The sequence below is a fragment of the Bacillus infantis NRRL B-14911 genome, assembly GCF_000473245.1.
GTDB classification, from domain to species: domain Bacteria; phylum Bacillota; class Bacilli; order Bacillales; family Cytobacillaceae; genus Bacillus_AB; species Bacillus_AB infantis.
Window position 1 is genome coordinate 442851 of sequence record NC_022524.1, and the last position, 57671, is coordinate 500521.

General features: G+C 46.7%; 57 protein-coding genes and 1 pseudogene (2 of these 58 cut by a window edge). 39 read left to right on the plus strand and 19 right to left on the minus strand.

Annotation, left to right across the window (positions count from 1 at the left end):
• Positions 1–520: the 3' portion of a sugar nucleotide-binding protein gene (locus tag N288_RS02460; RefSeq protein WP_009792382.1), read on the plus strand. Its footprint begins 299 nt before the window's first position; only the last 520 of its 819 coding nucleotides appear in the window; its start codon lies beyond the left edge, outside the window; it ends in the stop codon at positions 518–520.
• Positions 521–550: 30 nt separating this feature from the next.
• Here the strand turns inward: N288_RS02460 and N288_RS02465 are convergent, their stop codons facing one another.
• Positions 551–1987: a carbon starvation CstA family protein gene (locus N288_RS02465; RefSeq protein WP_022543309.1), complete on the minus strand. Its 1437-nt coding sequence runs from the start codon at positions 1985–1987 to the stop codon at positions 551–553.
• A 300-nt stretch (positions 1988–2287) separates the two neighbouring features.
• On the opposite strand from N288_RS02465, the gene N288_RS02470 reads away from it, so the two are divergent.
• The 3 genes and pseudogenes from N288_RS02470 (at position 2288) to N288_RS25790 (ending at position 3954) form a co-directional block, all read left to right on the plus strand.
• Positions 2288–2848 (plus strand): CBO0543 family protein, encoded by a 561-nt coding sequence (locus tag N288_RS02470; protein ID WP_022543310.1) that lies wholly within the window; start codon positions 2288–2290, stop codon positions 2846–2848.
• 111 nt (positions 2849–2959) lie between these two features.
• Positions 2960–3517, plus strand: a pseudogene (locus N288_RS02475) (HAD family hydrolase); the annotation flags it as partial.
• A 113-nt stretch (positions 3518–3630) separates the two neighbouring features.
• Positions 3631–3954 (plus strand): DUF4275 family protein, encoded by a 324-nt coding sequence (locus N288_RS25790; RefSeq protein WP_410110753.1) that lies wholly within the window; start codon positions 3631–3633, stop codon positions 3952–3954.
• Positions 3955–4008: 54 nt separating this feature from the next.
• Here the strand turns inward: N288_RS25790 and N288_RS02480 are convergent, their stop codons facing one another.
• Positions 4009–4404, minus strand: coding sequence for a DUF2512 family protein (locus N288_RS02480; protein ID WP_009792377.1), 396 nt, complete (start codon positions 4402–4404; stop codon positions 4009–4011).
• A 205-nt stretch (positions 4405–4609) separates the two neighbouring features.
• On the opposite strand from N288_RS02480, the gene N288_RS02485 reads away from it, so the two are divergent.
• Entirely contained in the window at positions 4610–4828 is a 219-nt protein-coding gene (locus N288_RS02485; protein ID WP_009792375.1) for a hypothetical protein, read from the plus strand.
• Between the two features lie 56 nt (positions 4829–4884).
• Entirely contained in the window at positions 4885–5616 is a 732-nt protein-coding gene (locus tag N288_RS02490; protein WP_009792374.1) for a ZIP family metal transporter, read from the plus strand.
• An 81-nt stretch (positions 5617–5697) separates the two neighbouring features.
• On the opposite strand, the gene N288_RS02495 is transcribed toward N288_RS02490, so the two are convergent.
• Together N288_RS02495 and N288_RS02500 are read right to left on the minus strand one after the other, a co-directional pair.
• Positions 5698–6417: a DUF3784 domain-containing protein gene (locus N288_RS02495; protein ID WP_009792373.1), complete on the minus strand. Its 720-nt coding sequence runs from the start codon at positions 6415–6417 to the stop codon at positions 5698–5700.
• Between the two features lie 110 nt (positions 6418–6527).
• Entirely contained in the window at positions 6528–8204 is a 1677-nt protein-coding gene (locus tag N288_RS02500; protein ID WP_009792372.1) for a glycosyl hydrolase family 28-related protein, read from the minus strand.
• A gap of 271 nt (positions 8205–8475) precedes the next feature.
• Here N288_RS02500 and N288_RS02505 point away from each other — a divergent pair, with 271 nt between their 5' ends.
• The 6 genes from N288_RS02505 to N288_RS02530 all read left to right on the plus strand — a co-directional run bounded on the left by N288_RS02505 (position 8476) and on the right by N288_RS02530 (position 14577).
• On the plus strand, positions 8476–9309 hold the full coding sequence (locus tag N288_RS02505; protein WP_009792371.1) for a DODA-type extradiol aromatic ring-opening family dioxygenase: 834 nt from the start codon (positions 8476–8478) through the stop codon (positions 9307–9309).
• Complete coding sequence (pepV, locus tag N288_RS02510; RefSeq protein WP_009792370.1) at positions 9302–10711, plus strand: dipeptidase PepV; 1410 nt, start codon at positions 9302–9304, stop codon at positions 10709–10711. Before N288_RS02505 ends, pepV begins: the two co-directional genes overlap by 8 nt.
• Positions 10712–10922: 211 nt before the next feature.
• Positions 10923–12362 (plus strand): PstS family phosphate ABC transporter substrate-binding protein, encoded by a 1440-nt coding sequence (locus N288_RS02515; RefSeq protein ID WP_009792369.1) that lies wholly within the window; start codon positions 10923–10925, stop codon positions 12360–12362.
• 110 nt (positions 12363–12472) lie between these two features.
• Entirely contained in the window at positions 12473–12811 is a 339-nt protein-coding gene (locus N288_RS02520; protein WP_009792368.1) for a DUF6054 family protein, read from the plus strand.
• A gap of 99 nt (positions 12812–12910) precedes the next feature.
• The gene (locus N288_RS02525; protein ID WP_009792367.1) at positions 12911–13621 is read left to right on the plus strand and encodes a hypothetical protein; all 711 of its coding nucleotides are present in this window, start codon (positions 12911–12913) and stop codon (positions 13619–13621) included.
• 236 nt (positions 13622–13857) lie between these two features.
• Entirely contained in the window at positions 13858–14577 is a 720-nt protein-coding gene (locus N288_RS02530) for a YebC/PmpR family DNA-binding transcriptional regulator (RefSeq protein ID WP_009792366.1), read from the plus strand.
• A 46-nt stretch (positions 14578–14623) separates the two neighbouring features.
• Here the strand turns inward: N288_RS02530 and N288_RS02535 are convergent, their stop codons facing one another.
• On the minus strand, positions 14624–15079 hold the full coding sequence (locus tag N288_RS02535; protein WP_009792365.1) for a DinB family protein: 456 nt from the start codon (positions 15077–15079) through the stop codon (positions 14624–14626).
• A 171-nt stretch (positions 15080–15250) separates the two neighbouring features.
• Here N288_RS02535 and N288_RS02540 point away from each other — a divergent pair, with 171 nt between their 5' ends.
• Positions 15251–15646, plus strand: a complete 396-nt coding sequence (locus N288_RS02540) for a VOC family protein (RefSeq protein WP_087944244.1) — start codon at positions 15251–15253, stop codon at positions 15644–15646.
• A 36-nt stretch (positions 15647–15682) separates the two neighbouring features.
• Here the strand turns inward: N288_RS02540 and N288_RS24190 are convergent, their stop codons facing one another.
• The 3 genes from N288_RS24190 to corA form a co-directional block, all read right to left on the minus strand.
• Positions 15683–16552 carry a hypothetical protein gene (locus N288_RS24190; protein WP_009792363.1) on the minus strand — a complete coding sequence of 290 codons (870 nt, stop codon included), beginning with the start codon at positions 16550–16552 and terminating at the stop codon, positions 15683–15685.
• 751 nt (positions 16553–17303) lie between these two features.
• On the minus strand, positions 17304–18011 hold the full coding sequence (locus tag N288_RS02555; RefSeq protein WP_009792361.1) for a hypothetical protein: 708 nt from the start codon (positions 18009–18011) through the stop codon (positions 17304–17306).
• 24 nt (positions 18012–18035) lie between these two features.
• Complete coding sequence (gene corA, locus N288_RS02560) at positions 18036–18986, minus strand: magnesium/cobalt transporter CorA (RefSeq protein WP_009792360.1); 951 nt, start codon at positions 18984–18986, stop codon at positions 18036–18038.
• Between the two features lie 208 nt (positions 18987–19194).
• Between corA and N288_RS02565 the strand changes: the two genes are divergently transcribed.
• On the plus strand, positions 19195–19464 hold the full coding sequence (locus N288_RS02565; protein ID WP_009792359.1) for an IDEAL domain-containing protein: 270 nt from the start codon (positions 19195–19197) through the stop codon (positions 19462–19464).
• Positions 19465–19632: 168 nt separating this feature from the next.
• Positions 19633–21867 (plus strand): bifunctional diguanylate cyclase/phosphodiesterase, encoded by a 2235-nt coding sequence (locus tag N288_RS02570; protein WP_009792358.1) that lies wholly within the window; start codon positions 19633–19635, stop codon positions 21865–21867.
• A gap of 37 nt (positions 21868–21904) precedes the next feature.
• Here N288_RS02570 and N288_RS02575 read toward each other — a convergent pair whose 3' ends face one another.
• The gene (locus N288_RS02575; RefSeq protein WP_009792357.1) at positions 21905–22648 is read right to left on the minus strand and encodes a MerR family transcriptional regulator; all 744 of its coding nucleotides are present in this window, start codon (positions 22646–22648) and stop codon (positions 21905–21907) included.
• Positions 22649–22827: 179 nt separating this feature from the next.
• On the minus strand, positions 22828–23199 hold the full coding sequence (locus tag N288_RS02580) for a winged helix-turn-helix transcriptional regulator (RefSeq protein ID WP_022543312.1): 372 nt from the start codon (positions 23197–23199) through the stop codon (positions 22828–22830).
• 174 nt (positions 23200–23373) lie between these two features.
• On the opposite strand from N288_RS02580, the gene N288_RS02585 reads away from it, so the two are divergent.
• Positions 23374–24585 (plus strand): MFS transporter, encoded by a 1212-nt coding sequence (locus tag N288_RS02585; RefSeq protein ID WP_009792355.1) that lies wholly within the window; start codon positions 23374–23376, stop codon positions 24583–24585.
• Positions 24586–24618: 33 nt separating this feature from the next.
• Positions 24619–25461, plus strand: a complete 843-nt coding sequence (locus N288_RS02590) for an aldo/keto reductase (RefSeq protein WP_009792354.1) — start codon at positions 24619–24621, stop codon at positions 25459–25461.
• A 44-nt stretch (positions 25462–25505) separates the two neighbouring features.
• Here N288_RS02590 and N288_RS02595 read toward each other — a convergent pair whose 3' ends face one another.
• Positions 25506–26936: a vWA domain-containing protein gene (locus tag N288_RS02595; RefSeq protein WP_022543313.1), complete on the minus strand. Its 1431-nt coding sequence runs from the start codon at positions 26934–26936 to the stop codon at positions 25506–25508.
• A gap of 206 nt (positions 26937–27142) precedes the next feature.
• On the opposite strand from N288_RS02595, the gene N288_RS02600 reads away from it, so the two are divergent.
• The gene (locus N288_RS02600; RefSeq protein ID WP_009792352.1) at positions 27143–27691 is read left to right on the plus strand and encodes a glutathione peroxidase; all 549 of its coding nucleotides are present in this window, start codon (positions 27143–27145) and stop codon (positions 27689–27691) included.
• Positions 27692–27735: 44 nt separating this feature from the next.
• Here the strand turns inward: N288_RS02600 and N288_RS02605 are convergent, their stop codons facing one another.
• The gene (locus N288_RS02605; RefSeq protein WP_009792351.1) at positions 27736–28329 is read right to left on the minus strand and encodes a hypothetical protein; all 594 of its coding nucleotides are present in this window, start codon (positions 28327–28329) and stop codon (positions 27736–27738) included.
• A gap of 172 nt (positions 28330–28501) precedes the next feature.
• Here N288_RS02605 and N288_RS02610 point away from each other — a divergent pair, with 172 nt between their 5' ends.
• Entirely contained in the window at positions 28502–28936 is a 435-nt protein-coding gene (locus N288_RS02610) for a DUF2383 domain-containing protein (protein WP_009792350.1), read from the plus strand.
• 298 nt (positions 28937–29234) lie between these two features.
• Here the strand turns inward: N288_RS02610 and N288_RS02615 are convergent, their stop codons facing one another.
• Entirely contained in the window at positions 29235–30728 is a 1494-nt protein-coding gene (locus tag N288_RS02615; RefSeq protein ID WP_009792349.1) for a peptide MFS transporter, read from the minus strand.
• Positions 30729–31091: 363 nt separating this feature from the next.
• Positions 31092–31799 (minus strand): nitroreductase family protein, encoded by a 708-nt coding sequence (locus N288_RS02620; RefSeq protein ID WP_009792347.1) that lies wholly within the window; start codon positions 31797–31799, stop codon positions 31092–31094.
• Positions 31800–32022: 223 nt separating this feature from the next.
• Between N288_RS02620 and N288_RS02625 the strand changes: the two genes are divergently transcribed.
• On the plus strand, positions 32023–32388 hold the full coding sequence (locus N288_RS02625; protein WP_022543314.1) for a hypothetical protein: 366 nt from the start codon (positions 32023–32025) through the stop codon (positions 32386–32388).
• 41 nt (positions 32389–32429) lie between these two features.
• On the opposite strand, the gene N288_RS02630 is transcribed toward N288_RS02625, so the two are convergent.
• The 3 genes from N288_RS02630 to N288_RS24990 form a co-directional block, all read right to left on the minus strand.
• A complete protein-coding gene (locus N288_RS02630) occupies positions 32430–32855 on the minus strand; it encodes an RrF2 family transcriptional regulator (RefSeq protein WP_009792345.1) in 426 nt (141 codons plus the stop codon).
• Positions 32856–32993: 138 nt separating this feature from the next.
• Positions 32994–34652 (minus strand): glutamine--tRNA ligase/YqeY domain fusion protein, encoded by a 1659-nt coding sequence (locus N288_RS02635; RefSeq protein ID WP_009792344.1) that lies wholly within the window; start codon positions 34650–34652, stop codon positions 32994–32996.
• Between the two features lie 246 nt (positions 34653–34898).
• Positions 34899–35219, minus strand: a complete 321-nt coding sequence (locus tag N288_RS24990; RefSeq protein ID WP_141195024.1) for a hypothetical protein — start codon at positions 35217–35219, stop codon at positions 34899–34901.
• A 52-nt stretch (positions 35220–35271) separates the two neighbouring features.
• Between N288_RS24990 and N288_RS02645 the strand changes: the two genes are divergently transcribed.
• Positions 35272–36177 (plus strand): hypothetical protein, encoded by a 906-nt coding sequence (locus N288_RS02645; RefSeq protein WP_022543315.1) that lies wholly within the window; start codon positions 35272–35274, stop codon positions 36175–36177.
• Positions 36178–36216: 39 nt separating this feature from the next.
• Positions 36217–36411, plus strand: a complete 195-nt coding sequence (locus N288_RS02650; RefSeq protein WP_009792341.1) for a hypothetical protein — start codon at positions 36217–36219, stop codon at positions 36409–36411.
• 182 nt (positions 36412–36593) lie between these two features.
• Here N288_RS02650 and N288_RS02655 read toward each other — a convergent pair whose 3' ends face one another.
• Positions 36594–36779, minus strand: a complete 186-nt coding sequence (locus tag N288_RS02655) for a hypothetical protein (RefSeq protein ID WP_009792339.1) — start codon at positions 36777–36779, stop codon at positions 36594–36596.
• Between the two features lie 173 nt (positions 36780–36952).
• Here N288_RS02655 and N288_RS02660 point away from each other — a divergent pair, with 173 nt between their 5' ends.
• The 5 genes from N288_RS02660 (at position 36953) to N288_RS02680 (ending at position 44071) form a co-directional block, all read left to right on the plus strand.
• Complete coding sequence (locus tag N288_RS02660) at positions 36953–37696, plus strand: alpha/beta hydrolase (protein ID WP_009792338.1); 744 nt, start codon at positions 36953–36955, stop codon at positions 37694–37696.
• A 237-nt stretch (positions 37697–37933) separates the two neighbouring features.
• Positions 37934–39091, plus strand: coding sequence for an MFS transporter (locus N288_RS02665; protein ID WP_050767264.1), 1158 nt, complete (start codon positions 37934–37936; stop codon positions 39089–39091).
• A 181-nt stretch (positions 39092–39272) separates the two neighbouring features.
• Positions 39273–40469 carry a class I SAM-dependent rRNA methyltransferase gene (locus N288_RS02670; protein WP_009792336.1) on the plus strand — a complete coding sequence of 399 codons (1197 nt, stop codon included), beginning with the start codon at positions 39273–39275 and terminating at the stop codon, positions 40467–40469.
• Positions 40470–40539: 70 nt separating this feature from the next.
• A complete protein-coding gene (locus tag N288_RS02675) occupies positions 40540–41061 on the plus strand; it encodes a general stress protein (RefSeq protein ID WP_009792335.1) in 522 nt (173 codons plus the stop codon).
• A gap of 283 nt (positions 41062–41344) precedes the next feature.
• Positions 41345–44071 carry a dynamin family protein gene (locus N288_RS02680; RefSeq protein WP_022543318.1) on the plus strand — a complete coding sequence of 909 codons (2727 nt, stop codon included), beginning with the start codon at positions 41345–41347 and terminating at the stop codon, positions 44069–44071.
• A 124-nt stretch (positions 44072–44195) separates the two neighbouring features.
• Here N288_RS02680 and yiaA read toward each other — a convergent pair whose 3' ends face one another.
• A complete protein-coding gene (gene yiaA / locus N288_RS02685; RefSeq protein ID WP_009792332.1) occupies positions 44196–44669 on the minus strand; it encodes an inner membrane protein YiaA in 474 nt (157 codons plus the stop codon).
• 329 nt (positions 44670–44998) lie between these two features.
• On the opposite strand from yiaA, the gene N288_RS02690 reads away from it, so the two are divergent.
• The 12 genes from N288_RS02690 to N288_RS02750 all read left to right on the plus strand — a co-directional run.
• Complete coding sequence (locus N288_RS02690; protein WP_022543319.1) at positions 44999–45922, plus strand: ABC transporter ATP-binding protein; 924 nt, start codon at positions 44999–45001, stop codon at positions 45920–45922.
• 3 nt (positions 45923–45925) lie between these two features.
• Complete coding sequence (locus N288_RS02695; RefSeq protein ID WP_009792330.1) at positions 45926–46666, plus strand: ABC transporter permease; 741 nt, start codon at positions 45926–45928, stop codon at positions 46664–46666.
• On the plus strand, positions 46667–47788 hold the full coding sequence (locus N288_RS02700) for a sensor histidine kinase (protein ID WP_009792329.1): 1122 nt from the start codon (positions 46667–46669) through the stop codon (positions 47786–47788).
• A 15-nt stretch (positions 47789–47803) separates the two neighbouring features.
• Complete coding sequence (locus N288_RS02705; RefSeq protein WP_009792328.1) at positions 47804–48409, plus strand: response regulator transcription factor; 606 nt, start codon at positions 47804–47806, stop codon at positions 48407–48409.
• 1791 nt (positions 48410–50200) lie between these two features.
• On the plus strand, positions 50201–51568 hold the full coding sequence (locus tag N288_RS02715; RefSeq protein WP_035401868.1) for an aspartate kinase: 1368 nt from the start codon (positions 50201–50203) through the stop codon (positions 51566–51568).
• Between the two features lie 101 nt (positions 51569–51669).
• Positions 51670–52068, plus strand: coding sequence for a MarR family winged helix-turn-helix transcriptional regulator (locus N288_RS02720; RefSeq protein ID WP_009792325.1), 399 nt, complete (start codon positions 51670–51672; stop codon positions 52066–52068).
• On the plus strand, positions 52069–52410 hold the full coding sequence (locus N288_RS02725; RefSeq protein ID WP_009792324.1) for a DUF3147 family protein: 342 nt from the start codon (positions 52069–52071) through the stop codon (positions 52408–52410).
• 266 nt (positions 52411–52676) lie between these two features.
• Positions 52677–53564, plus strand: a complete 888-nt coding sequence (locus N288_RS02730) for an alpha/beta hydrolase (RefSeq protein WP_022543320.1) — start codon at positions 52677–52679, stop codon at positions 53562–53564.
• A gap of 166 nt (positions 53565–53730) precedes the next feature.
• On the plus strand, positions 53731–54627 hold the full coding sequence (locus N288_RS02735; protein ID WP_022543321.1) for a phytoene/squalene synthase family protein: 897 nt from the start codon (positions 53731–53733) through the stop codon (positions 54625–54627).
• Positions 54617–56113 carry a phytoene desaturase family protein gene (locus N288_RS02740; RefSeq protein WP_009792321.1) on the plus strand — a complete coding sequence of 499 codons (1497 nt, stop codon included), beginning with the start codon at positions 54617–54619 and terminating at the stop codon, positions 56111–56113. Before N288_RS02735 ends, N288_RS02740 begins: the two co-directional genes overlap by 11 nt.
• On the plus strand, positions 56106–57503 hold the full coding sequence (locus N288_RS02745; protein WP_009792320.1) for an aldehyde dehydrogenase family protein: 1398 nt from the start codon (positions 56106–56108) through the stop codon (positions 57501–57503). The genes N288_RS02740 and N288_RS02745 overlap by 8 nt, the downstream gene beginning before the upstream one ends.
• Positions 57504–57534: 31 nt before the next feature.
• Positions 57535–57671, plus strand: partial view of a glycosyl-4,4'-diaponeurosporenoate acyltransferase CrtO family protein gene (locus N288_RS02750; protein ID WP_009792319.1) — the 5' portion only. Its footprint extends 340 nt past the window's final position; 137 of the gene's 477 nt are visible here — the first part of the coding sequence; the start codon lies at positions 57535–57537; the stop codon falls past the right edge of the window.

Below are 57671 nucleotides of genomic sequence, written 5' to 3' on the forward strand. Positions count from 1 at the left end.
AGCCAATGTTTTTGATGGGGATTTTTCAAAGCACCATAACGAGAATGATATGCCTCAATCACAGACCGATTATGGCCGTTTTAAGATCCGATGTGAAAGCATGCTGCAGGGGGTTCTGGGGGAGAGGGCAGCGATCATCCGGATTCCTGCAATATGGGGGAAGAAATCTCAAAGGTTAAGCCATCTTAAAGATGCGCTTCAGAAGAAGGAAGGGATGGAGGCTTACACTAATCTGGCATGCAATCATTTAACGGATGTGCAGCTGGCGAGGGCGGTGAGTTATATGATGGAGAACAGGCTGAAGGGAATCTTCCATTTAGGAACAAAAGATATGCTTTCGCAGTTTGCATTTGCCGCCAGGCTGGCAGAGCGTCTGCCAGGAAATCAGGAGAGTATCCGGCCTGTCATTTTCGAGGACGAACATAACAGCTATCATTTTGGCCTTGAGTCCATCAGGCAGGATATTCCTCCGCATCTGGTATTCTCTCATGACGATATGATCGAAGAATTATTGAAGTAAACAAAAAAGGGCCGAGGCCCTTTTTGTAGTTTATGCCGCGCGGAAATCCTTGCTGTTCACCCGCAGCTGGCGGTATTTGAATATCTGGCTGATATACCAGGCGAGCACGGCGGCCGCCAGCGAGAAGCCAATGATCATGGACAGCCGGTAATCCATCCCCAATCCTTCCGGTGCGTAAAAAATATACGTGCAGACGACGCCTGTCATAAACAGGGCCGGCACCCCGCAGATCCAGTGAAAGCGGCTGTTCTTCAGAAGGTATACAGTGCCTGTCCACAGCATGACGGTAGCAACCACCTGATTGGTCCAGCCCACATATCTCCAGAGGAAAGTGTAGTCAATGGTTGCCAGGAACAGAGCCGGCACTGCAACCAGCACGGTTACCAGAAGAATCTTGATTTTGCTTTCCATATTAAAGAATTTGGCAAAGATTTCAGTCAGGATCATACGGGAAGAGCGAAGTGCCGTATCTCCCGTGGTGATAGGCAGAATGATAACGCCAAGAATGGCCAGGATTCCGCCAAGTGTCCCAAGAAGGGAGGTGGAGATTTCATTCACGACTCCGGATGGGCCTCCTGCTGCGAGTGCCTCTCCCAGGCCGGCTGTTCCATTGAAAAAGGTCATGCCGGCTGCTGCCCAGATAAGGGCGATGACGCCTTCAGTAACCATGGCGCCATAAAAGATTTTGCGGCCGTCTGATTCTTTTTTCATCGTACAGGCGACAATCGGGCTTTGCGTACAGTGGAATCCTGAAATGGCTCCGCATGAAATGGTGACCATCAATAGCGGCCAGATCGGCAGCTCCCCTGGATGAAGGTTCTCCAATGTCAGGTTGGGGATGCTTTTACCGGAAAAAAGTAATGAAATGCCGATTGCCAATGCCATGAAAAGCAGGATGCCGCCGAGCAGAGGGTAAATCTTCCCGATAACGCGGTTGATCGGCAGGATGGTTGCCAGCAGGAAATAGGCAAAAATAATCAGCAGCGAGACCGTAAAACTGAGAGGTGTCAGCTGGGCGATCAGCTGGGCGGGGCCGGCGGTGAACGCGGCTGCCACCAGCACCATCAATACAAGCGAAACGACGCTGATAATGGTTTTAACGGTTTGTCCGAGATAACGGCCGACAAGGGAAGGGTATTGTTCTCCCTGATGGCGGAGGGACATCATGCCTGAAAAATAGTCATGGACGCCTCCTGCAAAAATTGTTCCTGCCACTATCCAAATAAAGGCTGCAGGACCGTATAAGGCTCCGGCCACCGCTCCGTAGATCGGCCCGAGGCCAGCTATATTTAAGAGCTGAATCAGGTTTCCCTTCCACCAGCTCATCGGTACATAATCGAGATTGTCCCTTTTCGTATATGCAGGTGTCGGAGTGCTGTCATTAATGATGAATACGCGTTCCACAAATTTAGAATAAAAAACGTAGCCGAGTACAAGCAGGACTAGTGCTCCAAAAAAAGTAGCCATTATTGTTCTCCTCCTGTTGATTGCTTTTGGAATATGAAACATTTTAACACTTTTATGCATAAAAACAACAGATTTTTCAGAAAAAATATAAAATTTGGTTTATTGGCTCTGGACACCATTCTTGCACCAGAGCCTATTTAATCATAAAGAAAGCCCTTACTGCCCAGCGGACTTTTTTCCTGAATTCCAATAAGCTATGGGCTGTTGCTTCTAGAGGAAATGGGGAAGATGCATGTATGATATTCCGATAGTGCGGGACACTAACGGCTATTAAGACACATGACGGCAGGAGCATTAAATATGAGCCACACAGCTGCCCATTACGCCATTTTATGGACCGTTCTGATTGCTACCGGTGCAGGCAGTCTATATTTGATAAGGTATAACACTCTCCGCTATGGGATTATGTTCATATTGAGCAGCATCACTGCCGCACTATTCTGCGTAATGTTTTTCAGGATGGGCTTTTACCGCTATGCTCTGCCAATGAAAGAGGTTCTGCCGGCAGCAGCCGTCAGCTTCAGTTTCCTGGCAATATTATTGATTAGGTACAGACCTGAAAAAAACACTTTTCCTTTCTTTTTTATCAGTATCACAGCCGTGTTTTCCATTGAAGTCCTTTTAAAGGATTATGCGGGCTTTATAAGGTTTCACAATGGCTGGGATTATTGGGACTCTTATTCCCTTTATTGGCTTTTCCTCCGCCTGATGGGGTTTGTGGGCGAGTTTTTTATCCCAAGAGCCTACCGGACCCCAATCAGAACAAATACAAAGGGTTATTGGCTTCTTTTTATTGCCATGTTGATTTATGCCTGCTTTGGTGTGTATATACTAAATAAAGGATGGGCGGAAATATTGTAGTTGTGCAAAAGCTGCTGCCAGGCAGCTTTTTCCAATTAATTAAGGTAAATATATCCACTTTAGAGAAAAGGATGTAAAATGGGGGGGACGAAGTAATCGGGAGGAGCTGTAATGAAAGCTGTTTTCTTTGATCTGGATGGGACCCTGCTGGACCGTGATGCTTCTATAAAAGAATTCTCAATTCAGCAGTATCAGAGATATTACGATAAACTCAGCCACATCCCTCAAGCTGTGTTCACGAATAGATTCAAAGAACTGGATGCCCGGGGATATGTCTGGAAAGATAAAGTCTATCAGCAGATGGAAGCGGAATTCACTTTCCAAGGGATTGCGGCTGAAGATCTTTTAATGGATTATCTTAATCATTTCCACCAAAGCTGTGTTCCGTTTCCCCATCTAATTGAAACATTGTCTGATTTGAGAGACAGGCAGATAAAGATGGGGATTATCTCGAATGGCAGATGGGGTTTTCAAATGGCGAGTATCCAGGCTCTTCAGGTTGAGGAATATTTCGGAGTGATCCTGATTTCGGAGCAGGAGGGCATCAGCAAGCCGGATCCGCAAATCTTTCACAGAGCTATGGACAGGCTCTGCGTTTCTCCATATGAGAGTGTGTTTGTCGGAGACCATCCGGTTAACGATATAGAAGGCTCAAAGAGGTGCGGAATGGAAGCTGTATGGAAGAGGGATCCAAACTGGAATAATACGGCTGTGAAGTGGAAGATTGATGATTTAAAAGAACTTCCGTTGTTGATAGATAGAATGAGAAGGCTGGCGTCTATCTGCACGATTCGGACGGAGCGTGCGGATATCTCTGGCATCTCTTCAGCTGGAAGAAAGCGGAGTGTCTCGAAGGGGACAGTGCGGATGCGGCATTCAGCTGGGCAGAAAAAGCAGGCTGCTATCTTTTTTACCAACATTGCGACAAGGCTCTGATTCTCGATGATGCCTTTGCCCTTCAAACCTGCGATCTGCTGGGAGAGGAAGATGTGTATATAACAGACAGGCAGTTTCGCTGGACCTATGTCAGAACACATGAGACAGGTTTGTGCGGGCCGTATTTCCATCATCTTGACAAATCTCCGGCTGCTATTAAATTCAAGTAGGCTCGGCCAGCATAAGAAAGTCCCGGGAAATGGCCCCGGGACTCTTTATTTTAATTAATATGCATCTGTTCTATGCTTTTCACCGAAAACATGGCTGTCCAGGTATTTATGGAAGAACCATTCTCCTGCTGCAATGACGATGGCGCTGATGATAGAAGCGATGATGATGTCACTGTCATTGGCAACAAGGTTATTGCCCATGAACCAGATAACCAGGAATGCGAGCACCGCATCTGAAATAGTCGCAATCAAATTTCTTTTTCCCTGGTCTGAACGGTCTCCTGTTGTACGGAAGATTAACAGGTCGCCGGCAATATAAGCCAGAATGGTCAGAACCACACTAATGAGCAGGGAATCGGTCAGACTTACATCAAAAAAGCCGGTTAAGATAATGCCCAATACAACAGCAATCATCACAAATTTAATGAGAAGTGCCTTAACATGTTCCATTGTTCATCCTCCTTCTGTGGTGTTGGTATATCCATTACTTAGCCTGGCCAGCCCGGGCATAAACCCAAATATTTTCCTGCAGGAAAGGGAATTAATACCAAAAATAATCATGCTTAAAAGGGTGGCAAGCGGGTAATGATTGGTAAAATCCTGAAAAAATTGCTTCATACTGATTCAATAAAATAGCAGTAATCCAGGGAAATATATGGCCAACATCCAACATGAAATGGAGCTGAGCAGCATGGACGGTAAAGGGACCGACCAGATCATCAAACTTCTGGAAGATGAGAAAAAGCTCTATGAAGATAAACAGATCAAGCTGGCTATCGAAAAGGGGAGCAAAGAGAAGGAAGCTTATGTAAAGGGAATTTCAGAAGGATTATCGATTGCTGCAGCCATCATTTCCGGTGCTGGTGAGAAGTAATCGACCCGGGGGAAGTAAAGGACAGCGGACATTGGTGAGGAAAGGCAAGGGCTGAAATGGACAATTCTTTCATTGGCATTATACTATCTGCAATGGCAACAGGATTGGGCGCTGTTCCAATCCTGTTTTTGGATAAAATTAACGGGAAAATGAAGTGCATCCTGCTGGGATTTGCTTCAGGGGTCATGATGGCAGCGACAGCTTTCAGCCTTATCCCTGAGGCACTTAAGGCCTCTAATTTACTGGTGCTCTCAATAGGGATGCTTGCCGGTACAATTATACTGAACTATGTGAATTCAAAGGTTTCGGAGCTGGATGCCGGCGACATACGCTTTAATCCAGGCATCGACAGAAAAACGCTTTTCATCGTCATTGCAATCATGCTTCATAATTTGCCGGAAGGCCTTTCGGTGGGGGTGAGCTACGGATCGGGCGAAGATAATCTCGGAACGATCATTGCTTTGGCTATCGGTCTGCAGAATGCCCCCGAGGGGTTCCTGGTCGCCATTTATTTACTCTCAGAAAATATCTCAAGAATTAAATCCCTCCTGATTGCCGCTCTTACGGGAGCGGTCGAAATCGTTACAGGGACGATCGGCTACTTTCTGGCATCAAAGGTGGATGGCCTTGTTCCATATGGCCTGAGCTTTGCGGCCGGAGCTATGCTTTTTGTGATCTTTAAAGAGCTGATCCCTGACAGCAATGAAAGGAAGGAAGAGAAAATTCCAACTTATGCTTTTGTGCTCGGGCTCCTTGCTATGCTGTTCCTTGTCCAGGAGTTTGGATAAGGAAAGGAAAAGGCAATGGCCGCAGGTTCGGAGAAGAATCCGGAACCTGCGGCCATTGTTCTGAGAAAAAGCCGGCAGCATTTACTCGACACTGTTTGCCAGCCGTTCATGCCATTTTAAAGTCTGTTCTTCGTTCTCCCCATTGATGAAGATATGCTTTCTTCCCATTTCAATATAAATATAGGGGGCTTCTTTGTGGATAAAGAGAAGGCTGCTTCCATAACCTTCTACCGTAAACCGGCCTTTTGCAAGGGTTGACAGGCCAAAGCCGTTTTCCTTCCAGGTAACCTCCGGCATTTCCTCAAGCAGTTCTAGTTTCGTAATACTCTCAATTGGCCATTCATCCCCATACATGCCTGTTATTTCAAACGTATCTTCTGTGATTGCGAGATCCGGCTTTTGATAGCCGAGATAGGTAAGGGCGCTGATGAATCCAATCACGACGAAGGAGAGGATGCTGGTGAACCAATACATTCTTTTTCTTTTGCGGGGAATTTCGAACTTGGACAAATAGATGCTGCCGCCGAGGAGGAAAAGAAGCATAAAGCCAATTTGGACTTCCATTGCATATGTGAAGCCCGTAAAGGCAAGTGGAAGAAGGATGAGCATCCCGATTGCCGTCGCCAGCAGGAGGCCGCCCGTTTTCTGGGGCATTTTATTCTGAATGAGTTCCTCCTGCTCTGCTGCGGGACGTCCGGCAAAACCAGAAATGAGCCAGTAGTTCTTTTTATAGCGGATGGCCCATCCGAGAATAGAAAAAAGCACAATAACAAATACCTGTATACCTGCGAGGAACCACATAAAAACCACTCCTTTTTTGTTCGCTGTCTACTCTACGGATGGAGAGGGGCTTTGGATTCAGCTTTATGCGGTTCCTGAAAATAATAACCCTGAAAGATTTATTTGCTGCTTTATGCCATCCCGTGCTTTTTGCCTCCAACAGATACAGGGGTTTTGTAGCCTTCTGCGTGCACATCTTCAATACTGGCATGTTCACTGTTATCAGCCAGACCGAACCTGCCGTTCTCTCCTTCTGCCCGTACCTCCGAAACGCTGACATGCCGGATGCCTTCGCCAATCTGGATTCCCTGCTTTGCAGACCCTTGGATGGAGGCTTTGCTGATCTCTACATGATCAGCCCGCTGAGCTCCGCCGAACACTTTAATATCCACTCCTGCTTGTTTAAAGCCCTGAATGGCCAGGCGGTTCAGAACGACATTCCTCGCTCGGTATTGGATGGCAATGATGGGATTGCCGGCATAGTCATATTCAGGGTCGCCTATCAGTGTGAATTGGTTGATCACAACATTTTTATAAGCTGATACGACCAATCCCCTGGGTGCAGAGCCCGCATAAAGGTCTGTATGCACCGGGTGGATGCTCACTATCTTTGTTGCCCTGATATTGCGGGCGGTCTGCGATTCAGGATCGCCGGCTTTATGATGGCCGATGTGGCGGAAGTTAAAGGAGCGGTTATCATTAACGGAAAGGTGGCCGATGATCTGGACATCAGAGGCTGCTGAAGAATTATGATGTGCCTTGATTTCAACCCCGCCGAAGCAGCGTGCGGATGAGTTATTGACGAGCCAGACATTTCTTGAGCCATCATCCACTTCAATGCCGTTTGAATTGGAGAAGCCTTTTTTGTGGGTACGGCCGCTTGGATCGCACATATGGCAGTTGGAGATCAGTATATTGTCGCTGTGATGGGTGGTGATCCCGTCATCTCCAAATCCATAGCCGTTCAGCTTGTCCAGCCAGACATAGCGGCTGCCTCCGCGTGCGCGGTATCCATCTCCTGAGTAGTTATAGAGTGTGGACGAAATATCAAAACAGTGAAGGCCGGGATTGATGGCTTCCACATTTTTTACCCATCCATACATCACGTTTGCATACGTAAGGCAGCTGGAGTGGTTTCCCCAGGTGCTGGTTTTAGCTGCATTGCCGAGCCTTTCGACGTTCCAGTCCAGGCTCAGGTTCCGGACAAGGATATGATGGTTCCCTTTCCAGTGATTTGAATTGGTCACCAGCCTTGCCGCCTTAGGAGACTGGTCAAGAAGTTTTATGACTGTCAGGCCTTTTCCTTCCCCCTGCAAGAGAGTCCATGAAGGGAGCTGAATGCCAGACACCAGATAGGTGCCGGCCGGAATGCTGACTTTTGCCTTGCCTCTGCCGATGGCCCGCCTGAAGGCTTCTGTATCATCGGTTATCCCATCTCCAGCTGCTCCGCATTCTTTAACACAAACCTCTTTTTCTAAGGCATGGAATAGCCTGGTATATTCCTGGTCAAGCTTTTTTTTCCAGAGAGGGAAGGCAATGCCGGATTCATCAACTATTGTACTATCGGTCTCTTCATTATTCCGGTCTGCGGTCAGGATCAGGTTTTCTGCTGCTTTAATCAATTTCTTGAAAAACCCTTTGCCGTAATCAGGCGTTTTTCCGCTGTGGCCCGGGCCGGAAGGGGTTCTTCTCTCGTTAAACAGCCTGTCTGTCTCCTCGGCAAGCGTTTTTGTATCAAGCCCCGGGCTAAACTTATCTATCAGCTCTTTATTGCGGCACGGATCATGCTGCTTATCCAAAAATAGCATTTACGGATCACCTCTATTTCTTTGAGCCTGCTGGGCTATTGTATTATTCCCGTCCGGACAGGCTGCTAACCTTATTGCATCCAGAGGAGGGGAGAGAGCGGCAAATAGGAAATTAATAGACAGAAAATTGCAACTGGGTTAGTTTTATTATTAGAATACATGCGAAAAGGGGATGAGTGCAAAGAAGCTGTAAGGTTCTGTCTGAAAAAGGTTCACTTCAGAAGGATAATATCTGAATGAATTTAGATTATACACGAAGGGAAGAGACTAGATGAATCCGTTTGTATTTGCCTGCATCACTCCGCATGGTGGAGAAATCATACCTGAACTGCAAGGGGAAAAGCCGGAGCGCATGGAAAAGACGAGAAAGAGCATGGGGAGGCTTGGGGCCCTGATGGATAAAGCCCGACCTGACAGCCTGATTGTGCTCACTCCCCATGGAACGCGCATCAATGGACAATTCGCAGTGGCTGTTTCTGAAAGGCTTGAGGGGGAAGCGGCTGAAAATGGTTCCTCCTTTATGATGGAGAGAAAAACCGATCTGATGCTTGCTTCCTCTATTTTGGCGGAGGCTGAAGCGAAAGGGCTTCCTGCAGCCGGAATCAATTACGGAACAAGTGCAGGCCCGCTATCCTGCCTTCCCCTTGATTGGGGTGCAATAGTACCGCTTCGTTTTATGCCCGAGGTGCCGGTTGTGGTCATTACGCCTTCGAGAGAAATAACTTATGAGCAGCATATCGCTTTTGGCAGGGCAATCAGAAAAGCAGCAGGGGAATCAGGGAGAAAAGTCGGCCTGATCGCCAGCTGCGACTGGTCTCATACGCATGACAGCGAAGGGCCTTATGGCTATCATCCGGCTGCGGAGGAATTGGACCGCCGGACAGCAGAATTGATAGAGTCAGGGAGGCTGGAAGACCTTGCTTTGTTCGATCCGGAGCTCGTGGAGAATGCAAAGCCGGACGGGATCTGGCAGACACTGATCCTGGCGGGGGCAGTCCCGGAGGAGGAACGGCACAGCAGGCTGCTCTCTTTCGAAGCGCCCACCTATTTTGGATTGATTTGCGCCGCTTATTATCAGAACCGGGAGGCAAGGGAAAATGATTGATTGGCAAAGGGAAGCAGAGGTACGGAAAAACGATCTGATGAAGGATCTGATTGGGATATTAGAAATTGCCAGCATCAAAGATTTATCCACGGCAACTGCAGAAAGGCCGATGGGGGATAAAATCGGCGAAGCGCTGGAGTATATGCTGAAGCTTTCCGAAGAAGCAGGCTTTACAGTGAAAAATGTGGATGGAATGGCCGGGCATGCCGAGCTGGAAGGCGGCGGGGAGGGAACAATCGGCATTCTTTGCCATGTGGATGTCGTTCCGGCCCCCGGCGAATGGACAACACCGCCCTTTGAACCTGAGGTAAGGGACGGCAGACTGTATGCACGTGGAAGCATAGATGACAAAGGTCCGACACTTGCCGCTTTTTATGGATTGAAAATGGTCAGGGAACTTGGACTTGAGCTAAGGAAAAATGTCCGGATCATCTTCGGGACAGATGAGGAAAGCGGGATGAGCTGCATGCGCCATTATGCAGAAGCAGAGCTTATGCCGGAGGAAGGCTTTGCTCCTGATGCGGTTTTTCCGATCATCAATGCTGAAAAAGGCCAGATGAATGTGAAATTGGCAATTGGGACGGGCAGGAAAGAACCGGGGCAGGAGAGGGTCTTGTCACTGCTGTCCTTCCAATCGGGCAGCCGCATTAATATGGTGCCTGAAAGTGCTTCTGCCAGTGTGGCCGGTCCTGATGCAGGACAGCTGGAAAAAGACTTTATCCTTTTCTGTGATGTAAACGGCGTCCGCGGAGATGTTGCTATAACTGATGATGTTGCTACTTTCAATCTGTATGGAACTGCAGCTCATGGGATGGAGCCTTTCAAAGGTGTGAATGCCGGGACCCTGCTTGCCGTTTTCCTGGCAGATTTGGAAGTACAGCACACCGGGGCGGAATTCCTTTCTTTCTTAAAGCTTCTCCATGGGGATTTTTACGGCCACAGGCTTGGCATTTCATACAAAGATGAAGTATCCGGTCCGCTGACAGTCAATCCGGGCATCATCTCCTTTGATCAGGCTGGTGAAAGCTTTGTGCAGCTGAATATCCGCTGTCCGGTTTCCTCTGTTTATGAAGATCTGAAAAACAGGCTGGAGGAAGCGGCTGAGTCTCAGGGGTTTAACCTTGAAGATTACAGAGAGTCGCAGCCCCATTACGTGGCCCCGGGGCACCCTGTGATTGAAGCCCTTCAAAAGGCATACCAGGAAGAGACAGGAGAAGAGCCGGTCCTTTTGTCAACAGGCGGAGCCACATACGCCAGGTTCATGAAAAAAGGGGTCGCTTTTGGCGCCTGCTTCCCTGGGAAAGAAATCACTGCCCACCAGAAAGACGAATACATTGAAGTGGATGATCTGGTCAAGGCGGCAGCCATCTATGCAAGGGCTATTTATGAGCTTGCAAAATAAAAACAGGCTGTTTGATCAACTTTTATTCAGGTGGCGGCAGTGGTCTGGCATAGATGATCCCTCTCGATTTTAAAAGGTTAAACTAAATCGATTTAAGTAAAGAAGCTCAGCATGAAGCTGAGTTTTTTTGCTGTTCATCTTTATTTGTTATTGTAAATATTCAGCCAAAAGTGTAAAATTACACTAATTATAAAATAAAGGAAGTGTTGGAATGCCTGGTAAATGGATTCTGTATTTTGGGATTGCCCCGTTCCTTCTATCTATGCTGTCTTTCCTTTTCCTGGGGGCCTGGCCGGACTATGCCTTTCTCCTGCAGATTATTGTGCTGGCGGCAGGCGGACTGCTGATTGGTACATTTAAAAGCAGGAAGCTAAACGAGAACGATTGGCTTCTTGCCTGTGGACCGCTGGTATATACAGCAGTCATCTGGGCGGTTTTTATGATACTGACAGGAGGGTTTTCCGGCCACGAATCCTGGCTGTTTTATGGTATCCTCCATATTCCCTTTGCCCCGATCTTCATCTTCTCTTCCCTCATGGGCGAAGGGCGGACTTTCTTATGGGCTCCGATGGCATTTGAGCTGGCGTTCCTGGTGCCTTTTGCAGTTTCGGTGATTCTAAGGAAAAATGCCGTTCGGATGGTTCCCAAAAAGAAGGCTATTATTCTATCTTTAGTATTTGCGCTCTCGATAGGCAGCGGAGCCTTCATCCATTGGGAGCGGAGCAGAACCGTCCTCCCTTCTTATGGTTTCGACTATGCTGGCGGCTACTCGAGCACAGATCTGACACCTTATGATATAACCAATACGAACAACCGGCTTCCAAAACTTGAGGGAGGAGCTGATTTTTCAATTTCGGATGCAGATTCCATGCCTGTGCTGGATGGAGCAGAAGCAGCATACCCTGTATATTCAGCCTTTGCGAATGCCGTTTATAAAAATGTACGGGAAGTTTCCCTTGAAAAGGAAGTGGTCAGCTTCACCAATACCATCTACGCTTATGAACGCCTTCTGTCAGGAGAGGCGGATATTTACTTCGGTGCTGAGCCCTCCGCTGAGCAGCGGAAAATGGCCGAAGATGCAGGGAAGGAACTGGTGATGACCCCCATTGGAAAAGAGGCATTCGTATTCTTCGCCAACCCGGAAAACAGCATTAAAAGCCTTACTGTTGAACAGATAAAAGACATTTATTCAGGAAAAATAAAAAACTGGTCGGAGGTAGGCGGAAGCAGCGGCAAAATCATTGCGTTTCAGCGGCCAAAAAATTCAGGGAGCCAGACACTCCTGGAAAAAATCATGGGTGATACACCTATCATAGAGCCGTTGAAGGAAGAGGTCCCTGAGGGAATGGGCGGAATTATTGAGCAGGTTGCGGATTACCGGAACTATGACAATTCTATTGGATTTTCCTTTCGCTTCTTCGCCACAGGAATGAACGGAAGCACGGACATCAGGCTTTTAGCGATAGATGGCGTGGACCCAAGCCCGGAGAACATTGCCTCTGGAACATATCCATTTACTGCTTCCCTGTACGCCATAACCCTCAAATCCAATCCCAACAAAAACATCTCTCCGTTCCTGGAATGGATGCAGGGTGAGCAAGGGCAGCAAATAGTGGAAGAAATCGGGTATATAAAGGAATTTGAAAGCTGAGCCGGGTTACTATAGAAGGGGAAAACCAGGGGACTAAACGGTCCCTTTTTCCAATGGCTGGAACCTTTTCATGCTCCAATCCGTAATACAGACAGACAGGAGGAGACACTATGAATCATTTATCGGATTTGAAAACTTCTATAACCCCTTTTGAATGTGCTATCAAACTGCTGGAATCGGAATCATTGAACACAGATAAAATCCACGAAGAGTACCATACGCCTGCCGAAGGAATTGAGTTCTGTGTCCTTGTGTTTGAGAGATTTTATTTCCGCACGGGTGGAAGAGCGTCGCTGACGGTCATCATGGAAAATGTAAGAGGAGACAACAAAGTGAGATGCATTTCTGCGGGAAGTGCGGAAAGTCTGATCAGCTTTGATTGGGGAGCAGGCAAAAGCTTTGTCAATAAGGTGAGGGAAATTCTGGTTCCTTATACATTGGGAAAATAATTTAAAAAGGAAAACTTATGATAGAAACTCACCTGATAACAAATTCCTTAATATGGTAAACTATTAAATAGAACAATAATAGATTAAGAGGTGTGTTTCGTGCTGAAAAAGAAAAAGCTGGTAATAGGGATAGGAATTCTTGCAGCCCTGGCCATTATGCTGCTGATGGACGCTGTTAAAATCTCAAATGAGAAGCGACCTCCAAATCCGGTGGTCATGGTTGACGGGGAGAAAGTAGATGCCGATCTGCGGGGCTATACCTGGCATGGTGAGACACAGGCAGTGAAAAGGGCGAATGCAGCTTCTGTAACAGAAGTAAAACCCCGTTCTGAAATAACGGTACAATTTGGGACAAAGGACGAGCCTGAATCCATTGCACTGGACACGATTTATGGAACTGACCGCAAGAAGCCGGTGTATACAGGCACATATACGTTATCCAACAAGCCCGGCCCCATCACGATGAGAATAAAGGCAAAATGGGAAGGCAAAGGCCAGGCAGAATATACAGTGAGCCTGGACGTTGAAGAGGAATCGTCATACCAGGAACTGCTGGCTGAAGAAGCTGGTGAATATACTGTCCTGGCTATAAGGGAAAATGACCAGTCAGACCTGGGCGTTACTGAGGATGTTTATCAAGCTGGAGCCAACCGTGTGGAATATAGAAATCTGGATACAGTTCAACGAATATATACTGACCTGGAAGTCCGGCAGGCCCCGTATTTTATTGTGTTTAGCTTTGAAAAGCCTGTCCTGGGAACGAGCGATCCAGGTGAAGCAGCTGAGTACATAAGAACTCATGCTGACTGAAAATCGCCTGGCTTAAAAAGGGTCAGGCTGCTGCCCCTTCATCAGAAGTCTCTTTTCAGCATAGCTTGAAGCGCATTAATATAAAGCCGGGGTTTGAGTTTCCGCATATTCATTTAACTCGAAATAGCTGCCCTGTTTCATGTATAATAGTGGATGAGACTTACTATTTTCTGCAGGCATGGAAAGGTTTTTCCATGCAGCCATAGATCAGATATAAGTGAAAGAGAGTGGAACAGATGGGCCGTAAATGGAATAATATCAAAGAAAAAAAGGCATCCAAGGATGCAAATACAAGCCGTGTGTACTCTAAATTCGCATTGGAAATATATGTAGCGGCAAAGCAGGGGGAACCGGATCCGGAATCCAATCAGGCTCTTAAATTTGTGCTCGAGCGTGCCAAAACCTATAATGTGCCAAGAGTCATCATCGACCGTGCGATTGATAAAGCAAAGGGCGGCGGAGAAGAGAGCTATGACAACCTCCGCTATGAAGGCTTTGGGCCGAGCGGTTCCATGGTCATCGTGGATGCTCTCACCAATAATGTGAACAGGACCGCATCCAATGTCCGCGCGGCATTCGGAAAAAATGGCGGAAACATGGGCGTCAGCGGCTCTGTATCCTATATGTTTGATGCAACGGCTGTTTTCGGTCTTGAAGGCAAATCAGCTGATGAAGTGCTGGAAATCCTGATGGAAGCAGATGTTGATGCACGTGATATCCTTGAAGAAGAGGATACAGTCATCGTTTATGCCGAGCCAGATCAATTCCATGCCGTTCAGGAAGCTTTAAAGGCTGCCGGGGTTGATGAGTTTACAGTGGCAGAGCAAACGATGCTTGCCCAGAATGAGCTTTCCTTATCAGAGGAAGACCTTGCCCAGTTCGAAAAACTGGTCGACGCCCTTGAGGATCTGGAAGATGTCCAGCGTGTATACCACAACGTGGATTTAGGAGAATAATTAGAAAAGCAGGCTTTCCTTGTTGGGGAGCCTGCTTTTTTCTTATTTATCTGCTCACAAAGAAAGGCAGTTTCTCGATGCCTGCGAGGCGGGCGTATGTAAACAGCTGTCCTTTATGATGGATTTCATGGTCTTTGGCATTCTCAAGGAGTACGATCCCGGGCATGGTCATGCCATAGAAATCGATTGTTTTGCCCAGCTGGTCCTGGGTCAGCTCTTCAAGTGCTGATTTTGTTTTTGAAGTTTCCTCCTGGACAAGTGCTTTTAGCTGCTCCAATGTTTCAATGGCCGGATACTCAGGCGGCGGCGTAAATTCGCCTTTCTTCACTGTCTGCACGAACATCTCCATAGAGCCTGTTATATGTGCTGTCAGCTCAGAAACAGACATCCCCTGCTCCCATGCTTTGAAATCCTGCTGCCCTTCTTCAAATGTGCCGAGCAGTTCGATCAGCGCGTTCCTGTGGCCGAGCCAGCCTTGGATGAATCCATTCCATTTATCCATTAAGATCTTCCTCTCTTCTTATGAAAAATTCAGGCTGTGCCTCCACATCCTGCTGCCATCAGTATAATTCACTTTCCCGGGGCATTCAAAGGTGGTGCCTGCATATAAGAGCGTTCACTCAAAGGGGGCCTTTGGTAGAATGGAATGTATAGGTTCGAAAGGGGGGGCAGGATTGTGCCTGGACATATCCATCATATTGAAATCAACGTATCTGATTTGCAGAAAACCATTCAATTCTGGGGCTGGTTTTTAGAAGAGCTTGGCTATGAATCTTTTCAGGAATGGGAAAAGGGGCGGAGCTGGAGGCTGGATGAAGCCTACATCGTATTTGTGCAGACAGAGGAAAAATATATTCATTTCCCTTATCACCGCTCGGGAACGGGCCTCAATCATATTGCCTTTCATGCTGATTCCCGCATCCAGGTCGACCGGATGGCAGAACAGCTAAAAAAGAAGGGGGTCAGCCTCCTTTATGAGGACAGATATCCATATGCCGGCGGAGAGGGTCATTATGCTGTATTTTTCGAGGATCCGGACCGGATAAAGGTTGAGCTTGCCGCACCATAAAACAGGCCGGAAGAATAGACTCCGGCCTGTTTTGCTTTATTTTATACTAACAGCCATTTCCAGAGCTTCAAGCGGTACCTTCTTTGTTTGAAGCTCGTAGATTCTTTCTCCATCTTCCCAGTAAATATCATTTTCGACCTCATTGCCGCCCTGCCTGTAATGAACCTTGATGCGCCCATCATCGTGTGGTGCAGGGAGGTAATGGGATTCAAGATAATCAACCATCTGGCGTGCAATTGCCTGATCATCCATTTGATCTTCTGAGACTGAGCTGATCTGGAGAATCCAGTTGCCTTCTTTCCAGTTTAAATATTTATGGCCTGCAGCTCCTTCTCCCATACCCTTGATGCCATGACCGAGATCAATGGCCATTTCTGCCGGTATATCGTCGAGTGACATCGGCGGGAACAATTCCTGCTCATTGTATGCTGCCGTTTTGTTATGTGCCTTAAAGACAGCGACAACAGGGGCGCTTCCATCAGGTGTTAATGAAGGGTCGTTGACAGGCACCATTTCATTCGTCTGATAGAAGGTGACCTGATAGGAATCTGTCTTATCCTCCTCGATTGAGGCTGAAAGATGGGTGCCTTCCTTCAGAGGGAATGAAGCGGGCAGGATAGCATTCTCCATCTTCAGCTGCTCTTTCACACTCCCGATGACGTCATCGGTTGTCTGGGTGCTGCCAGACTGGCTGTTATCTTCCTCTGTGCTGTTTTCTTCTGTCCCATCTGCTTCGGCTTCATTTTCTTCTGTACCGGTTTCTGCATTCTGATCATCAGGTACAGTAGTCTGTTCCTGCTGGGAATCTTCCGGAGCAGGAGAACCCGCGTCATCCGTCCCCGAACAGCCTGCTGCAGATATGGCAAAGGCAAGTGAAACCGGAAGCATCAGTCTTTTTTTATACATTGAAAATCCTCCTATTAGAATGATACTAGATGTTTTCCCTATCTTTGCTGGAGGAAACGGTAGGTCAGCGCTGGAAAATTGAGAGACTGAATACAAAGATATATAAATACTATGCAATAAATGATTACCGACGTAGTAAATACTTTTGCTGGTACTACGAGAATAGGATGGATTTTCGGATGGGGCGGCTAATTTCCGTTCCAGGCACTTCGCTTTCCGCGGGGCGAAGTTGAGCCTCCTCGCGCTGCGCGCTGTGGGGTCTCAACATTTCCGCTGCAATCCCGCAGGAGTCTGCGTGCCTTGCACTCCAATTAGCAGGTTTTCCTAAAATTTTTGGGCAAGGAAACAGGCAAGGATTCTATGTTTATCCATTACTACACAAACATTGCTGTTTTCCGGCAGTATCATACAGAACTATTTTATTCTGGGGTATAAGGATAGCTATCAGGATGGGGCTGCTAATTTCCGTTCCAGGCACTTCGCTTTCCGCGGGGCGAAGTTGAGCCTCCTCGCGCTGCGCGCTGTGGGGTCTCAACATTTCCGCTGCAATCCCGCAGGAGTCTACGTGCCTTGCACTCCAATTAGCAGGTTTTCCAAAAATTTTTGGGCAAGGAAACAGGCAAGGCATTGTATGTTTATCCATTTTCATACCAACAGTGTTTAATGTATATCTACGTAAAAATTAAAGGAAGGACAGAAGGTTTCTTCTGTCCTCTTTATCTGTCAATCGTCACTGAAACAGCTGCCGTCCTTAATCCTCCTGCTTCTTAATCTTGGAAGGATTATTGATCTTATAGCGCACATCCTTATTCAGCTTCCGGTCGACGATTTTGGCTTCGAAGGTCAGCCTGTTCCCTTCAGTGAGCTCTGCCTTTTTCAGTGTTTTGCTGTAGCTGCCCCAGGCTTCGCCAACTTCGAGCGGGTTTTCTCCTGTAATCTGCACCTGCTCAAAGACGATGATTTCTTCATCGGTCTCGTTAAAATGGTTATATTTTGTGGTGAATTCTTTAATGGCCGCCTCAAATGGAACCTTATCTGCCGGAAGGTCAAGGGCAGGAGCTTTTCTCTTTTTCTTCTCTGCCGGCTTTTTGTCATCGCCTGCCTTTGCCGGGGCCTTCACCGGCTCTCCTGCTTCCGGAAGCCCGGTATCCTGCGGGGAATCTCCCGTTTCAAGGGCACTGCCTTTGCCAAAGGAAGAGCTCTGCATTTCTTTTAAGTATGCAGGATGGACGCAGTGAAGGGCGTCATTGGAAAACGCCACTACAGCAGTTTCATGAGTGCCTGTCTGCAAAAATCCTTTTATGATGACAGTATAAGCGGAAGCACCGCGTTTATAAGAAAATTCCTGTTTAGCATTTTTGGCGGAGGCCGTAATCAATCCCCACTCCCTTAATTTAGCCGCATAGTCATTTTCATCGGCAAAGGTGAAAAATTCGCCGGGTGGTATCGTTTTAAACATAAGTGATCCTCCGATCTTTATTTTCTACTTGAACCAGCCTTTTTTCTTGAACCAGGCAAACATGGCAAGCCCGATAGTGAGCATGACCAGCAGGGTGGCAAAATAGCCGCTGTCCCATTCCAGCTCTGGCATGTGCTCAAAATTCATCCCGTATATTCCTGCGATGAAGGTGAGTGGCATGAATATGGTCGTAATGACCGTCAGCACCTTCATGACCCTGTTTGTCTGATGGGCATTCAATGATAAATAGCTGTCCCTGATATCGGTAGTCAGCTCCCTATTCTCTTCAATCATCTCGGCAAGCTTCAGGAGATGATCATGGATATCGGAAAAATATTTGATTTTTTCCTGAAAGCCAGCGAGCCGCTGGGAGTTCAGCATCCTGTAGATTAGATCCCTCATCGGGGCGACAGTGTGCCTCAGGGCCAGAAGATCGTGCCTGGCATCAAAGAGATCCTCAAGCAGAAGCTCCATCGGCCTGTCCTTTGAATTTTCGTCAATATCATTCAGCGTGTCCTCCAGCTGGTAGACGAGCGGAAAGTAGTTGTCCACAATTTTATCAAGAATATGGTATAGAACCAAGAGCGGCTCCCATTTATCAGGCGAGTTGGACAGCCTGAGCCTTTCCCTGACATCTTCTATTTCAGTGGAGGGATGGTGATGGAAAGTAATCACATAATTCTGCCCGAGGAAAAAGTTAACTTCTTCACGGTCAATCGTATCCGGATTGACACTATGCGTAACAAAAAATGCATAGTCTTCATAATAGTCGAGCTTTGGGCGCTGAAGCACATGGATACAGTCCTCGATGGCCAGAGGATGGAAATTCAGCGGTTTTCTCAGCAGTTCGATTTCTGCATCGGAAGGATTGCTGAAATCCGCCCAATACCAGAGAATATCCTCTTCGAGCAGCCTGGTGATATCCCAATTGCTCTTAATTTCATGATTCTTAGTAACCGCAATCGTTCTGATCATATTATCTCCTTTTAACAGTGCATCCTCTTTATAATAAACGAAATAATCGCTTTAATAAAATTTGAAAATAGGTTGATGATACAGGCTTTTTAAGTGAAATAAAGACATAAGACCGATTGACCCGTTATTTTTTAGGAAATTCGGGTAATAAATAAGTACTAACACAATTGAATGATATTATCTTATAAAAACAGGAGGCAGGAACGATATGAATTCCGAGTACAAACCGAATCAATTCAACCAGGATCAGTATTTATCATCCATCCATGACCTAGCGGATAAAGACAGCTGGAAGACAAGAAAGATTCTGTCTCAGGAAACAACAGAATATACAGATGCAGTGAACGAAGTCATTGGAAAAGTGCAGGGCGAGTGGCTTGAAGCCAAACGATATGATGAGATAGACAAAGCATTGGATAATAAAGATGAAGAGCGTTTTCAGGCCCTTACATCAGAAAACTGGGAAGCGGTGTTATAAAACAGGATGAATAGAGGAAAGAATATATTTATATTTCCGAGATCGGGCCCATCTTTTCAATTTGGAAATGAGCCCGATTTTTTTTTTTGTTTACCCGTTATTTATGGGATAATAGTGGAAATAACGGATATTTCCTTTTAAAAGCATATACATAGGAGCTTGCCATAAATGAGATTTTTCGCCAGGAATTATACCATACTGGTATGGATTATTATATTATGTTTCATATTTTTAGTGGATGAGGCTATTAAAACAGCTCTTGCCTATTATTTTCCTCCCCGGAATTTGTGGGTGTTCGAATTGATCCATACAGTGATCAGCGTAGGGCTCCTGATTGTATTGTTCCTCGTTTTTATCCAAAAAGGCATCCAGAAAACAACAGCCGAACTGAGAAAAAGCAATCAAAGGCTTAACAATATCTTTGATACCCTGGACGTCGCCATCTGGCATCATAATATGAAGAGCGGCAGGCTGATGATTACCTCAGGAATTGAAAAGCTGTATGGCTTTCCTCGGGAATCGTTTTATAGGGATCCTGATTTGTGGAGAAAAGTGATCCATCCGAATGATGTGTCTGTCCTGAATGAACGGGAACAAAAAGTCAAACAGGGAGAACCGGTCGTAAGCATATACCGAATCATACGCCCTGAAGGGGGAATCCGGTGGATACAGGATAGAGGAATCCCCGTCCTTGATAAAAAAGGCAGGCTGATTGAATTTTCCAGCGTCCTGTTTGATATAACAGATAGACAAGAAAGTGAAGACCGGTACCGGGGCCTTGTTGAGCTGTCTCCTGACTTCATCGGTGTTATTTCCGGGAATGTCATTGTTTATATCAATGAAGCAGGGTGCAGGCTGATCGGCGCTTCCAGTAAAGAACAGCTTCTTGGGAAGCCTATTATTAACTTTGTGAATAAAGAGGCAACCTTTGAAATTTATAATACACTGCTGGCAGCAGACAGCGATACGGCTGGGAAGAGGCGCTTTGAGGTGCAGGCGAAAAGGCTTGATGGCGTCCTTGTTGATGTGGAAGTATCCTCCATGCCGATCCGGTACGGCGGCAGAGAAGCTGTACAGGTCATTGGCCGGGATATTACGGAACGGAAAAAGTCTGAAAGGACCATGGAGTATATGGCCTTTTATGACACATTGACAGGCCTGCCGAACCGGAATGAAATCATGAAGCAGCTGCAGGGCATTTTGAACAGCGGAAAAGAGAAAGCGGCGGTTTTATTCCTGGACTTGGACCGCTTTAAAATTATCAATGATACAAAAGGCCATTCTACCGGCGATCTGCTCCTTAAAAAGGCAGGGATCCGTTTGGAGGATACTGTAGGAAGCCTCGGGCTTGTAGCCAGGCAGGGCGGCGATGAATTCATCATCCTTTTTGAAGAAAAGGAAAAACAGCAGATAGAAGGGGCGGCGCGGGCAATCATCGAGCAGTTCAACAAGCCTTTCATCCTGGAAGGAGAAGAGTTTTATATTACACCAAGTATCGGCATCAGCCTGTATCCTGAGCATGGGACTGATCAGGAAACGCTGATCAAGCATGCGGATACTGCCATGTATCTGGCCAAGGAAAGAGGAAAGAATAATTTTCAATTTTATACATCTTCCCTGGAGGGTCTGGCCTCCCGGAAAATGGCTTTGGAGAATGGACTGCGTAAAGCGCTTGACCGCGGAGAGCTTCTGCTTCATTACCAGCCGCAGATAGATCTGAAGACTGGGAAGCTGAAAGGGACGGAGGCGCTCGTGCGCTGGCAGCGTCCGGATGGTCATCTTGTTCCCCCTGGGGAATTCATTCCGCTGGCAGAAGAGACCGGCTTGATCGTGCCGATGGGAAAATGGATCCTGCGGACAGCATGCGAACAGCATAAGCGCTGGAAATTGGAGGGAGCCGGATCGGTGCCGATAGCAGTCAATATATCAGTCCGGCAGCTGGAGGATCCTGAATTCATTATGTATGTAAAAACTGTTCTGTCTTCCTGCGATATTGAGCCTGGCTGCCTTGAGCTGGAGATTACAGAAAGCATCATGCAGAACATCGAAAAGGCGACCATTGCCCTGAATGAATTAAAAAAGATTGGCATCAGGCTATCCATCGATGATTTCGGAAAAGGATATTCCTCATTAAGCTATTTGAAGCACCTGCCGATCGACACCATCAAGATTGATAAGTCGTTTGTAGACGATATACTGGATCCTGCCCAAAATGGATCGCTTGTGAAGGCCATAATCGATATGGGCTTAAATCTGAATTTCAGTGTAGTCGCTGAAGGCATTGAACATAAAGAACAAGCAGAGTTCCTGCTGGAAAACAATTGCCCGGTTGGCCAGGGATATTACTTCAGCAGGCCTGTAACAGGGGAAGTATTTAAGGAGTTCATTAAAAGTTTACAATAAGGAAAACCCAAGCCGCAGAAGGGCTTGGGTTTTCTCTTTATTTATTTTTGTCTGCATATACGGCCATCGTGTCACGCATGAAGATAGCGAGGCCTTCCCCGAATTGATCAATATTTTTGGTGAAGCGCTCATCATCGACATACAGCTGCCCGAGCCCCTTGAAGGCATCCAGTGAATAGCTGCCTATTTTGTTCAGGAATTTAAACCATTCTCCTATTGCCTCTTGGGCTTCATCAGAGTCAGGGGCCATATGCCGCACTTCCGCGAGGCTCCGGTAAATCCCGTTCATGGAATCCCCCATTTTTTGCTGCTCTTCTTTTGTCATGTTGGAAATCTTTTTATTTGAGGCATCTACAGCTTCATCCCCCCAGCGTTCACGGGCTTCCTGCTCATAGGGATTGGAACCGAAGTCAAAGCCTTCAAATCTTTCTTTATTTGACATGTGTATCTCTCCTTTTGCATGCCTGATCGTTTTATCCAGCGATGCAATCATCTTATCCAGGCGGCTGCGCTTTTCGAGCAGCATTTCCCGGTGCAGCTCGAAGGCCTTCTGCTGGTCAAACGAAGGGCTGCTGATAATATCTTTGATTTTCTTCAAAGGGAAGCCGAGCTCTTTGAAAAAGAGGATCTGCTGCAGGGTTTGCAGGTTGTCATCTGAGTACAGCCGGTAGCCTGCCTCCGAGAGCTCATCAGGGACGAGGAGCCCGATTTCATCATAATGATGCAGTGTGCGCACACTGATGCCGGCCAGATCGGCGGCTTCTTTCACTTTCATGGCCATTGTTCCGGCCTCCCTTCAACCATTACTTTAAAGTATTACGCAGCGTGAGAGTCAACATGTAAAATAGAAGAATTTATAAAAAGGCACAATAAAAAAGAAAGCCCGCGGAGGTGCAGGCCGGGAGGGGGACAAGGTGTCATTACCTGCGTTCCTTATATGAGCAAGCGCCCTCCGCATTTCTATTTCAATTTATCGTTCAGTACACTTTCTTCCAGAACGGAAAATTTATCGCCATAGACTTTGGTGATATGGCGTTCGCCCCAGGCACAGAGTGCGTCAAGGATGCTTTCCAGAGATTTGCCGTAGTCGCTGAGCTCGTATTCGACTTTGGGAGGCACCTGATTGTATACAATCCTGTTGATGACACCGTCCTCCTCAAGCTCGCGAAGCTGCTGGGTGAGCATTTTCTGTGTGATATTCGGCATGAGCCGTTTCAGCTCGCTCGTCCGTTTCTTCCCGTGGGTCAGGTGGCAGAGGATCACTGTCTTCCATTTCCCGCCGATTACTTCAAGGGTGGCTTCCACCGATATATTGTATTTCTTTTTCTCCATCATGATCACTCCTGTTTCATAGGAACTAAAAGGTGCCTATAGAACTTTTCGGTGCCTATAGCACTATAAAGTACGTACTTTTCAAAAGAAACGCTATATCCCATAATAGCATTTGCCGGCAGGAAATTGCTATACTCATAAAATTTTCATAGATAGGAATAGGAGGAGAAAAATATGCCATCTGGCAAACAAACAAGTTTGCTTCCGCTGCTTGCGCTTGCAGTCAGTGCGTTTGCAATCGGAACAACTGAATTCATTTCAGTCGGGCTGCTGCCGATGATCGCGGAAGATTTGAATATTCCCGTCACCACAGCAGGACTGACTGTTTCTATATATGCACTGGGAGTCATGTTCGGAGCGCCTGTCCTTACCTCGCTCACAGCTAAAATGTCCCGCAAATCACTTTTGCTTTGGATCATGGTGGTATTCATTGCAGGGAATATCATTGCTGCATCATCAGGCAGCATAGGTATTCTCCTTGCAGCGCGGATTATTTCGGCCTTGAGCCACGGGGTGTTCATGTCCATCGGCTCTACCATTGCCGCCGATTTAGTGCCGAAGGATAAGAGGGCAAGCGCCATTTCCATCATGTTCACAGGCCTGACTGTTGCCACAGTAACAGGCGTTCCGTTTGGGACATTCCTCGGCCAGCAGTTTGGCTGGAGATTTGCTTTTGTGGCCATTGTCGTAATCGGCGTCATTGCCTTTATTGCCAACAGCATCCTTGTGCCAAAAAATCTTTCAAAAGGGTCGAAAGCTGCATTTGCCGATCAGATCAGACTAATTACGAACGGCAGGCTGCTGCTGGTTTTTATCATTACTGCGCTTGGCTACGGCGGCACATTCGTTGTATTTACGTATCTGTCACCGCTGCTGCAGGAAGTGACCGGCTTTAAAGCTGGTACAGTGGCTGCCATTTTGCTTTTATATGGAATTGCCATTGCGATAGGAAATATGGCCGGCGGCCGGCTGGCGAACAAAAATCCGATCAGGGCACTCTTTTATATGTTCATCATTCAGGCCGTGGTGCTGCTGCTGCTCACATTTGCAGCACCCTATAAGACTGCAGGCTTGATTGTCATCCTGCTGATGGGGCTGTTTGCATTCATGAACGTCCCAGGGCTGCAGGTATATGTGGTCATGCTGGCAGAACGGTTTGTCCCTGGAGCGGTGGATGTTGCTTCTGCTATTAATATTGCCGCCTTCAACGCCGGAATTGCGATTGGCTCTTACTTGGGCGGCCTCGTCACAGACTCTATCGGGCTGATCCATACACCATGGATCGGTGCCGCAATGGTGCTTGGCGCTGTCATTCTAACAGGCTGGAGCATGAAGCTGGAAAACCAGGATATGAAAACAACAAGCATCAATGGGGGAGCTGCGTAAAGCAGCTTCCGGAAAAATAAAGGAGGAACAGTGATGATAAAAAGCATTCAAGATAAAACAGTTTTAAATAATGGTGTGGAAATGCCATGGATGGGATTGGGCGTTTTCAAAGTAGAAGAAGGGCCGGAGCTTGTTAACGCCGTAAAATCAGCCATTAAGCTGGGTTACCGGAGCATAGACACGGCAGCTATCTATGGAAATGAAGAGGGTGTCGGACAGGGAATCAGGGAGGGAATTGCGGAAGCAGGCATATCCCGCGAGGACCTTTTTATTACATCAAAGGTGTGGAACAGCGATTTAGGCTTTGAATCAGCAATCCAGGCGTATGAAACAAGCCTGCAGAAGCTTGGGCTTGAATATCTGGATCTGTATCTTATCCATTGGCCGGTGGAAGGGAAGTATAAAGACGCATGGCGTGCGCTTGAAGCTCTTTATAAAGAAGAAAAAGTAAGAGCTATAGGCGTGAGCAACTTCCAAGTGCACCACCTGGAGGAATTGTTGAAGGATGCAGAGGTCAAGCCGGTGATCAATCAGGTAGAATACCATCCGCGTCTTACCCAGCAGGAATTAAAAGCAGTCTGCAGGGAAAATGGAATCCAGCTTGAGGCATGGAGCCCGCTTATGCAGGGGCAGCTATTGGACAATGAAATCATTGCTGCCATTGCTGAAAAGCATGGCAAATCTGCAGCCCAGGTCATCCTGCGCTGGGATCTGCAGAATGGTGTCATTACAATCCCTAAATCAACGAAAGAGCACAGAATTGCTGCCAATGCTTCTATTTTTGATTTTGAACTGTCAAGCGATGAAATGGAGCAGATCAGTTCACTGAATCAAAACCTGCGTGTAGGGCCGGACCCGGATCATTTTGATTTTTAATAGGAAAACGAAAAAGCCCTGGCAATGTCCGGGGCTTTTTCACATTAGTTTTCGTCCTTTAATACCTCATACCATTTATCCTTCCAGGCTTCTACTTTACCGTTGATTTCATCTCTTGCCTTTTGTGCTTCTTCTTCTTTTTGTTCGTATAAGTCCTTGAAATGCGAGTCGCGGATTTCATGCCTGGTTTCCGCCAGTTCCTCCGCTTCTTCTGCCGCCTCAGGACTGATCAGCTCTTCGCTCTCCAGGAAAGACACTGCACTTTTAATCCTGTCTTTCTCTCTATCTGATATTAATCTGATCGGGTTCGATATATCAAGGAGCCTTTCTTTCTGGTCTACCGTCTCATGCAATGGTACTCCCAGCTGGGAAAATATCTGGCCCAGGCTCGGCTTCCATTTTTTCAGCACCTGGTCCTCCAGCTCATCTTTATCCCTTACAGTTGCATAAGTTCCGCCGCCCGCCTCCGCAACCTCCTTCAGCTGTTTTTGCCCTTCGTCATCAACATCGAAGCCAATGATATTGACCTTTGCCTCAATATTGCTGCCCTGAAGCTGCTGTGCTGCTTCTACAGGATCTCCGTCACAGGTCTCGACCCCATCGCTGACAATATAGAGGGTGTTTTTATAATCCGTGCTGTTATAGGCGGACAAAAGCTCCCGTGCTTTGTCAATCGCTCCAGCCAGCGGGGTCCAGCCGCTTGCCTCAAATGAATCCATGGATTTGTTGAAGGCAGTTTTCTCATAGGCCCCCAAAGGAAATACCTCATCAATGCGGCTGCAGGATTCAGCTTTATCTTCATCGTTCCCTGTTCCTACATGGCCGTAAGCCATTAAGGAAACACTGGCATCATCCTCCAGAGAACTTGTAAATTCCTTGATGGTTTCTTTGGCAAGCATCATTTTATTGCCGCCGCTGACATCAGCTTTCATGCTTCCGCTTGCATCCATTAAAATGACTATATTAGATTTCTGGTTCTTTGCCTGCTGGATTTCATCTTCTCCATCAGGGAGTTCTGGCATCTCATGACCATGCTCAAAGGAAACAAGTTCCTCATAGTAGGACTGGTATAAACCTGAGCCCAGCTGATAGACCAGATAGTCGTATACCTGGCTGCCGGATAAATCCTTCTGCTCAGAGAAATATGCTTTCATTTCTTTCTCTGCTGCCGGCTGGAGTGTCTCTTCATTAAAACCGGTATATTTTTTGGCGTCCCATAGATCGGCAATCTCCACCTCAGGTTCCAGTTTGCCTTCAAGTATCTTTCCGTGCTTTTGTGCAACCATGCCCTCAATATCGTCCGCTGCTTCTGGTATCTTTTCATCGGAAGATGTTTCCTGTTCCCGGGCTTCCTCCTGGGGCGGATCATTTTTCTTTTCGCCTGAAGCCTTTTCATCTTCCCCGCTGCAGCCTGCCAGAACCATGATGCATAGAAGTGCGAGTAATCTCGCAAGAATATGTATTTTTCTTTTCATTGTTCTGCCCTCCTCTTTAGAGATTTTACAATATTTACTAAGCCGCTGCCCTTTTTTACCCGAAATCAGGCATTTAGTAACCCGCTTAATTAGAAATATAGGAAAAAAGAGGTCCAGAGAGTTTAAACTTTCTAAACAAGGGAAATGTCTTTATAGTTATAAAGAACTATTATATAAGGACTATAGAGATAGATGGGGGAATTACAATGAGTGTTTATCAATTTTCAGCTCCGGCCATGAACGGAAGACAAATCTCTCTGGAGGAATACAGGGGGAAGGTAATGCTGATTGTCAATACAGCAAGCCAGTGCGGCTTTACTTTTCAATATCAGGATCTGCAGAAGCTTTACGACCGCTACAAAGAAAAAGGGCTGGTGGTATTAGGTTTCCCGTGCAATCAATTTGATAATCAGGAGCCTGGGAGTGATGAGGAAGTCCAATCCTTCTGTGAGCTCCGCTATGGTGTATCATTCCCGATGTTTCAAAAAATGGATGTGCGCGACGGAAATGCCCATCCTTTATTCAATTACCTGACTGCACAGAAGCCATTCGAAGGATTCAATGAGAATCATCCGGTTGCAAGAGTCCTCATTCCTCTGTTGAAGGAAAAGCATCCTGAATACCTGTTCGGCGACTCAATCAAATGGAACTTCACAAAGTTTTTGATAGATGCAGAGGGAAATGTAATACGGAGGTTTGAGGCTACGACAGATCCGTTCGAGATGGAAGCGGACATAGAACAGCTGCTGGGCTAATAGCAAAAAGGAGCTCCATTGCCGGAGCTCCTTTTTGTCTGCAGTTATTCCGGGAACTCCCTGGTCACCTGGATGCCTTTTTCCTGGAGCTTCACATTAAAGATCGGATAAGCCTTCCGTACGGTTTCTGTAATGAGGAAGCTGTACTGTTCCCCGTCCTTAAACACAAATGTCAGATTCTTATCCTTCAGTCCATTTTTTTCTTCGACAGCAATCTGCTTCGCTTCCTCTACATCCGCCCACAGAAATTCCTTTTCGCCAAAGCCGAAGAAGGGATTGATATAAATGCCATTGCCGTTCATATAGTGATAATGGTCTACACTCAAGACGGACAGCAGGATGCTTGCAAAGATGCCCGCAGCAATCAATCCCTTGGCCATTTTATTTTTTGCCAAGCCGGAAATCATCAGGAGCAGGCTGAGACTCAATAAAATGAGGGAGCCGGTGAAAATAAAGTAGGCTGATCTCGGCGGTTCCAGAAACCAGTATCCGAATGGATGATACAGGGCCTGCTGAAGAGGGAGCAGCACCACCAGCGGTATAAAGAATGATCCCAGCAGAAGAACAAAGGAAATGCCGAGGATATATTGATTTTTGTCCCGTTTCTTTTTTTTAGTAATGGTATAGCTGCTGGACATTGTTGAACCACCTCTGATTTGATAATACCAGACAGTCATCATAAAAATAAGAAAAATTTTAATAATTCTACCAAATGGAATGGATATAGTTTTGGGTTTACCATTTTGAATGTTATTGGAAGGTTTAGATTACACTATTAATGCTAGAAACTATTTAAGGTGGGGACAAAAGGTGGACAATCACTCAGTTGCCAAGGAGCTGAATAAGTTCCTGAAAGGGATTTACATGGGCATCCATGCATACGAGCATTTCATTGAAAAACTTGACGATGAAGGTGTCAGAGCCGAATTCCAGAGAATGCAGCAGGAGCACAAACATAATGCGGCCCTGATTGCGGAAAGAATCCAAAACCTTGGGGCTGTACCTGCTGACGATGAAGGCATAGCCGGTTCCATTCAAGGATATATCAGCAGTCTCTTCCTGCCGGACAGCCAGGATGCCATAGTCGATAAAACCCTTACCGGCGAAGACTATTATGCCATCCAAATGTCCGAAGAAAACGTAAGAGGCGACCTCGACCCAGAAAGCCGCCGACTGGTTGAAACTGTCCTCGACACAGACCGGAAGCATGTGGAATATTTGAATACATTGAAGGGGAGAGTCTGAAGCCTTGTCTAAGAGCAAGGGTACTAAAGGGGTCAGCCAAACAAATTATTAAACCCTGCTGATTGGAGTGGAAGGCACGAAGACTCCTCATAAAATGCAGCGCGCAGCGTAAGAAGGCTCAGCGTCGCCCCGCGGAAAGCGAAGTGCCTGGAACGGAAATCAGCAGACTACATTTGAGGAAGTATCCAGGTAACTGATCAAAGAACTACATAAAATTAGAATCGGATTGCAAAAAAAGTATCAAACCCATTTATAAGCAAAACAAAGGCAGTGCACTCAAAATGCACTGCCTTTGCGATTATTTAATACCCTTCATCAATCTCTGAATAGAAGGTGACATGAAAATCAGGACGCCGCCTAAAACGACAGCCAAAAGTCCAAGCGTACCAAAATACATAATCTCATTATTAGGATCATACAGCTTAACAAGCTGAGCATTTACCGCCTGTGCCGCTGCATTGGATAAGAACCATAAGCTCATCGTCTGAGCCGAGAATGCCGCCGGCGCAAGCTTTGTTGTAGCTGACAGCCCTACAGGGGACAGGCACAGCTCACCGATAACGACAAGGAAGAAGCTCAGTACAAGCCATAATGGATTAACCAAAGATTCCCCGCCGCTCATATAAGCAGGGATAATCAGGACAAGGAAAGACAAGCCCGCGAAAATCAAGCCAAGTGAGAACTTCTTAGGCGTTGATGGCTGCCTGTTTCCTAACTTAACCCATAGCCACGCAAACAATGGTGCGAGTGCGATAATGAACAATGGATTAAGGGACTGGAACCATGAAGCCTGCAGGTGGATGCCTGCAAAATCCAGGTCAGTACGCTTGTCCGCATATTGAGCAAGGATGATGGAACCTTGTTCCTGGATCGCCCAGAACATAACCGATGCTATAAACAGCGGGATGTAGGCGATAATTCTTGACCGCTCATCTGAAGTTGTTTTCGGACTGCGGTACATCACAATAAAGTATGCGGTCGGAATGGCAATCCCGAGGATACTGATCAGTACCGTGAAGCGGTTAATCGTTAAGAATCCGGTTGAAATACTGATAAAAGCAATAATAGCAATAATAACTGCGGCAATGGCAATGCGGCCGAATACTTTTTTGCGCTCTTCAGGGAGCAGCGGGTTTGGTACATAGCTGCCTGCAAGCCCAAGGTTTTTCTTTCTTGTAGCAAGATAAGTGATCAATCCAATCAGCATACCGATTGCTGCAATGCCGAAGCCCCAATGGAAGTTATACTTTTCACCGATTGTTCCGACAATTAACGGCGCAATGAAAGCACCAGCGTTGATTCCCATATAGAAAATCGAGAAACCTGAATCACGGCGGACATCTTCCTTGCTGTAAAGGTCGCCGACAACGCTTGAAACGTTAGGCTTTAATAGACCTGTACCAATGACAATCAATGCCATGGAGATGAACAGGGCTGTAATGCCTCCAGGGAATGCAAGGGCAATATGGCCAAGCATAATCAAGACCCCGCCGTAGAATACGGTCCTGGCAGTTCCGAGTATACGGTCGGCAATCCAGCCTCCGATTACCCCGGACATATATACGAGTGAGCCGTACACGGCCATTACAGAAGCGGCTGTCGTCTCATCGATCCCAAGCCCGCCCTTAGAAACTTCGTAATACATATAGTATAGTAGGATAGCTTTCATCCCATAGTAGGAGAAGCGTTCCCAGAACTCTGTGAAGAAGAGCGTAAACAAGCCCTTAGGGTGGCCGAAAAAGCCTTTCTGCGGCACACTATTCACAATTTTCTGTTTATCAAAAGCTGTCATTTTTCTGCCTCCTTTAGTACAAAAACCATCATACTAAAATTGAATTGCGATTGTCAAAAAATTTTGGGGATATAATAAAAAAGTACCAGGTATCTATACCATATATCTACTCCTTTTTCTTTATTTGGAAACAATTGTGAGTTTACCCTATAATCCTTGCCTGAAACCAGGATAAATGAATCATTAATGGTATGGTATTTCAGGCGCTGGGTCTTGCCAGTCCTGCAGCTTTTCGGGCTTTCTGTTTATAAGATGCCCTTTTAGAGAATAAAACTAATCCCTATAGGTATAAATAACTCCCGCTCCTATCCTCACGATTCAAGCCGCAAAAAATACCCGGGCATCCTGGCCCGGGCAAGTTGATTAGAATCTGTTCCAGTTTAAAACATCATCCAAAGGCAGGCGGTTTTTCTCAAAGCCGGCCTTTTTGCCTTTTCCTAAGGAAATAAGCATTACTGGCTTGAAGTTTTCCGGCACATTAAAGGCTTCAATAAATTGCCCTTCGTCATAGCCGCCCATAGGAACCGTGTCATAGCCTTTTGCTTTAGCTGCCAGCATCAGCTGCATAGAGACAAGGCCGCCGTCGATCATAGCAGTCTTAAGTGCTCTCTCATCAGAGAAACCGCCATAGGTCTTCATAATGGATGCTACATAGGAATCTTTGATTTCTTCCGTCATGCGGCCCATCTTTACAAGGCCTCCGTAAATTTCACCTGCATTCTTATACGCGTCTACATCCGCAAGTACTGCAACTACGACAGAAGCATCTGTGATCTGCTGCTGGTTGTTTGCGATTGGCAGCAGTTCTTTTTTCGCTTCCTGGTCCTTGATGACTAGGAATCTCCATGGCTGGAGGTTAGAAGAAGACGGTGCCAGGATGGCTGCTTCAAGGATTTCACGGATTTCACTGTCTTCCATCATATAATCGGCATCATACTGGCGGACAGAGCGGCGCTCTTTTGCCACCGTGAAGAAATCTGTATCTTCCAGCTCCTTTGGCGCTTCAGTGGTCTGGTCAAGATCTTTTACTTTATTTAAATACTCTTCTTTGCTCATTGTATTATCACTCATCTATTCCATCTCCCTTTAACTGTGGTTATTACAAGAACAGTATATGGCGTTACTGTTCTTTTGTCAAACACAGTTTATATTCCAATAAATAATAGGCATGAAAAGGGAAGACAGTCTATTTGCCGGTGAAAAGTCTTTTGTAAGGATAGGATTACCTTCCTGACTCAGAAAGCTGAAACCAATTGTATCCCGGCCCGTAGATGTTATAAAAGGAGGGATGGTTTTGCAGGTTGATTATAAGCCGGCTTCAGAGCAGGTGCTGAAAGCTAATAAAGGAATATCTGTTCAAAAACTGCTCAACATTGCCGGGAGCTTCATGCTGCTAGGCCTGCTGATCAGCATTTTTACTGTACCATTTTCATTAAATGAAGAGCTGCAGCTGTATTATGATAACAGGCTGGTCTTGAAGGGAGAAAAGCTGGAGGAATTTCTGTCTTTTGTTGTTGCAGCAGGCTTTGCCTACTTCATGCTGGTCCGGCTGTATTTTTACACAGCGGAGACTTTTCTATATTTTTTTGTGGTTGATACTGATCGACTCCATCATCATGGTATTTCTATTATACGGATCTCATTAACATCCGCTGCGTGAATATAAAAAAGGAAACGAAACACAATGATGTCCCGTTTCCTTTATTTTTTACCCATCAGGTCTTTAAGGGTCTTTTCTTCTAATCCGTTCAGGATCCATTGCTCCATTTCATTCTTCAGGCCGGATAAGGCACTGCGGGTGCATGGTTCAAAGCACTCTTTGCTGCTGACATCCAGGAAACCTTTTGAGAATGGCTCTGCGCGCATTCCCGCATATACATCAGAGAGCCTGATATCCTCCGGCGGTTTTGCGAGAAAATATCCGCCGTCCCGGCCTTCCTTGGCCTGGACAAGGCCTTCCTTAACCAAATTCCGCAAAATCTTCCGCAGAAACCCTGATTCTGAACCGATTTTGTCCGCTAGCCTTGCGCTCGGGCACAGGCCTTCATTGTCTGCCATAATAAGCAAAGCCTGCAGGGCCAGGCTGAACCATCTTATGCTGGAGGCAGAGGATGTTTTCTCGTTCAATATACTCACCTCTGCTTTAACTGTATCGTATTTTCTGCTAAAAAGACAATCCCCTTGAAAAAATTGTTAGAAAAAAGAGAACGGCTCTGCGGCCGTTCTCCTCCTGAAAATAGCACCCACTGGCTGGTGGCTTTGCTTTTATAATTTAAATGAGCTCTTCAGCGAAACGATCCGGTTAAATACAATGTGATCTTCTGCTGTATGCTTTGGATCGACATTGAAATAGCCGTGGCGGAAGAACTGGAACTTATCTTGAGGCTTGACATCCTTCATGTTCGGCTCGATGAAGCCGTTGACGATTTCCAGAGAATTTTCATTCACGTGGTCAAGGAAGGTCTTGCCTTCATTTTCTTCACTGTTCAATTCTTCGTCAAGGATCAGCGGCTCATACAGGCGGAATTCAGCCGGAACTGCCTGGGATGCCTCGACCCAGTGGATGGTCCCTTTTACCTTCCGTCCGGTAAAGCCGGTGCCGCTCTTGGTTTCCGGATCATATGTGCAATGGATTTCAACCACTTCACCGTTTTCATCCTTGATGACATCTTCACATTTAATGAAGTATGCATGCTTCAGACGCACTTCATTTCCAGGGAAGAGGCGGAAATATTTCTTTGGCGGATCTTCCATGAAATCATCCTGCTCGATATAAATTTCTCTTGAAAACGGAATCTGGCGGCTGCCCATTTCCGGGTTCTCCGGATTGATTTCCGCTTCGAGCATTTCTGTCTGTCCTTCAGGATAATTGGTAATCACAACCTTCAGCGGCTTCAGGATTCCCATTGTCCGAGGGGAAGACAGCTTGAGGTCTTCACGGACAAAATGCTCAAGCATCGCAGTATCAACGGCTCCGGACCCTTTTGAGACGCCTGTCGCTTCAACAAATTCACGGATGGCGCCAGGTGTAAAGCCTTTTCTTCTCAGCCCTGAAACGGTCGGCATGCGCGGGTCATCCCAGCCATCCACATACTTTTCGTCGACCAGCTGCTTCAGCTTTCTTTTGCTCATAACTGTGTTGATCAGGTTCAGGCGCCCGAACTCAATCTGCTGAGGCTTGCTTTCCATCTCACAAGCTTCAATGACCCAGTTATAAAGCGGTCTTTGATCCTCGAATTCTGTTGTGCAGAGAGAGTGGGTGACGCCCTCGATTGCATCCTCGATCGGATGGGCAAATGCATACATAGGATAAATGCACCATTTGTCGCCTGTGTTATGGTGATGGGCATGTGATACACGGTAAATGACCGGATCCCTCAGGTTAATATTAGGTGAGCTCATATCAATTTTTGCTCTGAGCACCTTTTCTCCATTCTGGAATTCTCCTGCACGCATACGCTTGAAGAGATCAAGATTTTCCTCGACAGAACGGCTGCGGTATGGGCTTTCCTTTCCGGGCTCTGTCAAAGTTCCGCGATATTCCCTGATTTCATCTGCATTCAGGTCATCAACATAAGCAAGGTCTTTTTTGATCAGCAGGACTGCACGCTCGTACATTTCCTCAAAATAATCGGAAGCAAAGCGAAGCTCCTCCCATTCAAACCCCAGCCATTTGACATCTTCTTTAATGGCATCCACATACTCCTGGTCTTCTTTCAGCGGATTGGTATCATCAAAGCGCAGATTGGTTTTGCCGTTAAAATCATCGGCGAGTCCAAAGTTGATGATGATTGACTTTGCGTGTCCAATATGAAGATAGCCGTTCGGCTCTGGAGGGAAGCGGGTAACGACTTCATTCCTTTTTCCGGATTCCAGGTCCTCCTTAATGATCGTGCGAATAAAATTGGATGAGTTTTGTTCCAAACCAGTATCAGCCTTTCTTTTATATACTTTAGGAAATTATAGAATTTTTTTGCCTGAAGCTCAATCGGCTCCAAACATTTTTTATTAAAATAGCCCTTTTTTAAAATGGCTGTGTTGAACATTGTCGGTGATTTTAGCCTCATGTGTGTGAAACCCTGTTTCACACGCATTTCAGCATAGCTGAATGAGCCCAAAATCAACATGCAGTTACAATAGTCTAAAAAACTGGGCTCGTTCACTTATAGTCTAATGGAATCTGAAAAGATATGCCATGAACTTAATACTACTCATTAAGGAGGATAAAAACAAGGAGCAGGTAAGCAAAATAAGGAAAGCGGAGGGGCTGGGCGGGAAAAAACTTTTGGGCAAAGCTGCCTGCCGGCCTGCGGCTGCATACAATAGCTTTATGTACCCATCTTCATTGCTCTTGAGCCAGGCTGCTGCTCCAATTGAAGCGAAAGAACTAGGGGAGAAATCTTCCTGGTATGATAAACTGTTAAGGTAATATAATGGATCATATGGTTTTTTTACCCACAGGCTAATATCGTTTCCGAATCTTTCAATCACACCATGAACCTCCAACATTGCTGAATGACGAACAGGCTAAAGGGGGATGAAAATGGAAAGGATGATGGTTAAAGATCTGCCTGTCATTGAAGATAAGGTAAGGAAATGGTCTGCGATCGTGTATTGGACGGGAGTAGGGATCATCATATTGCTTGCAGCTATCAGCTTATATCATGCTGCGCAGCTGCCGGATGGCGCGGGCCAGCCGGATGCAGGCAGCCAGGCCGCTGCACAGGAAACGGTCACAAGCCTGATTATCAAGCCGATTGCCGAGTCGCCGAAATTCCAGGTCATTTTTGAATATCTTTTCTACCTGCTTTTATGGCTGCTGCTCTGGCTTTTAGTGCCTTCCGCATCCAGGAGGATCATCCGCTTCAAGCTCGGAAATCTGGAGTTTGACCTGGACCAGAGCCAGAAGGAAGTCATATCCATCATTGATGACCAGATGAGAAAGTTTAAATTCCTGACGTATTTAATGAAGGAAGAAAACAAGAATGTCCTGAAAACGAGCTTTGATTCGGAGCATCCCAGATTCCATGATGCCCTCGATTTTGCACTTGCCAAAATGCAGGAATTCTATTTAAGTGAATGGGATGAACATCTTACCTTTGAAGTAATGACGCTTGCCGAGTTTCATCAGGCATCATTTCCTTCGGCTGTAAAGAGGTCGCTCGAGCTTGTGGACTTATACAAAACAGGGATCCCGATCAACAAGGAAAATCCGGAAGTTATCCATGATAAAAATTATCTGGTTTATACCACCTCAGAAGAGGAAAATATTTATACAAGCGGTACAGAAGTCGTCGACTATGTCATTTGTGTTTCAAGCTACAGATCTGAATTCAATGAAAATGACGGCTATCTGGTCGCAGGCATTACTTCCCTTGTTTCGGAGCTCCATAAACGGGCATGGGAGAACTTGGGGCTTACAAAGCTTCGGGAAAGATTGAATCTTTAGCCCTAATGAGGTAAACTTATAGTAAAGAGGTGGTTAAAAATGTCAGCCAAAAAGCATGTGTTAAAAGTCCAGAAGCCAAGTGGCGAGGAAGACATTTTTGATTTTGATCGGTTATTCAAAGATGCTGCCAATTATAATAAAAAAGCAGACCAGCAGGATATTCAATATCCTCGCGGAGCATCAATATCAAGGAAAAGCTCCATCGTGAAAGGACTTTTCGCTGCCAAGGCCTGATGAATCGGCAAGGCTGGTCCAAAGAGGACCGGCTGCAGGCATTTGGCAGGGCTGAAATAAAAAACGCCCGATTCACGGGCGGCAAGCAGTATCTTGGGATTCTGGAAAAGATCCGCTGATTCCGGCCTGATAGTTTTTTAGATGGACAAGCCATAAGGGCTCTTGTAACTTGCGTATGCAGGTTATTTTTTTATGCCCAGATATTTGGACAAGAACTGCTGCATATTGTGGCTGTTTCCAACGATTTGGGAAGACCGGTGCACCTTATTGATGGGGCTGCCTTTTGGGTATTGGATTTCCCGCTGTCCCTTTTTATGAAAAAAGCTTTCTGCATTGGCAAATAGCTTTGAGAAATTAAATTCATCCATTTCTGTTTTCCGCCTCCAACTCGACTGCTCTCCTTATTGTATTCTATGCAGGCAGTACTATACGGGAAATGAAATTTGTGTGTATAGAGAAAAACGGGCTTTTTTCCGGAGCTGGCAGGGTTTGCGGCATAGGGAGTCGAACTTTTTCAAAGTGAGAAAGAGGAGGGAAAGAAATGGCGGATAACTATCCAGTATTAAACGGAGCAGAACCCTTTTATTATGAAGGCGGCAGGACAGGCATCCTGGTTTCGCACGGTTTTACAGGCTCGACACAAAGCATGCGGCCGCTCGGGGAGGCATATGCGAAAGCAGGCTATACGGTCTGCGGCCCAAGGCTTAAAGGCCATGGGACCCATTATGAGGAAATGGAGCAAACGCAGTACAGCGACTGGATTGCAAGCATTGAAGAAGGCTTTCAATGGCTGAAAGAACGGTGCGACGATATTTTCGTCACAGGCTTATCCATGGGAGGGACACTTACTCTTTATATGGCTGAGAAGCATTCCGAAATCAAGGCCATTATCCCAATTAATGCTGCCGTAGAGATTTCGGATATGGAAGGTGCTGCAGCCCTTCAGGACGCCCGCTTCCTCGATGCCATCGGCTCAGATATAAAGAAAGCTGATGTAAAAGAGCTGGCCTATGAGAAGACCCCGGTCAAATCCATCGGTGAAATCGTCCAGTTAATGGAGCTGGTAAAAGGAGGGCTGGCTGACATACAGTGCCCGGCATTGATTTTTGTTTCCAGCGAAGACCATGTTGTCCCGCCTGATAATTCCCGGCTCATCCTTGACCGCATCTCAAGCAAAGACAAAAAACTGATTACGATGGAAAACAGCTATCATGTCGCCACGCTCGATAATGATCAGCAGCTGATCATTGATGAGACCTTGGCGTTTATAAAAAAATATCAATAAGAACGGGGGGCTGCGGCCTCCCTTTTTTTGTGGGAGCAGGACAAAAATACAGCATTGCCATCAATTAAATAACTGTGTTAACATTTAGTGAATCGAAATATATTCTCTATAGAAGATCTGTTCGAGCCTTTTATATGCTCGTAAAAGTTAAATACTGCACAAGTTTTTATTTTTTTGAAAAGGGGGCTTTACCGCTTGAGTGAACAAAAAGAAAAGCTTTGGACGAAATCCTTCGTCATGCTGATGGCAGGGAATCTGTTTGTCTTTATGTCCTTTCAAATGCTGATCCCGACAATGCCGCCATACATAAAATCAATAGGCGCCTCCGGCTTGGAAATCGGCCTGGTCACAACTCTATTCTCTGCTGGCGCAATTCTGTGCAGGCCCTTTATCGGCTATATGCTTGAGTACAGGACAAGAAAGCCCCTCGTCCTGGCCGGTGCAGCCGCCCTGCTGCTGATTACTTTGGTTTACCCGCTTTCCAGCGTGGTTGTTATGTTTCTTCTCTTCAGGCTAGTGCACGGGCTTGCCTGGGGCTGGTCGACGACTGTCAACGGGACGGCAGCGGTAGATGTTGTTCCGAACTCCCGCCTCGGCGAGGGGATGGGCTATTATGGGCTGTCTGTGACTCTCGGGATGATCATAGCCCCCAGCCTGGGCATTTATTTATTCCAGGTTACGACCTTTGAAAATCTGGTTTATATATCGGCCGGTCTTGGCATTATCAGCATCATACTCCTGTCGCTGGTGAGCTACAGAACGCCCCAGTCGGTTAAGGAAGCGAAAAAAGAGGAATTAGCTTTCTCTTATTTAGGGTCACTGATTGAAAAAACGAGCTGGTACCCGGCACTTATCACGGTCATCGTTACCTTCGGCTATGGATCCATTGTCACGTTCATTGTCATTTTTGGGGAAGAGCGGGGAATAGAGCAGATTTTCCTTTTCTACCTGTTCAATGCCGTACTGGCATCGGCCTCGCGTCCTGCAGCTGGAAAATGGTTTGACAGAAATGGGCCGAGAGGGCTCGTCCTGTTCTGTACACTCATTACATTCGCCGGGATGTGGGTGCTGTCCTTTGCCCATTCTAATGTTTTGATTGCTGCAGCCGGAGTTCTTTTCGGGATCGGCTTCGGATCACTGATTCCGACGCTTCAGTCGTGGACATTGTCCCTTACGCCGCCAAACCGCAGAGGTGTTGCCAATGGCATGTTCTTTTCAGCCATCGACCTTGGCATCGGATTGAGCGGACTGGTATTCGGCGTCATAGCCCAGTACGTGGAAACAGGCAGGCTGTTCCAAATCTCGAGTATCTTCCTGCTGATTGCCATCGCCATGATCATGGCCGAAGGGCGGAGGCGAAAAAACAGCATAAAAAAACAGGCTGCTGCCGTATAAGGCCGGGGATGCTTCCCTGGTCTTTTCTTTGCTGGGCTGGTGGCTGCGGGATTTTTGACACCCTTCTTCTTTAGAATTTTCTCAGCGATTGGCTTCTCCTGCGGCTGGAATGATAAGATAGAACCAAAAGATACAGCTGGCAAACAGGGCAGCTGATCTCAGGATATAGAAGGGTGATAATATGGCACAGGAAATAAAGCTGCGTCTGAAGGCGCGTTCTGATGAAGAGTATAGAAAAGGGCTGCCCCTTGTTTATAAAGATAGAATAGAGAATCTTGCGGATCTGAAGGAGGAGGGGGCAATCTTCCGCCTTGCAGACAGCAGGAACAAATTCATCGGCAAAGGCTATTATGGCCTGCAGAATAAAGGCTGCGGCTGGATCCTGACGCGTGATGAGCAAGAAGTGATCGACCAGGGATTTTTTGAGAAAAAACTTCAGAAGGCTCTTAAGCATCGGGAATCTTTCTTCAACAGCTCTGATACGACTGCTTTCCGCGTTTTCAATGGCGAAGGCGACGGGATCGGCGGGCTGACAATCGATTATTTTGCCGGCTATTATCTGCTGACTTGGTACAGTGAAGGCATATACCGATTTAAGGAAGAAATCCTGCAGTCTTTAAGGAATCTTGCTGATTTTAAAGGGATCTACGAAAAGAAACGCTTTGATGCGAAAGGCTCTTATATGGAGGATGATGACTTTGTTGAAGGAGAGCGCGGAGAGTTCCCGCTCATTGTCAAAGAAAATGGCGAAAACTTTGCCATCTACCTGAACGATGGAGCAATGACAGGCGTGTTCCTTGACCAGCGCGATGTCAGAAAAACAATCAGGGATGTATATGCAAAGGGCAGGACAGTCCTCAATACGTTTTCCTATACAGGGGCCTTCTCCATTTTTGCGGCAAAAGGCGGAGCAGTGAAAACGACAAGCGTGGACCTTGCGAACAGGAGCAAAAGCAAAACGATTGAACAGTTCAGCATCAATGGGATCGACTATGAGGCAAAGGATATCATTGTAGAGGATGTTTTCAATTATTTTAAATATGCCGTAAGGAAAAAGCTTCTTTTTGATATGGTGATCCTCGATCCTCCAAGCTTTGCCCGCTCCAAGAAGCATACCTTCAGTGCAAGCAAGGATTATAAGAACCTGCTGAAGGAAGCGATTGCGATTACGGAAAAGGATGGCATCATCGTCGCCTCTACCAACTGCAGCACCTTTGGAATGAGCAAGTTCAAAGGATTTATTGAAGCCGCCTTTAAGGAAAGCGGCGGAAAGTACAAGCTGCTGGAGGAATTCTCCCTGCCAAAGGATTTTCGGACCATCAGTGAGTTCAAGGAAGGGAATTATTTAAAAGTGGCATTCATTCGTAAACTGTCTTGAGTATGCCTGCGTTTTGCCTGCAGCACTAAAGGGTAAACAGCCTATATATGATTTTCATATAGGAGGCATAATGATGAAACGCGATATTATCGGTGTATACAGTTCAATAGATGAAACGATCGAGGCAATCAGGGAGCTGACGGCGAAAGGCTATGATTCAAAGGATCTGGCTGTCATTTCAAAGCGGCAGGATATTTACACCCTTGATTCGTACACAAATGCAGATGTGGAAAAGGCTGCCGGCTCAGCGCCGAAAGAGCATGATGATGAATCGTTCTGGGATAAACTGAAAGAAGCCTTCTCGCTGGACGGCGACTTTGGCGAATCCCATGAAAGGCTGACAAAGTATGGAATTGCTGAGGAAAATGTAGAGTCATATGCAGCAGATATGGATAATGACAAAATTCTCCTGGCTGTGAACGCAGATTCTGCTTTTGCCAACGCTGAAACCGGTGCTGATGAGTGGTATGGCGCAGGCCAAATCGAGAGCGGAGATGAAGGGGAAGGCACGTCAGGCAGCCCATCATTATCCGGGGAGCCAACCGTCTATACAACAGATGAACAAAACAACCTGAGAAGAGGCTCCCGCTAAGGGCTTCCATCCTTCGTCAGAGCGAACCCGCCTTCTCTAGAGGCGGGTTTTGCTTGATTAACGGTGTTTCAGGCAGTACAGAAAGAAGTTCCTGCGTAAATTTACCATATCTGAAGGTTGCTGTTAGAATTATTACAGAAGGAAACATTTCTGTATCAAAAATGAAAGTAAAATGAAATTTGTTGCATTCCATTCTTTGCTAGAATACAAGGATAGAGAGCGCAGAATAATAGGAATCTCTTTAGCATATAGTAGGTCAATCTATTTACATAAGGGGATAACAATGACGATAGAACAACAATTAATCGATAAATCATATTACGAAATGTTTATGGAAGGCCATAGCGGGGAGCAGCCTGCACAGGTGCTCGGCGAGGCATATTTCCTGGAGCAGAAAAAAGAAATACCGGAGCTTTCGGTCATCAGGTTTGCACAGGGTGAAATCTATTTCCACCATAAAGACTATGAAGCAGCCATTTTCAAATGGGAAAACATACATAACGATTTGGGGGAGTGGGCCAAAAAAAATACCGCAGACGCCTATATGGAACTGGAGCTGCATGCAACAGCCGAAGAAATATACAAGGCCATCAGGACAGAGTCACTTGTGCTCCAGACTGAGGTCCTGCTCCAGCTGTTTTCCTTATATGTCCATCAGGGCAAGCTTGATAAGGCCGTGCAGACAATAAAGGAAGCTGTTCTCCTCAATCCGGATTATCCGGATGTAACAGAGCTGGCAAGAGCCTTTTTCGAAAAGCACCAGGATTGGGGCAATGCCATTGAACTCGCTGTCAACGAAGGAGTCCGCACAAGCTCGCTCAAATGGTTTGAGGTCCTGAATGGCTATATTGATCAAGGGGCGGCAAGGAAGCTTGAGCCTGTTTATTTCCTTGACGCGCTGAAAACGGTCTTTTATAAAGATGAATCAAGATTTGAAAAGCTGTCTGTCTCCCTTTGGCAGCATTATCAGAATCAGAGCAGCAGCCATCAATGGCTTAAGGATTTCAACGGGATGATGCTGGAGCTTGAAGCGGACAGATCTTATGCATGGCATGAACTTTCCGCTATGTACAGGGAGACCTACCTGCAGCTTATCACAGGCAATTATTACGTGAAGGAATTGACTCCGCTCGTTCCTGAGCTGCTTGTGAACTGGGTTAGGATCACTGATTCCGCCAACGCGGTGCACGCTTCCGCTGCATTGCTTGCCTGGAATAAGCTATTTGCCGGATTAGACTCTAACGCTGTAGCGGATGCAGAAAATCTGATAGAGCGCTCAAGCCTTTATAACGGAGGACTGGAAGACAGCTACAAATTGTTTATGGATATTAAGAAATGGGCACTCAAAAATGATCTCCCGCTTGGTCAGAGGCTGGAATGGATCGTCGAAGAGCTCCTTGATCTTGATAACAGCCATGTCCTTGTTGCCGGCAGGCCTGGAAGCGGGAAGTCCGCATTCATTAATTATGTGCTGGGCAAGCCGGTTCTTGGAGAGGACACATCTTCCATCAGTATGTTCAAGGCTGGCGAAGACGCTGCTTTCAGTGAAGTTACCGACAGCAGGCTGATCATGATGAAAGATCTTCCGCAATATCAGGAAAATGAAGCTGCCGCCGGCCTTGAAGGAGAAAAGGTTGCTTTCAACTGCCGGGTACCGGTTCCCTTCCTGCAGGAAAACAGGATTGCGCTCATTGACACCCCGGGAGTCAAAGGGAGCGGCAGGGCAAGTGGAGAGCTGGCCCATTATCTCCCGCTTGCAGACAGCATTTTATATGTCATTAATGCAGCAGAAGGCCTTGTAGAGGAGGACCTCCTGGCGCTGGAAAGAATTCGTGAGTCTGCTCCTTTCAAAAAGGTGCACTTCCTCCTGAACAAGGTGGATGCGATTCATGATCAGCGTGAGGCAGAAAGGCTGGTCGACGAGATATCCGCACAAGTCCGGTCTTATTTCCCGCAAGGAAAAGTATTTGCCTTTTCCTCCCATTATGGAAGCAGAGAGCAGCTGGCAGATTTGGCCGGATTTTTCGATGACAGCCTGAGCCGCGACTGGTATGAGCTCCGGACACAAAGTGTGCTTGTCTATATCCAGCGCGCCTTAAGCTATCTGCTTGATAAGCGGGTGGAGGTGGAGAACTCGCTGCAGGAGGATATCCGCTGGAATGAAGAGATGGTCACGAAGCTGAATGGCGCCATCAACCAGCTCAGCGATATTGAAGAAGAAAAGACAAGGACGATCACAAAATCCTATCAATCTATCAAAGACAGAATGAGGAAGAAGCTTGAGGAGGAAATACCCGGGATCCTGCGGGGCACTTCCGAGCTGGTCACAGAAGACAGCGACTTCCGGAAAATCCATCTTGAGCTGAACGATGCAATGAACGAGCGCGTCCAGCAGTATCTGGAGGATTCTGTCCTCCCTGAATTCTACGGCTCTATCCAGAAGTGGATTGCCCTCACCACTGAAGAGTTCAATCACAGCCAGGCTTATTTATATGAAATGGGCGAAGGGTTCAATGAGTTATATGGAGAGGAAAAAATCCGGCTGGAGTGCGATTTCAAAGTGCTGGATGACTGGCGCAGGGATGCCGACAGGATGACAAGCGGAGTGAGGATGGAAAAAGTGAACATCCTACTGCGCTTCACTCCTTCGCAATTCCTGCTGAAAAGCGCCGGAAAGCTGTTTGGCGCAATCCCGCAGAATAAAGGAATGCTGTATAATAGATATAAACAATTCCTCGAAAATGAGGATTACAGCGAAAGCGTCGACGCCATTGTCAGCAAGTTCATGCAGCAGTTTGAACTGTTCGAAAAAGCACTGGAGAGGGATATTAAGATCTTCTTCCGCAATCCATTCAACGTGCTCAATATGACAGTTGAGGAAACCTTGAACACTATTGAAGCCAACGGGCAGGCTCTCAGCAAAATGAAGGAAAATCCGGAGGCTTACCGCGATCCGATCACTTTGTTTGAGCTTAGGAAGCTGCAGTATGAGCGGATGGTTCGCGTATAGAATGCAGGGGATTGTGTGCTTTCCCAAATAAAAGACTGGCCGGAATTAATTCTGGCCAGTCTTTTTGTATTTTTTCAGCAGGGTTACTGTCATGATCTGTTCTGAAGCAATGTTCTTTGCTGCTTCAATCTCTGTCTTTAGCCTGCTGGGTATCCCGGATGTTCTTCTGGACTGTAACAGCGGCAAAGACGCTGAGCACGAATGACATCGCATAAAATCCTTTTTCGCTCAGGATGATGCTTCCTGCATTGTACAAGCCGATAGCCATCAATAGTACGGCCACAATAAGTGCGAACCAGCTCAGTCCATAATAGATGCCGGTAACCGGTATTCCTTCTTCTTTGTCTCGTACCGCCTTTTGCAAAGAGACCGCAGAGTAGAGGCCGAAAATCAGGACAGCAAAATAATATCCTTTCTCGTTCAGCTGCATCGTGTCCGCATTGAACAGCCCGATCAGATAAGCCCCAGCCCCGACCATTAAAGCAGCCCAGGAAGCTCCTTTAAAAGCGGCAGTCGGTTCCCCTTCTTTCCGTTCTTCCTTCTTCTTCGGCGCTTTATTAGTGCCTTTATCTAACAAAACATCATCTTCATAAGCCATTCTCGAATCGCCTCCAGCCAGTCAAATAATTTTTTAGCACCGCAAAAGCCTGCAGCACTCTACTTCCAACATCTATTATATAGAAAATTTTTGAAATTAATAGAAAAAATTGCAATGGCTCCAGCGTGCCAGGCACCGTTCGTGGACAAATAGGGGGAAAGTGTCTTTTTAAGGTGCCAGGCACCACCCGTGGACAAAATGGGCAATAGTGTCTTTTTTGCGTACCAGGTACGGAAAATGACATTTGTCATATGAATTTGATGACATCAGGTACTAATGAGTATGGCTGGAAGGTTTTACAATGAAGTTAATTAATGGAGACGGAGCTGATGAGTATGCAACAGGCAGTTGTTTTTGAAAATGTGGTGAAAGCTTTTGGGTCCTTCAGGGCGCTTGATGGATTAAATCTGAAGGTCAATGCGGGGGAGGTTACAGCACTCCTGGGTCCGAATGGAGCCGGCAAGACTACCGCGGTGGGGCTGATGCTGAATATGCTCAAGCCTTCCTCTGGCAGGATTGAAATATTCGGGCGGGAGCCGAAGAGCAAGGAGCTCAGGGAAATGACGGGGGCCCTGCTCCAGGAAACAAAGCCTGCAGACGGCTTGCGTACAGGCGAAATCCTCCAGCTTTTCCGCAGCTATTATAAAAATCCCTTATCGTATGAAAGGCTGCTGGATCTTTCAGGACTGCATAAGGAAGAAAAAAGGAAGGCCACTGCGCTTTCAGGGGGCCAGCGGAGAAGGCTTGCATTCGCACAGGCACTTGCCGGAAATCCGAGCCTTATTATTCTGGATGAACCGACTGTCGGGATGGATGTGGAATCAAGATTCCGCTTTTGGGAAGTGATCAGCGCGCTTGCGAATGATGGGAAGACCATTCTTCTGACCACCCACTACCTGGAGGAGGCGGATGCTGTTTCTGACCAGATCTGTGTGATGGCAGAAGGAAGGCTCGTCGCTTCCGGGACTCCGCAGGCACTTAAGGCAAGGGTATCATCAAGAACAGTTTCGTTCCGTTCCTCCCAGGAGCTGGACCTGAATCTCCTGAATGGACTGCCGGGCGTCGAGAGGGCGGAGAAAAGCGGAAATGCTTATTCTCTATATGCGAGGGAAACGGATGAGCTATTGCGGAACATCATTACATCAGGCTGGGAAATCAGGGATGTCCAGGTATCCTCAGGCAGTCTCGAAGCCGCTTTCAGGCAGCTGACAGACATACAGGATCAGCATTCAGAAAATAAGGAAGGTGCGTAAAATATGAACATGTTTATTTCCCAATGGAAGGCAGAGAGCCTCCGGATCATCAGAAGCCCGTTTTTCCTGCTGTTTTCCCTTTTGATGCCATTTGTGTTTTACTTTCTGTTCGCCAGCTTGAATGGCGCGGATAAGGAAATAGCGGGCACTTCATGGGGGGCATACTCACTTATGTCCATGACCGCTTTTTCACTGATAGGGACGGCGACTTCCCAGTTTGGCATCCGCCTTGCTTTTGAAAGGAAGGAAGGGTGGATCCGCCAGCTTCAGCTTACACCTTTGTCTCACTTCACCTGGATCAGCGCCAAGGTTGCCTCGCAGATGCTTATCCATCTGCTGATCATCCTGCTGCTGTTCCCGCTGGCCGCTATTGTTTATGATCTCCACCTGACTCCCCTGCAGTGGGCAGCCTGCACGATCTGGCTGCTGTTCGGAAGCCTTCCGTTCCTGGCGCTGGGCGCCCTTGTCGGGACAATGAAGAATGCAGATGCCGCCATTGCGATTTCCAATGTCCTCTTGATGGGACTGGCGATCGCCGGCGGGCTGTGGATGCCATTGGAGGCACTGCCAGTGTGGCTGCAGAGCATCGGCAAATGGCTGCCATCCTACCATTATGCAAATGGGGCATGGGAAGTGCTTTCAGGCAATCTCATCTCATTGGAAAATATTTTCTATCTTGGCGCCTGCACGGTTTTATTTATGATACTATCAAGCTATATTCTAAAGAAACGGGATGCGGTATAAGTGAATCCTTACTGGAAAAAGTTATTTCCTGCCTCGGAAAGCTGGCCTCCGTATATCTATCTGGCCAACTTTGCACTGCCTGTATATTTCATGCTCGGAGAAGCCCCGCTTAAGAGGGAAGCGGGCTTTTTCCTGCTGCTGGCCTACCTCTTTTTTTACAGGCATCTGTACTGGTCCAGAAAATATGAAACTCCCATCATTGCATTGATGGTCGGCATGACACTGTTATTCAGCTTTTTCTATAATCCTCTGTATCTGTATCTCATCTTTCTGGTGCTCAATCATCTGGTCAGGCTGCCTCTGAAAACGATCTATATCCTGTGTGCTTGCTTTGGTGCAGCCAGTGCAGCTGTCCTGGTCCAGTCGGGCCTTTATCTTGAGCCCCTCATGCTCTCCGGCATCAGTCCGCCATTGTTCGGGGGGACGATCCTTCCTTTCGTTGTTAAAGCTTCTGCAAAATACAAGGATATGTCAGAGCAGCTGCAGGTGGCCAATATGCAGATCGAGCGCCTGGCACAGCAGGAGGAAAGGCAGCGGATTGCGAGGGAGCTTCATGATACACTCGGCCACACCCTTTCATTGATCGCACTGAAAAGCGAGCTCACAGCCCGGCTGGCCTCCAAGGACCCGGTACGGACAGAAAAGGAAGCAATGGACATCCAGCTCACGGCGCGGACGGCCTTAAAGGAGATGCGTGATCTTGTTTCAGATATGAATCTTGTCAGGCTTGAAGAGGAAATCGAACATGCCCAGACGCTTTGTGCGGCTGCCGGCATAGAATTCATTTATGAAAAACCGCCTGTGCCAGCCGGCCTGACTCCGCTCCAGGAAAGGATCCTGGCTATGTGCTTGCGAGAGTCTATCACCAATATGGTCAAATACAGCAGAGCAGCCAGATGCGTTCTGTCAGCTGCCGAAACAGATGATAAAATTCATCTTTCTGTAAGGGACAATGGCATCGGGTTTGATTTATCAGTGATCGCCAAACATTCGGGAAATGGCCTTGCAGGGATTAAGGAAAGGCTCCAGCTTGTAGAAGGGAGCCTCCAAATCAGTTCAGCTCCAGGAAAAGGAACGGCTATTAGGATGAGCATTCCACTGGTCATCAGGGAAGGATTTTAAAGGGGGAGATGGCAAATGATCAGGATTGTACTGGGTGAGGATCAGCGCCTTCTGCTTGGCGCACTCGCCTCTCTGCTTGAGCTGGAGGAAGATATTGAAGTGGCTGCGCAGGGGGAAAATGGCAGGCAAACCCTGGAGCTCGTCAAAAAGCACCAGCCTGATGTATTGATCGTCGATATTGAAATGCCTTTAATGACCGGGCTGGAGGTGGCAGAGGCGTTGAAGGAAGCCGGATCCTCCTGCAAAGTGATCATTCTGACCACTTTTGCAAGGCCAGGCTATTTTCAGCGGGCGATTGCGGCAGGTGTGGGCGGCTATCTGCTGAAGGATACCCCAAGCAGGGACCTGGCGGAAGCAGTCCGCCGGGTGCATGCCGGGAACAGAATGATTTCACCGGAGCTTTCCCTTGCCATGTGGGAGGAAAAAAGCCCGCTCACACCAAGGGAAACCGAGATACTTGAATCCGCTGCAGCAGGGCACACAATGGCCCAGATCGCCTCACAGCTGTACTTGTCACATGGCACAGTCCGAAACTACATGTCCGAAATCATCGGCAAGCTAGGTGCCGCCAACCGGATTGAAGCCGTCAATCAGGCAAAGGCGAAAGGCTGGATTAAATAGCGAAGAGAGAATAAGTGGGAATCAGGCTCTGGCTTTTTGCCGGGGCTTTTTTTGTTGGGCAGGCCTGCTCGGGCGCCAATAAGTACATGACTGGCGGAGGGAAGGGCAAGTTATGTATGGCGGGATCGGGGTTTGGAGTACATGAGTGGTGTGAAAAAGAGGAAGTCATGTATGTGGGGAGTGTTTTGGGGTACATGAGTGCTTCGGAAAAGAGGGAGTCGTGTATCTCGGGAGCGTTCTGGAGTACATGAGTGGTGTGGAGAAGAGGGGGTCATGTATGCCGGGATCGTTTTGGAGTACATGAGTGGTGTGAAAAAGAGGAAGTCATGTATGTGGGGAGTGTTTTGGGGTACATGAGTGGTGTCGAGAAGAGGAAGTCATGTATCCCGGGATCGTCCTGAAGTACATGAGTGGTGTGAAAAAGAGGAAGTCATGTATGCCGGGAGTGTTCTGGAGTACATGAGTGCTGTCGAGAAGAGGAAGTCATGTATGCCGGGATCGTCCTGAAGTACATGAGTGGTGTGAAAAAGAGGAAGTCATGTATGCCGCGATCGTTTTGGAGTACATGAGTGGTGTCGAGAAGAGGAAGTCATGTATGCCGGGATCGTCCTGAAGTACATGAGTGGTGTGAAAAAAAGGGAGTCATGTATGCCGGGATCGTTTTGGAGTACATGAGTGGTGTCGAGAAGAGGAAGTCATGTATGCCGGGATCGTTTTGGAGTACACGAGTGGTGTGAAAAAGAGGAAGTCATGTATGCCGGGAGTGTTCTGAAGTACATGAGTAGTGTGAAAAAGAGGAAGTCATGTATGCCGCGATCGTTTTGGAGTACATGAGTGGTATCGAGAAGAGGAAGTCATGTATGCCGGGATCGTTCTGAAGTACATGAGTGGTGTGAAAAAGAGGAAGTCATGTATCCCGGGATCGTTTTGGGGTACATGAGTGGTGTCGAGAAGAGGAAGTCATGTATGCCGCGATCGTTCTGAAGTACATGAGGGGTGTGAAAAAGAGGAAGTCATGTATCCCGGGATCGTCCTGAAGTACATGAGTGGTGTGAAAAAGAGGAAGTCATGTATGCCGGAATTGTTTTGGAGTACATGAGTGCTTCGGAAAAGAGGAAGTCATGTATCTCGTGAGAGTTTTTGAGTACATGAGTGGTGTGAAAAAGAGGAAGTCATGTATGCCGGGATCGTTTTGGAGTACATGAGTGGTGTCGAGAAGAGGAAGTCATGTATGCCGGGAGTGTTCTGAAGTACATGAGTAGTGTGAAAAAGAGGAAGTCATGTATGCCGGGAGTGTTCTGAAGTACATGAGTAGTGTGAAAAAGAGGAAGTCATGTATGCCGCGATCGTTTTGGAGTACATGAGTGGTGTCGAGAAGAGGAAGTCATGTATCCCGGGATCGTTCTGAAGTACATGAGTAGTGTGAAAAAGAGGAAGTCATGTATGCCGCGATCGTTTTGGAGTACATGAGTGGTGTCGAGAAGAGGAAGTCATGTATGCCGCGATCGTTTTGGAGTACATGAGTGGTGTCGAGAAGAGGAAGTCATGTATGCCGGGATCGTTCTGAAGTACATGAGTGGTGTGAAAAAAAGGAAGTCCTGTATCCCGCCATCGTAATTCGCGCAATACATAACTGCATTCACTTCAAACCCCTACACTAACCAGTCTTTTGTACACCGGTAAAAAACATTTGTGCTTTCCGGAAGGAAAAACTATTGATTTTTCTGCTTTAAAGCGTGATAATAAGAGTTAAATTTTAGCAGGGAAACTGCAGCTATGGGAGATGTGAAAATGAAGGTTGTAAAGTTTGGCGGTTCTTCTCTTGCTTCCGGCCGTGCAGTCGAAAAGGTCTTTGAGATTGCAGCAGCCGATGAGAGCCGTAAGATCATTGTTGTATCAGCTCCGGGCAAGCGATTCCCGGAGGACGAGAAAGTGACAGATATGCTGATTGACTGCGGGATATATGCCCTCGAGAAAGAGGGGATGCCTCCGAAGCTGGAAAAAATCGTTGAACGGTACAGCCGGATAGCAGCGGAGCTGGGCCTTGATAATAAGGCAGAAGAAGTCAGGGGCAGGCTCCTCGATACAATGGCCTCCGGCAAAGAGCGGCCGGAATATTTCCTTGAAAAAGTAAAGGCATGCGGCGAGGATTTGAATGCGAGATTGATAGCGGAATATTTCTCTTCCAGGGGAATTGAAGCATCATATGTAAATCCGGGGGAGGCTGGGCTTTATGTGACGGATGAACCCGGCAATGCAAGGGCGCTTCCTGAAGCCTACATCAATTTAAAGTCATTGCGGGAACGCAAAGGCATCATTATTTTTCCCGGCTTTTTCGGCTACAGCAAGCAGGGGGATGTGCTTACTTTTTCAAGGAGCGGTTCGGATATTACCGGATCCATATTGGCAAATGGCATTGAAGCGGAGCTTTATGAAAATTTCACCGATGTGGATGCTGTCTATTCAGTGAATCCCCACACGGTAAGTTCGCCGAAGGAAATCAGGGAACTCACATACAGGGAGATGCGGGAGCTGTCATACGCAGGATTTTCTGTATTCCACGATGAAGCGCTGATACCTGCCTACAAGGCCGGCATTACCGTGAATGTGAAAAATACGAATAATCCGGAGGCGCCAGGCACCAGGATTGTCGGTGAGAGGGACAATACAAATGGGCCGGTCATCGGAATTGCCAGTGATAAAGGATTCTGCAGCATCTATGTGAGCAAATATCTGATGAACCGGGAAATCGGGTTCGGCCGCAGGATCCTGCAGATTCTTGAGGATTTCGGATTGTCCTATGAACACACTCCTTCGGGGATCGATGACCTTTCCATTATTCTCAGGCAGCACCAATTTGATCATGCTGCTGAGGAACAAATAGCGGCAAGGATCAAGGAAGAGCTGGAGGCAGACGAAGTGGTCATTGAGCATGATCTTGCCCTCATTATGGTTGTCGGCGAAGGGATGAGGCATAATGTAGGCACAATGGCCAGGGCTTCAAAGGCGCTGGCAGCAGCGAAGGTAAATATAGAGATGATCAACCAGGGTTCATCAGAAGTGAGCATGATGTTCGGTGTAAAAGAAAATGATGAAAGTAGGGCTGTCAAAGCGCTTTATGAAGAGTTTTTTGAACCGGCCCGGACAGCTGTAAGATAGTTTAGGAAACCTGATTGCATGGCAGTCAGGTATTTTTCTGTGTTATTATATCGTTGTATACGATATAATCGTAAAAAACGATTTAAATTAGGAGGAATAAGATGATTGATCAAATCAATGAATACTTTACCGATATTTATTTCCATCTACACCCTGAACTGCAAGAGCCCATTTCCCACCAAAGCGTACGCATCCTGCAAATGGTAGATAAAAGACAATCCGTCATGATCCGCGATATAGCTTCGCTGCTGTCTATTTCGCATAATACAGCTTCAGAGCATGTGAAAAAGCTGACAGCGGGCGGATGGCTTTATAAAGAGAGGGATGAAAAGGATCAGCGAAAGGTGTATTTGCACCTCACAGAATCAGGAATAACGGTTCTCAAAAAGAATACAGAACTGGACGGGGGAAAACTGAAGGCGGCACTCGAAAAATTGTCTGCGGAAGAAAGGCAGCAGATTTTCAACGCCTTTAAGCTGCTGAGTGAGGCATCCAAATAAATGTATATGCTCATCAAAATATTTAGCTCTGCAGCAATCATTGGCATCATAACGGAATTGGCAAGGAGATTCCCGGTATATGGAGGCATGATTGCCGCCTTGCCGCTGGTCAGTCTGCTGAGCATCATCTGGCTGTCTGTACAGGGGGAATCTGCACAGAATGTCACCCGTTTCACCCTGGGTGTTCTGTCCGGACTCCCCGCCACGATCGTTATGCTGCTTGTCTTTTACACCGCCTTCAAACATGCAATCCAGCTGCCTTTGGCAATTATAATGGGAATCGCAGCATGGGGAATTTTCCTGCTCATTCAAAATTATTTCATGCAATCATTTATTAGATGAAAAAGTGTCCCGTCTATCATACCAATAACAGGCGTAACTCCAAAGCAGGGTCACGCTTCTTTTTGTGAAATAGTTTTATAGAAAAGTAACACATCCTTGAAAAGGTTTCGCAGCATGACTATTACCCGGAAGCGAAAACGGGAATGAAGAAAAATGAAAAAAGAGATCCAGAGAAACACGCGGAATGAAAAACAATCCATCGCTGTAGCAATCAGGTATAAATGCGTTTCATTCCAGCTAAAATGTTAAAAAGTGAGGTTACTATTATGTTCACTCTTATGGTTGCAAAAATGCTGCGCCTCCTTCCTAATCAAGCAAAAAAGAACCCTTTGATTACCAGGCAGCCTGTAAAAATGAAAAAAGATGTGATAGTTGAAACTTCTGTTCAGCCTGCCGGCATTTCCTTATATTATCCGCTGGAATCAGAGCAGGAAAGCTTTCCTGTCTATATCAATTTCCATGGGGGAGCATTCATCATGAATGAAAAAGAGATGGATGATCCTTATTGCCGCTACCTGGCCAATCAGGCAAAATGTGTTGTTATAAATGTGGATTATGCAAAAGCACCGGAATACCCTTTTCCAAAACCGATTGAACAGGGCTATGAAGTGATTCAATGGTTAAAGAGAAACGCCGGTGAGTTAAATATCGATGAGGAGAAAATCATGGTTGGCGGACAAAGCTCAGGGGCAAATATAGCAGCAGCCCTCTGTCTCTATTTGGAGGAGAAAGGGGACAGTCAGCCGCTGCTCCAGGTGCTGTCCTGCCCGATGCTGGATTTTGCCACCCCGCATGCTGATAAGCCGGAACCGGACAAGTGGCGCGCCAGATATCCGCAAGCGGCCCATTTTTTAAATATGTGCTATGTACCTGGCAAAGAACAGGCGGAGCATCCCCACGCTTCCCCTGTCCGAGCAGAAGTGAGTGAGGGCTTAGCTTCAGCTCTTATCCTGATAGCGGAATACGATGCATTCAGGCCGGAAGCCGAATATTATGCTGAGAAATTAAAAGCAGCCGGGGTGAATGTTCAAGAGGAGCTGTTCAGGGACTGTAAGCATGCTTTCACCCATAATGGCCCAAAAGAAAGTGCCGAAGAGGCCTGGAGGATGGTTGCATCTGCAATCAAAGCTGCGGCTGAATCGTATGGAAATTGAGGCACCACTTGTATAATGTGTCTTTTCAGCACATCCAAGTTTTTGCAGGTGGAAACAAGGGTATAAAATATTTTTAAGGCTGCAGACCTCCGCGGCAGCAGATAAAAAGACAATTGATGGACTGTCATATTTCAATGATCTGTTAATAGATCCAAAGGAGATGAATATGGACACAGAGCAAAGGCAAGCGGACTTTGATTATTGTGAAAGAATCATAAAAAAACATTCCAAAAGCTTTTACTATGCTTTTTCACAGCTCCCGCGTGAAAAAGCAAATGCTGTTTATGCCATCTATGCTTTTTGCCGGACCGCAGATGAGTGTGCAGATGGGAAACATTCATTTAAGAAAAAGGTTCAGCTGCTGAGGCAGCTAAAAAAGGAACTTGATCTGTTTAATGATCATGCTGAATTGGATAAGCCGTTATGGCGCGCGCTCAGACAAGTGTTCAATACATACGAAATGGATATCAGCCCATTTTATGACCAGCTGGACGGGCAGTCCATGGATTTATCCTTTACCGCCCCGAACACAATGAATGAACTGGAAAAATACAGCTACTATGTAGCCGGGTCTGTTGGTTTAATGCTTTTGCCTGTCATCGCTTCAAAACCTTCGGCGGATCTGCATTCAATCGTGGTAAACCTTGGCGTAGCCATGCAGATTACCAATATTCTGCGTGATATTGGCGAAGATTACCATGAGAAAAACCGCATCTATCTGCCCGGAGAAGAATTAAGCCATTTTCAATATTCACAGGAAGATTTACATAAAGGCATCATCAATGAAAATTTCATCAGCTTATGGGAGAAGCTTGCTGCACGTGCTGAATCATTATATAACAATTTCTTGCTCAATATAGAGCTGCTGGATGAGGACAGCCGGATACCGGTCTATTTGTCTGCTCACGTTTACAGGGGCATACTTGACGCTGTACGGAACAATGGATATCAATGTCTGACCAAACGGAACTATGTCACAAAAGAGAAAATGGCCCAAATCAATGCTGCTGTGAAAAGAGTCTTTGATTTGCGGGAAGGAGATGCATTAACAGTTGAAAAATAAAACCGTACTAGTCATCGGAGGCGGGCTCGGAGGGCTGTCAGCTGCCATTTCACTTGCCCAGGCCGGATACGATGTCTCCTTATATGAGAAAAATGACCATATCGGAGGAAAGCTGAACCGGCTCGATCAGGATGGCTTTGGATTTGATCTTGGCCCATCCATCCTGACGATGCCGCAGATTTTTGAAAAATTGTTTGCTGCCAGCGGGAAATCCATGAAGGACTATGTCCCGATTGAAAAGCTGGACCATCAATGGCGCTCCTTTTTTCCTGATGGAAATGTCATAGATTTGTATGAAGATCTGAAGGAAATGCAAGAGAAGAACGCGTCCCTGAGTGAAAAGGACATGCAGGAATATCAAAATCTGCTCGATTATTCAAAACGGATTTATGATCTGACAGATAAAACCTACTTTCAGCATGGCGTTGATACAACGAGAGAAATCATGAAGCATACGGGTCTGTTCACTGCTTTGAGGAACTTTGATTTATTTTCTACTGTTCATGGAGCCATTGATAAGCGGATCAGCAATGAACAATTCCGCGATATGCTTTCCTATTTTATCAAGTACGTAGGTTCGTCCCCTTATGATGCACCGGCGGTTTTGAATATGATGATCTATATGCAGCATGACCAGGGGGTCTGGTATGTACCCGGCGGACTGCACAATCTGGCAGGCGGCCTGGTGAAGCTGGCTGAAGAAGTGGGTGTGAAGTTCCACCTCGGCAGGAAGATCGTCAAGCTTGAAAAAAAGAACGGCGAAATTACAGGAGCCGTTATGGAAGACGGAACCGTGCTGACAGCAGATTATTTTGTTTCCAATATGGAAGTCATACCGGTATATGAACGATTGCTGGAGGAAGACAGCTCTTATGTGAAAAAATTAAAAAAGAAATTCGAGCCCGCCAGTTCCGGCCTTGTAATGCATTTGGGCGTAAAAAAGAGCTATCCGCAGCTGCGCCATCATAATTTCTTTTTTGCAGAAAACATGAAGCAGCAAATGCAATCGATCTTTCATAAGCATGAACTGCCGGAAGACCCTGTCATTTATTTAGTCAACGTCAATAAAACAGATCCTTCGCAGGCACCTGACGGACATGAAAATATTAAAGTGCTGCCCCATATTCCCTATATCCGGGATCAGAAGCCTTTTACGCAGCAGGACTATGAACAATTCGCTGAGAAGGTCCTTATCAAACTGGAAAGAATGGGACTGCAAGGGCTGCGGGAAAATATTGTCACAAAGGATGTATGGACACCGGAGGATATCAGACGGATGTATGGCTCTGACCGTGGTGCCATCTATGGAACAGTCTCAGACCGCAAGAAAAATAAAGGATTCAAGCACCCGAAACAAAGTGAACGCTATAGTAATCTATATTTTGTCGGCGGAACCGTGAACCCGGGCGGGGGTATGCCTATGGTCACTTTAAGCGGGCAGCTTGTAGGCAAGAAAATTGTTCAGCGGGATTCTTCCCATGCCTGACAATGACAGCTATTCTCTGAAATCCTTGCCGGAGAGGCAGAGGGAGGATCTGTTTTCGGCGGGGAGCCCCTCTCTTGAAGCGCGCAAAAAACAGCTTTCAAAGCTGAAAACCATGATTGTGGACCATGAAGAGGCATTTACCAGAGCCCTTCATGCAGATTTGGGGAAACCGGCATTCGAATCCTTTTCCTCTGAAATTGCCGTTTTATTGAATGAGATCGATCATATATGCAAGCATATAGCAAAATGGAACCGGCAATCCCGGTCCCGCTATCTTAAAATGGGATATATAGAATCGATTAAAAGGAAGCGGCATCCCTATGGGAGTGTACTCATTATCGGTTCGTGGAATTATCCGCTCCAGCTTTCCCTGATGCCTGCCATCGGCGCAATAGCCGCGGGGAACCGCTGCGTGATCAAGCCATCTGAACATGCACCGGCAACAGCTGAACTGCTGAAAAAGATCATCAATGATGCATTTCCTCCCGAACAGCTGCTTGTTGTGACAGGAGATGCACAGACCGCGAGCCAGTTGACTGCAGCCCCATTTGACCTGATTTTCTTTACAGGCAGCGGCCAGACAGGGAAGGCTGTGGCAGAGCAGGCAGCCAGGCAGCTCACTCCGGTGATACTCGAACTCGGCGGGAAAAATCCGTGCATCATTGATGAAACAGGGTTTTCAAAAGAGGCCGTCAGGGAAATCGTCTGGGGTAAGTTCCTGAATGCGGGACAAACCTGTATCGCACCTGACACTCTTTTTGTCCATGAGTCCATTTATGAAAAAACGCTGAATGAAATTTCTGCAGCGGTTTCTGCTTTCTATGGCGAGCAGCCCAGGGAAAGCAGTGATTATGGACGGATCTGTACCGATGATCATTTTCAGAAGGTGATTGAATTTATCGGACAGGGTGATGTCCGGCATGGAGGGTCCTATGATCGCTCCGACCGGTTCATTGCCCCGACCGTGCTGACGGATATAGAACCGGGAAGTCCGATCCTGCAGGAAGAAATATTTGGCCCTGTCCTTCCTGTCATTCCTTATACAGACATGAGAACATTATTATCCAGCGGCAGGATTCAGCGTGATGCACTTACAGGATATATTTTCAGCAAGAACAAGGACAACATCCAGCTGTTCAAGGAACATATGCGGTCATCAACCATCAGCGTCAATCAAGTGATCCACCATGCCGCAAGTCCGCATATCGCATTTGGCGGAGTAGGGACAAGCGGATACGGAGCTTATCACGGCAAAGCGGGTTTTCTGGCTTTCAGTTATGAAAAAACAGAATACAAAACACATCATTACATCCATTTTCAAGGTAAATTCCCGCCATATTCTGATACCAATATGAAAGCTTTGAAAAAGTTAAGAAAATGGCTGCTTTAATAGAAGCCTCATCATCATAAGGAGTTTTATCATGATTGCTTCACTCCCGTTTCATTGGATCATGGTCATTGATGTACTTGCATGGACTTTCTTTCATCTATCCATCTCGGCCATTTGCCTGAAGCTGCCTTTATCCTGGTTTCTAAAAGACACTTTCTGGTTCCGGAT

Coding starts and splice junctions, on each gene's coding strand:
- N288_RS02465 (WP_022543309.1), bottom strand. CDS start 1,987: ATGGCTACTTTTTTTGGAGCACTAGTCCTGCTTGTACTCGGCTACGTT.
- N288_RS02470 (WP_022543310.1), top strand. CDS start 2,288: ATGAGCCACACAGCTGCCCATTACGCCATTTTATGGACCGTTCTGATT.
- N288_RS02480 (WP_009792377.1), bottom strand. CDS start 4,404: ATGGAACATGTTAAGGCACTTCTCATTAAATTTGTGATGATTGCTGTT.
- N288_RS02485 (WP_009792375.1), top strand. CDS start 4,610: ATGGCCAACATCCAACATGAAATGGAGCTGAGCAGCATGGACGGTAAA.
- N288_RS02490 (WP_009792374.1), top strand. CDS start 4,885: ATGGACAATTCTTTCATTGGCATTATACTATCTGCAATGGCAACAGGA.
- N288_RS02495 (WP_009792373.1), bottom strand. CDS start 6,417: ATGTGGTTCCTCGCAGGTATACAGGTATTTGTTATTGTGCTTTTTTCT.
- N288_RS02500 (WP_009792372.1), bottom strand. CDS start 8,204: ATGCTATTTTTGGATAAGCAGCATGATCCGTGCCGCAATAAAGAGCTG.
- N288_RS02505 (WP_009792371.1), top strand. CDS start 8,476: ATGAATCCGTTTGTATTTGCCTGCATCACTCCGCATGGTGGAGAAATC.
- pepV (WP_009792370.1), top strand. CDS start 9,302: ATGATTGATTGGCAAAGGGAAGCAGAGGTACGGAAAAACGATCTGATG.
- N288_RS02515 (WP_009792369.1), top strand. CDS start 10,923: ATGCCTGGTAAATGGATTCTGTATTTTGGGATTGCCCCGTTCCTTCTA.
- N288_RS02520 (WP_009792368.1), top strand. CDS start 12,473: ATGAATCATTTATCGGATTTGAAAACTTCTATAACCCCTTTTGAATGT.
- N288_RS02530 (WP_009792366.1), top strand. CDS start 13,858: ATGGGCCGTAAATGGAATAATATCAAAGAAAAAAAGGCATCCAAGGAT.
- N288_RS02535 (WP_009792365.1), bottom strand. CDS start 15,079: ATGGATAAATGGAATGGATTCATCCAAGGCTGGCTCGGCCACAGGAAC.
- N288_RS24190 (WP_009792363.1), bottom strand. CDS start 16,552: ATGTATAAAAAAAGACTGATGCTTCCGGTTTCACTTGCCTTTGCCATA.
- N288_RS02555 (WP_009792361.1), bottom strand. CDS start 18,011: ATGTTTAAAACGATACCACCCGGCGAATTTTTCACCTTTGCCGATGAA.
- corA (WP_009792360.1), bottom strand. CDS start 18,986: ATGATCAGAACGATTGCGGTTACTAAGAATCATGAAATTAAGAGCAAT.
- N288_RS02565 (WP_009792359.1), top strand. CDS start 19,195: ATGAATTCCGAGTACAAACCGAATCAATTCAACCAGGATCAGTATTTA.
- N288_RS02570 (WP_009792358.1), top strand. CDS start 19,633: ATGAGATTTTTCGCCAGGAATTATACCATACTGGTATGGATTATTATA.
- N288_RS02575 (WP_009792357.1), bottom strand. CDS start 22,648: ATGGCCATGAAAGTGAAAGAAGCCGCCGATCTGGCCGGCATCAGTGTG.
- N288_RS02580 (WP_022543312.1), bottom strand. CDS start 23,199: ATGGAGAAAAAGAAATACAATATATCGGTGGAAGCCACCCTTGAAGTA.
- N288_RS02585 (WP_009792355.1), top strand. CDS start 23,374: ATGCCATCTGGCAAACAAACAAGTTTGCTTCCGCTGCTTGCGCTTGCA.
- N288_RS02590 (WP_009792354.1), top strand. CDS start 24,619: ATGATAAAAAGCATTCAAGATAAAACAGTTTTAAATAATGGTGTGGAA.
- N288_RS02595 (WP_022543313.1), bottom strand. CDS start 26,936: ATGAAAAGAAAAATACATATTCTTGCGAGATTACTCGCACTTCTATGC.
- N288_RS02600 (WP_009792352.1), top strand. CDS start 27,143: ATGAGTGTTTATCAATTTTCAGCTCCGGCCATGAACGGAAGACAAATC.
- N288_RS02605 (WP_009792351.1), bottom strand. CDS start 28,329: ATGTCCAGCAGCTATACCATTACTAAAAAAAAGAAACGGGACAAAAAT.
- N288_RS02615 (WP_009792349.1), bottom strand. CDS start 30,728: ATGACAGCTTTTGATAAACAGAAAATTGTGAATAGTGTGCCGCAGAAA.
- N288_RS02620 (WP_009792347.1), bottom strand. CDS start 31,799: ATGAGTGATAATACAATGAGCAAAGAAGAGTATTTAAATAAAGTAAAA.
- N288_RS02645 (WP_022543315.1), top strand. CDS start 35,272: ATGGAAAGGATGATGGTTAAAGATCTGCCTGTCATTGAAGATAAGGTA.
- N288_RS02650 (WP_009792341.1), top strand. CDS start 36,217: ATGTCAGCCAAAAAGCATGTGTTAAAAGTCCAGAAGCCAAGTGGCGAG.
- N288_RS02655 (WP_009792339.1), bottom strand. CDS start 36,779: ATGGATGAATTTAATTTCTCAAAGCTATTTGCCAATGCAGAAAGCTTT.
- N288_RS02660 (WP_009792338.1), top strand. CDS start 36,953: ATGGCGGATAACTATCCAGTATTAAACGGAGCAGAACCCTTTTATTAT.
- N288_RS02665 (WP_050767264.1), top strand. CDS start 37,934: ATGCTGATGGCAGGGAATCTGTTTGTCTTTATGTCCTTTCAAATGCTG.
- N288_RS02670 (WP_009792336.1), top strand. CDS start 39,273: ATGGCACAGGAAATAAAGCTGCGTCTGAAGGCGCGTTCTGATGAAGAG.
- N288_RS02675 (WP_009792335.1), top strand. CDS start 40,540: ATGATGAAACGCGATATTATCGGTGTATACAGTTCAATAGATGAAACG.
- N288_RS02680 (WP_022543318.1), top strand. CDS start 41,345: ATGACGATAGAACAACAATTAATCGATAAATCATATTACGAAATGTTT.
- yiaA (WP_009792332.1), bottom strand. CDS start 44,669: ATGGCTTATGAAGATGATGTTTTGTTAGATAAAGGCACTAATAAAGCG.
- N288_RS02690 (WP_022543319.1), top strand. CDS start 44,999: ATGAGTATGCAACAGGCAGTTGTTTTTGAAAATGTGGTGAAAGCTTTT.
- N288_RS02695 (WP_009792330.1), top strand. CDS start 45,926: ATGAACATGTTTATTTCCCAATGGAAGGCAGAGAGCCTCCGGATCATC.
- N288_RS02705 (WP_009792328.1), top strand. CDS start 47,804: ATGATCAGGATTGTACTGGGTGAGGATCAGCGCCTTCTGCTTGGCGCA.
- N288_RS02715 (WP_035401868.1), top strand. CDS start 50,201: ATGAAGGTTGTAAAGTTTGGCGGTTCTTCTCTTGCTTCCGGCCGTGCA.
- N288_RS02720 (WP_009792325.1), top strand. CDS start 51,670: ATGATTGATCAAATCAATGAATACTTTACCGATATTTATTTCCATCTA.
- N288_RS02725 (WP_009792324.1), top strand. CDS start 52,069: ATGTATATGCTCATCAAAATATTTAGCTCTGCAGCAATCATTGGCATC.
- N288_RS02730 (WP_022543320.1), top strand. CDS start 52,677: ATGTTCACTCTTATGGTTGCAAAAATGCTGCGCCTCCTTCCTAATCAA.
- N288_RS02735 (WP_022543321.1), top strand. CDS start 53,731: ATGGACACAGAGCAAAGGCAAGCGGACTTTGATTATTGTGAAAGAATC.
- N288_RS02745 (WP_009792320.1), top strand. CDS start 56,106: ATGCCTGACAATGACAGCTATTCTCTGAAATCCTTGCCGGAGAGGCAG.